Annotated in this window: 63 protein-coding genes and 1 pseudogene (1 of these 64 running past the window's edge); 26 read left to right on the forward strand and 38 right to left on the reverse strand. The window is 37.6% G+C overall.

The window, feature by feature from the left end; all coding sequences use genetic code 11:
• The first annotated feature begins 114 nt into the window (after positions 1-114).
• From H4K35_RS08440 to H4K35_RS08455, 4 genes are all read left to right on the forward strand, one after another.
• Entirely contained in the window at positions 115-759 is a 645-nt protein-coding gene (locus H4K35_RS08440) for a suppressor of fused domain protein (protein ID WP_182626980.1), read from the forward strand.
• Positions 760-766: 7 nt separating this feature from the next.
• Positions 767-1,255, forward strand: a complete 489-nt coding sequence (locus tag H4K35_RS08445; RefSeq protein WP_182626981.1) for a hypothetical protein — start codon at positions 767-769, stop codon at positions 1,253-1,255.
• Positions 1,256-1,945: 690 nt separating this feature from the next.
• Positions 1,946-2,716, forward strand: a complete 771-nt coding sequence (locus tag H4K35_RS08450; RefSeq protein WP_182626982.1) for an SMI1/KNR4 family protein — start codon at positions 1,946-1,948, stop codon at positions 2,714-2,716.
• Between the two features lie 10 nt (positions 2,717-2,726).
• On the forward strand, positions 2,727-3,287 hold the full coding sequence (locus H4K35_RS08455; protein ID WP_182626983.1) for a hypothetical protein: 561 nt from the start codon (positions 2,727-2,729) through the stop codon (positions 3,285-3,287).
• Between the two features lie 36 nt (positions 3,288-3,323).
• Here the strand turns inward: H4K35_RS08455 and H4K35_RS08460 are convergent, their stop codons facing one another.
• The 3 genes from H4K35_RS08460 to H4K35_RS08470 are packed head-to-tail and all read right to left on the reverse strand — an operon-like array spanning position 3,324 to position 5,681.
• Positions 3,324-4,412 carry a DUF695 domain-containing protein gene (locus H4K35_RS08460; RefSeq protein WP_182626985.1) on the reverse strand — a complete coding sequence of 363 codons (1,089 nt, stop codon included), beginning with the start codon at positions 4,410-4,412 and terminating at the stop codon, positions 3,324-3,326.
• 48 nt (positions 4,413-4,460) lie between these two features.
• Positions 4,461-4,985, reverse strand: a complete 525-nt coding sequence (locus H4K35_RS08465) for a GRAM domain-containing protein (RefSeq protein ID WP_182626986.1) — start codon at positions 4,983-4,985, stop codon at positions 4,461-4,463.
• 54 nt (positions 4,986-5,039) lie between these two features.
• Positions 5,040-5,681, reverse strand: coding sequence for a DedA family protein (locus tag H4K35_RS08470; RefSeq protein WP_182626989.1), 642 nt, complete (start codon positions 5,679-5,681; stop codon positions 5,040-5,042).
• 155 nt (positions 5,682-5,836) lie between these two features.
• Between H4K35_RS08470 and H4K35_RS08475 the strand changes: the two genes are divergently transcribed.
• Positions 5,837-6,079 (forward strand): hypothetical protein, encoded by a 243-nt coding sequence (locus H4K35_RS08475; RefSeq protein ID WP_182626991.1) that lies wholly within the window; start codon positions 5,837-5,839, stop codon positions 6,077-6,079.
• A 6-nt stretch (positions 6,080-6,085) separates the two neighbouring features.
• On the opposite strand, the gene H4K35_RS08480 is transcribed toward H4K35_RS08475, so the two are convergent.
• The 11 genes from H4K35_RS08480 to H4K35_RS08530 all read right to left on the reverse strand — a co-directional run bounded on the left by H4K35_RS08480 (position 6,086) and on the right by H4K35_RS08530 (position 15,330).
• Positions 6,086-6,223 (reverse strand): hypothetical protein, encoded by a 138-nt coding sequence (locus H4K35_RS08480; protein ID WP_182626993.1) that lies wholly within the window; start codon positions 6,221-6,223, stop codon positions 6,086-6,088.
• A gap of 289 nt (positions 6,224-6,512) precedes the next feature.
• On the reverse strand, positions 6,513-6,656 hold the full coding sequence (locus H4K35_RS08485; RefSeq protein WP_182626994.1) for a hypothetical protein: 144 nt from the start codon (positions 6,654-6,656) through the stop codon (positions 6,513-6,515).
• 232 nt (positions 6,657-6,888) lie between these two features.
• Positions 6,889-7,524 (reverse strand): DEAD/DEAH box helicase family protein, encoded by a 636-nt coding sequence (locus H4K35_RS08490; RefSeq protein ID WP_182626996.1) that lies wholly within the window; start codon positions 7,522-7,524, stop codon positions 6,889-6,891.
• 1 nt (position 7,525) lies between these two features.
• Complete coding sequence (locus H4K35_RS08495; protein ID WP_182626998.1) at positions 7,526-8,698, reverse strand: sigma-54 dependent transcriptional regulator; 1,173 nt, start codon at positions 8,696-8,698, stop codon at positions 7,526-7,528.
• A gap of 23 nt (positions 8,699-8,721) precedes the next feature.
• Positions 8,722-10,026, reverse strand: coding sequence for an ABC transporter permease (locus H4K35_RS08500; RefSeq protein ID WP_182626999.1), 1,305 nt, complete (start codon positions 10,024-10,026; stop codon positions 8,722-8,724).
• A 2-nt stretch (positions 10,027-10,028) separates the two neighbouring features.
• The gene (locus H4K35_RS08505) at positions 10,029-10,949 is read right to left on the reverse strand and encodes an ABC transporter ATP-binding protein (RefSeq protein WP_182627001.1); all 921 of its coding nucleotides are present in this window, start codon (positions 10,947-10,949) and stop codon (positions 10,029-10,031) included.
• 190 nt (positions 10,950-11,139) lie between these two features.
• Positions 11,140-12,267 (reverse strand): molecular chaperone DnaJ, encoded by a 1,128-nt coding sequence (gene dnaJ, locus H4K35_RS08510; RefSeq protein ID WP_182627003.1) that lies wholly within the window; start codon positions 12,265-12,267, stop codon positions 11,140-11,142.
• A 43-nt stretch (positions 12,268-12,310) separates the two neighbouring features.
• A complete protein-coding gene (locus H4K35_RS08515) occupies positions 12,311-12,844 on the reverse strand; it encodes a nucleotide exchange factor GrpE (protein WP_182627004.1) in 534 nt (177 codons plus the stop codon).
• Positions 12,845-12,916: 72 nt separating this feature from the next.
• Complete coding sequence (locus tag H4K35_RS08520) at positions 12,917-13,522, reverse strand: hypothetical protein (protein ID WP_182627006.1); 606 nt, start codon at positions 13,520-13,522, stop codon at positions 12,917-12,919.
• A gap of 416 nt (positions 13,523-13,938) precedes the next feature.
• Positions 13,939-14,841: a TIGR01777 family oxidoreductase gene (locus tag H4K35_RS08525; protein WP_182627008.1), complete on the reverse strand. Its 903-nt coding sequence runs from the start codon at positions 14,839-14,841 to the stop codon at positions 13,939-13,941.
• 27 nt (positions 14,842-14,868) lie between these two features.
• Positions 14,869-15,330 (reverse strand): DUF4442 domain-containing protein, encoded by a 462-nt coding sequence (locus H4K35_RS08530; protein ID WP_182627009.1) that lies wholly within the window; start codon positions 15,328-15,330, stop codon positions 14,869-14,871.
• 302 nt (positions 15,331-15,632) lie between these two features.
• Between H4K35_RS08530 and H4K35_RS08535 the strand changes: the two genes are divergently transcribed.
• Positions 15,633-15,974 carry a PadR family transcriptional regulator gene (locus H4K35_RS08535; protein ID WP_182627011.1) on the forward strand — a complete coding sequence of 114 codons (342 nt, stop codon included), beginning with the start codon at positions 15,633-15,635 and terminating at the stop codon, positions 15,972-15,974.
• Positions 15,967-17,412 carry a PspC domain-containing protein gene (locus H4K35_RS08540; protein WP_182627013.1) on the forward strand — a complete coding sequence of 482 codons (1,446 nt, stop codon included), beginning with the start codon at positions 15,967-15,969 and terminating at the stop codon, positions 17,410-17,412. Before H4K35_RS08535 ends, H4K35_RS08540 begins: the two co-directional genes overlap by 8 nt.
• Before the next feature lie 74 nt (positions 17,413-17,486).
• Here the strand turns inward: H4K35_RS08540 and H4K35_RS08545 are convergent, their stop codons facing one another.
• A complete protein-coding gene (locus tag H4K35_RS08545) occupies positions 17,487-18,188 on the reverse strand; it encodes an OmpA family protein (protein WP_182627015.1) in 702 nt (233 codons plus the stop codon).
• Between the two features lie 22 nt (positions 18,189-18,210).
• Complete coding sequence (locus H4K35_RS08550) at positions 18,211-18,669, reverse strand: lipocalin family protein (protein ID WP_182627017.1); 459 nt, start codon at positions 18,667-18,669, stop codon at positions 18,211-18,213.
• Between the two features lie 166 nt (positions 18,670-18,835).
• Between H4K35_RS08550 and htpG the strand changes: the two genes are divergently transcribed.
• Together htpG and H4K35_RS08560 are read left to right on the forward strand one after the other, a co-directional pair.
• Entirely contained in the window at positions 18,836-20,689 is a 1,854-nt protein-coding gene (gene htpG, locus H4K35_RS08555; protein WP_182627019.1) for a molecular chaperone HtpG, read from the forward strand.
• A 494-nt stretch (positions 20,690-21,183) separates the two neighbouring features.
• The gene (locus tag H4K35_RS08560; protein ID WP_182627021.1) at positions 21,184-21,348 is read left to right on the forward strand and encodes a hypothetical protein; all 165 of its coding nucleotides are present in this window, start codon (positions 21,184-21,186) and stop codon (positions 21,346-21,348) included.
• 117 nt (positions 21,349-21,465) lie between these two features.
• On the opposite strand, the gene H4K35_RS08565 is transcribed toward H4K35_RS08560, so the two are convergent.
• A complete protein-coding gene (locus H4K35_RS08565) occupies positions 21,466-21,804 on the reverse strand; it encodes a DUF5958 family protein (protein WP_182627022.1) in 339 nt (112 codons plus the stop codon).
• Between the two features lie 11 nt (positions 21,805-21,815).
• Between H4K35_RS08565 and H4K35_RS15655 the strand changes: the two genes are divergently transcribed.
• On the forward strand, positions 21,816-22,082 hold the full coding sequence (locus H4K35_RS15655; RefSeq protein ID WP_006261795.1) for a transposase: 267 nt from the start codon (positions 21,816-21,818) through the stop codon (positions 22,080-22,082).
• A gap of 32 nt (positions 22,083-22,114) precedes the next feature.
• Entirely contained in the window at positions 22,115-22,960 is an 846-nt protein-coding gene (locus H4K35_RS08570; RefSeq protein ID WP_220497676.1) for an IS3 family transposase, read from the forward strand.
• A gap of 11 nt (positions 22,961-22,971) precedes the next feature.
• Here H4K35_RS08570 and H4K35_RS15910 read toward each other — a convergent pair whose 3' ends face one another.
• From H4K35_RS15910 to H4K35_RS08610, 9 genes are all read right to left on the reverse strand, one after another.
• On the reverse strand, positions 22,972-23,127 hold the full coding sequence (locus H4K35_RS15910; RefSeq protein ID WP_220497671.1) for a DUF5958 family protein: 156 nt from the start codon (positions 23,125-23,127) through the stop codon (positions 22,972-22,974).
• Positions 23,128-23,230: 103 nt separating this feature from the next.
• Positions 23,231-23,875 carry a hypothetical protein gene (locus tag H4K35_RS08575; protein ID WP_182627024.1) on the reverse strand — a complete coding sequence of 215 codons (645 nt, stop codon included), beginning with the start codon at positions 23,873-23,875 and terminating at the stop codon, positions 23,231-23,233.
• Positions 23,876-23,889: 14 nt separating this feature from the next.
• Entirely contained in the window at positions 23,890-24,360 is a 471-nt protein-coding gene (locus H4K35_RS08580) for a hypothetical protein (RefSeq protein ID WP_182627025.1), read from the reverse strand.
• A gap of 104 nt (positions 24,361-24,464) precedes the next feature.
• Positions 24,465-24,791, reverse strand: a complete 327-nt coding sequence (locus H4K35_RS08585) for a hypothetical protein (RefSeq protein ID WP_182627028.1) — start codon at positions 24,789-24,791, stop codon at positions 24,465-24,467.
• An 18-nt stretch (positions 24,792-24,809) separates the two neighbouring features.
• On the reverse strand, positions 24,810-25,310 hold the full coding sequence (locus H4K35_RS08590; RefSeq protein ID WP_182627029.1) for an HNH endonuclease: 501 nt from the start codon (positions 25,308-25,310) through the stop codon (positions 24,810-24,812).
• A gap of 29 nt (positions 25,311-25,339) precedes the next feature.
• Complete coding sequence (locus H4K35_RS08595; RefSeq protein WP_182627031.1) at positions 25,340-25,708, reverse strand: hypothetical protein; 369 nt, start codon at positions 25,706-25,708, stop codon at positions 25,340-25,342.
• Positions 25,709-25,720: 12 nt separating this feature from the next.
• On the reverse strand, positions 25,721-26,155 hold the full coding sequence (locus H4K35_RS08600) for a hypothetical protein (RefSeq protein ID WP_182627033.1): 435 nt from the start codon (positions 26,153-26,155) through the stop codon (positions 25,721-25,723).
• 155 nt (positions 26,156-26,310) lie between these two features.
• The gene (locus H4K35_RS08605) at positions 26,311-26,655 is read right to left on the reverse strand and encodes a hypothetical protein (RefSeq protein WP_182627035.1); all 345 of its coding nucleotides are present in this window, start codon (positions 26,653-26,655) and stop codon (positions 26,311-26,313) included.
• A 3-nt stretch (positions 26,656-26,658) separates the two neighbouring features.
• Positions 26,659-27,162, reverse strand: a complete 504-nt coding sequence (locus H4K35_RS08610; RefSeq protein ID WP_182627037.1) for a hypothetical protein — start codon at positions 27,160-27,162, stop codon at positions 26,659-26,661.
• 103 nt (positions 27,163-27,265) lie between these two features.
• On the opposite strand from H4K35_RS08610, the gene H4K35_RS08615 reads away from it, so the two are divergent.
• Entirely contained in the window at positions 27,266-28,237 is a 972-nt protein-coding gene (locus H4K35_RS08615) for a DMT family transporter (RefSeq protein ID WP_182627039.1), read from the forward strand.
• A 154-nt stretch (positions 28,238-28,391) separates the two neighbouring features.
• A complete protein-coding gene (locus tag H4K35_RS08620; protein ID WP_182627041.1) occupies positions 28,392-31,001 on the forward strand; it encodes a hypothetical protein in 2,610 nt (869 codons plus the stop codon).
• A gap of 42 nt (positions 31,002-31,043) precedes the next feature.
• On the opposite strand, the gene H4K35_RS08625 is transcribed toward H4K35_RS08620, so the two are convergent.
• Positions 31,044-31,874 (reverse strand): 1-acyl-sn-glycerol-3-phosphate acyltransferase, encoded by an 831-nt coding sequence (locus H4K35_RS08625; protein ID WP_182627042.1) that lies wholly within the window; start codon positions 31,872-31,874, stop codon positions 31,044-31,046.
• Between the two features lie 78 nt (positions 31,875-31,952).
• Positions 31,953-32,603 (reverse strand): CoA pyrophosphatase, encoded by a 651-nt coding sequence (locus tag H4K35_RS08630; protein ID WP_182627044.1) that lies wholly within the window; start codon positions 32,601-32,603, stop codon positions 31,953-31,955.
• A gap of 51 nt (positions 32,604-32,654) precedes the next feature.
• On the opposite strand from H4K35_RS08630, the gene H4K35_RS08635 reads away from it, so the two are divergent.
• Positions 32,655-33,098 carry a DUF4268 domain-containing protein gene (locus H4K35_RS08635; protein ID WP_182627046.1) on the forward strand — a complete coding sequence of 148 codons (444 nt, stop codon included), beginning with the start codon at positions 32,655-32,657 and terminating at the stop codon, positions 33,096-33,098.
• 117 nt (positions 33,099-33,215) lie between these two features.
• Entirely contained in the window at positions 33,216-35,006 is a 1,791-nt protein-coding gene (locus H4K35_RS08640) for a hypothetical protein (RefSeq protein ID WP_255492406.1), read from the forward strand.
• Between the two features lie 91 nt (positions 35,007-35,097).
• On the opposite strand, the gene H4K35_RS08645 is transcribed toward H4K35_RS08640, so the two are convergent.
• From H4K35_RS08645 to H4K35_RS08665, 5 genes are all read right to left on the reverse strand, one after another.
• On the reverse strand, positions 35,098-36,288 hold the full coding sequence (locus tag H4K35_RS08645; protein ID WP_182627049.1) for a GlmU family protein: 1,191 nt from the start codon (positions 36,286-36,288) through the stop codon (positions 35,098-35,100).
• Positions 36,289-36,423: 135 nt separating this feature from the next.
• Positions 36,424-36,675 (reverse strand): type B 50S ribosomal protein L31, encoded by a 252-nt coding sequence (locus tag H4K35_RS08650; protein ID WP_182627051.1) that lies wholly within the window; start codon positions 36,673-36,675, stop codon positions 36,424-36,426.
• Positions 36,676-36,934: 259 nt separating this feature from the next.
• Positions 36,935-37,150, reverse strand: a complete 216-nt coding sequence (locus tag H4K35_RS08655) for a heavy-metal-associated domain-containing protein (RefSeq protein ID WP_182627053.1) — start codon at positions 37,148-37,150, stop codon at positions 36,935-36,937.
• Between the two features lie 101 nt (positions 37,151-37,251).
• The gene (locus tag H4K35_RS08660; protein ID WP_182627055.1) at positions 37,252-39,669 is read right to left on the reverse strand and encodes a heavy metal translocating P-type ATPase; all 2,418 of its coding nucleotides are present in this window, start codon (positions 39,667-39,669) and stop codon (positions 37,252-37,254) included.
• Between the two features lie 88 nt (positions 39,670-39,757).
• Positions 39,758-40,321 (reverse strand): AraC family transcriptional regulator, encoded by a 564-nt coding sequence (locus tag H4K35_RS08665; RefSeq protein WP_182627057.1) that lies wholly within the window; start codon positions 40,319-40,321, stop codon positions 39,758-39,760.
• Between the two features lie 234 nt (positions 40,322-40,555).
• Between H4K35_RS08665 and H4K35_RS08670 the strand changes: the two genes are divergently transcribed.
• From H4K35_RS08670 to H4K35_RS08700, 7 genes are all read left to right on the forward strand, one after another.
• Entirely contained in the window at positions 40,556-41,128 is a 573-nt protein-coding gene (locus H4K35_RS08670; protein WP_182627059.1) for a DUF4199 domain-containing protein, read from the forward strand.
• Between the two features lie 9 nt (positions 41,129-41,137).
• On the forward strand, positions 41,138-42,109 hold the full coding sequence (locus H4K35_RS08675; RefSeq protein WP_182627187.1) for a glycosyltransferase family 2 protein: 972 nt from the start codon (positions 41,138-41,140) through the stop codon (positions 42,107-42,109).
• Positions 42,110-42,115: 6 nt separating this feature from the next.
• On the forward strand, positions 42,116-43,843 hold the full coding sequence (locus tag H4K35_RS08680) for a phospho-sugar mutase (protein WP_182627061.1): 1,728 nt from the start codon (positions 42,116-42,118) through the stop codon (positions 43,841-43,843).
• A gap of 67 nt (positions 43,844-43,910) precedes the next feature.
• Positions 43,911-45,740, forward strand: coding sequence for an ABC transporter ATP-binding protein (locus H4K35_RS08685; RefSeq protein WP_182627064.1), 1,830 nt, complete (start codon positions 43,911-43,913; stop codon positions 45,738-45,740).
• A gap of 147 nt (positions 45,741-45,887) precedes the next feature.
• A complete protein-coding gene (gene pncB, locus H4K35_RS08690; protein WP_182627066.1) occupies positions 45,888-47,081 on the forward strand; it encodes a nicotinate phosphoribosyltransferase in 1,194 nt (397 codons plus the stop codon).
• A gap of 96 nt (positions 47,082-47,177) precedes the next feature.
• Positions 47,178-47,597: a nucleoside-diphosphate kinase gene (locus H4K35_RS08695; RefSeq protein ID WP_002986848.1), complete on the forward strand. Its 420-nt coding sequence runs from the start codon at positions 47,178-47,180 to the stop codon at positions 47,595-47,597.
• A gap of 478 nt (positions 47,598-48,075) precedes the next feature.
• Positions 48,076-48,771, forward strand: coding sequence for a hypothetical protein (locus H4K35_RS08700; protein ID WP_182627068.1), 696 nt, complete (start codon positions 48,076-48,078; stop codon positions 48,769-48,771).
• A gap of 134 nt (positions 48,772-48,905) precedes the next feature.
• Here the strand turns inward: H4K35_RS08700 and H4K35_RS08705 are convergent.
• A pseudogene (locus H4K35_RS08705) lies at positions 48,906-49,187 on the reverse strand (glutaminase); the annotation flags it as partial.
• A 202-nt stretch (positions 49,188-49,389) separates the two neighbouring features.
• Here H4K35_RS08705 and H4K35_RS08710 point away from each other — a divergent pair.
• Together H4K35_RS08710 and H4K35_RS08715 are read left to right on the forward strand one after the other, a co-directional pair.
• Positions 49,390-50,175, forward strand: coding sequence for a hypothetical protein (locus H4K35_RS08710; RefSeq protein WP_182627070.1), 786 nt, complete (start codon positions 49,390-49,392; stop codon positions 50,173-50,175).
• A gap of 14 nt (positions 50,176-50,189) precedes the next feature.
• A complete protein-coding gene (locus H4K35_RS08715) occupies positions 50,190-50,888 on the forward strand; it encodes a hypothetical protein (RefSeq protein WP_182627072.1) in 699 nt (232 codons plus the stop codon).
• 135 nt (positions 50,889-51,023) lie between these two features.
• On the opposite strand, the gene glsA is transcribed toward H4K35_RS08715, so the two are convergent.
• From glsA to H4K35_RS08730, 3 genes are read right to left on the reverse strand one after another with little or no spacing between them, the layout of a single operon-like run.
• A complete protein-coding gene (gene glsA, locus H4K35_RS08720) occupies positions 51,024-52,040 on the reverse strand; it encodes a glutaminase A (RefSeq protein ID WP_182627074.1) in 1,017 nt (338 codons plus the stop codon).
• Positions 52,041-52,052: 12 nt separating this feature from the next.
• On the reverse strand, positions 52,053-53,087 hold the full coding sequence (locus tag H4K35_RS08725) for an AMP-binding protein (RefSeq protein WP_182627076.1): 1,035 nt from the start codon (positions 53,085-53,087) through the stop codon (positions 52,053-52,055).
• A gap of 21 nt (positions 53,088-53,108) precedes the next feature.
• Positions 53,109-54,014 carry a CPBP family intramembrane glutamic endopeptidase gene (locus H4K35_RS08730; RefSeq protein WP_182627078.1) on the reverse strand — a complete coding sequence of 302 codons (906 nt, stop codon included), beginning with the start codon at positions 54,012-54,014 and terminating at the stop codon, positions 53,109-53,111.
• A gap of 42 nt (positions 54,015-54,056) precedes the next feature.
• On the opposite strand from H4K35_RS08730, the gene arsC reads away from it, so the two are divergent.
• Complete coding sequence (arsC, locus tag H4K35_RS08735; RefSeq protein ID WP_182627189.1) at positions 54,057-54,398, forward strand: arsenate reductase (glutaredoxin); 342 nt, start codon at positions 54,057-54,059, stop codon at positions 54,396-54,398.
• An 84-nt stretch (positions 54,399-54,482) separates the two neighbouring features.
• A complete protein-coding gene (locus tag H4K35_RS08740) occupies positions 54,483-56,966 on the forward strand; it encodes an outer membrane beta-barrel family protein (protein WP_182627080.1) in 2,484 nt (827 codons plus the stop codon).
• 116 nt (positions 56,967-57,082) lie between these two features.
• Here H4K35_RS08740 and H4K35_RS08745 read toward each other — a convergent pair whose 3' ends face one another.
• On the reverse strand, positions 57,083-57,250 hold the end of the coding sequence (locus tag H4K35_RS08745) for an alpha-2-macroglobulin (protein ID WP_182627081.1). The gene runs 5,736 nt beyond the window's last position; 168 of the gene's 5,904 nt are visible here — the last part of the coding sequence; its start codon lies beyond the right edge, outside the window; the stop codon is at positions 57,083-57,085.

The following is a 57,250-nucleotide window of genomic DNA, read 5'->3' on the forward strand; positions in this document are numbered from 1 at the left end:
ATTTTTTTCTGTACTGAAGGTATAATAAGCACACGAGCACCCTTCGAAATTTCCCTAGAATTAGGGATAATTTGCCTAGAGATTTGACGTACTTTTATCACAAAACCAAAAGCGATGACAATAGAACAATATAGACAAACGTATAAGGAAGAAGATGCCGTAGGCTGGGATTGCATTACTGCCGCATTAGAACAAATTTATGGAGAACAAGAGCCGCAACATTTTGGCAATGCACTTCCTTTTTCACTTGGAGGCGATAATCCACTCGATGGTTTAAGTGTATATGAAAGTACACAGCAAGAGGATCACTTTCACCTAGTCAGTTATGGTTTTTCCAACCTCTATTACGACGAAGAATCCATTGAATCCGACTACAGTGGCTACGGTTTTGAATTGACCTTTCGCTTTAAAAAACAAGGAGACAACAATATCCACTGGGCAATGAATTTAATGCAAAATCTTGCCAAATACGTTTTTGAGTCAGGCAAGTGGTTTGAAGCCTTTCACTTCATTCCCACCAATAGTCCTATTCGATTAGACTGGGATACTGCATTAGTTGGACTTGCTTTTGTTTTAGACCCTGAGCTCGGTTCAATCGAAACACCACATGGTCGTGTCGACTTTTTACAGCTAGTAGGAATAACACAACGCGAACTCGATCTGCTATGGGAAAATCCAAAACTAGCAGAAACGGAAAAACTATTGCATACTTTAAGTGAAGGCAACGCCTTACTTATTACCGATTTAGACAGAAAATAACAATAGTGTGAAATCCTACTTTGCATCTTTCCTTTTCTTTGCCCTGATGGGGTGTAGTACCTCCTCTCTATCGCTTTCGCCTACGAAGTATTCCTACGTTGGCCAGTCGCGTACCAAACAATTAGACCAAGAGAATCCTCAACTCCACCCTGCCATTACCCTAAAAGAAATACGTCAATCACTCTGGGGACGTAAAGCCGTTTTGGAAATTCAAGGGTGGTATAGTTCACAGGGACATCAGGCGAGAAGGTTAAAACAGATCAAGTGGATTCAAGAAATAGAGGGTAACCAATTGACATTCGTCTGTTATGTAGAACCCAAACGTGGTGTAGGAAAGGAAAGTGCCCATGTCTATGGATACAATTACAACCAAGAGATTAGTATTAGCATTCCATCAACGATTGAGCAGTTAAACGTTACATTGATCGAACAAAATATTGCTCAAGATGACATGGTAAGTTACCAATCTCATATACAACTAGATAATACAAAATAACAATCATACAACTCGGCTTTAGTCCAACACCACATTAGCCCGTTATATCTGATAATTTGAGTCAATAAAACACAAATAAAATTAACCTTATAAACCTGAATTTTTTCATTTTTTCACTACCTTCACTTCTACCTAACACGATTTATATGAAATTAAAGCTTCCTCCAATAAATTATTCATTTTTCACATATTTTATTGCAGCAATACTAGGAGTTCTACTATTTCTATATTTAGATGCCGATAGCAGATATAGGTATATATTATTATCCCTTGCCTTTGTTTTTATTCTCTCTACGAGTTGTTTCCACGCGTTGAGTTTTAGAAGTTACCGGACTGTTTTATGGCCATTCATCCTCAATATGCTCCTGATTTTGGCCTTTATCATCGCCAATGGAGGAACAGGTAATGCTCCTTTCTTCGGATCAAACAACACTTCCTTATCTCTTTTTTTTATAACTCTTGGATTCAATTCGCATTGGTATATATTAATCGAAAATCAGCCTATATCAGACTTTAGCTTTCTCTTAATCAATGCTTTATTATCTTTTATTATTCCTAGTATAGGGTATGCTATAGGGCATTTATATACCACAAAGATTCGACAATCGAATTCGAAATATTCAAATTCTTGAGTGGAGTCCATGACCAAAACGAAGTAAATCGCAAGATAGACAATATTTAATCCCCGTTATGGAAGAAAAATACATGGCATGTTCTATACATGGTAAACAAGAAATGGCTTTGTTGTGCACGCATTTGGCGCATAGTTTACACAACCGTCTAGCAGTAGGTTTTTTTGAATACGATACAGGAGATATGGGCAGACCTGACGCTTGGTGTAATACATGTGAAAGGGCATGGAATCACACGCAAACAGAAGAAGATCGCGAACAGTGGTTTATTGACTGCCAACACAAACTGATTTGTGTCAGTTGTTGGGATGAAGCCAAAGCCCTGAATCAAATAGCCACGGAAATTCATTTTAAATTACTGACAATAGCGGAAATTAAAACTGTGCTCCTAGAGGATGACGCAGGAGTACCTTTCCCAAAAAACATAGCTTTCCCTTTCCCATCGCTTTATCCATTATTTGCCAAACGCGCAGAAACAACGACTATCTCTTCTGAGACTACACTATTTAACACCGTTGAAGCACTAAGTGAAAATAAAACAAATAACGGGTCTACGCATTGGATATTTGCAAGAAATGGACAAGGAGATCGTTGGTTATTTGACGAAAAAGGACATGTCTTTTTTGGCGATCACGACCATCAACCGATGAGCTTACACCCCTTATATCTCAACTTTGAACAATGGTTACAATTGGCCTTTTGTGTTCAGCAATTAGACGATTGGTTAGATGCCGGTTATCCTCCTGAACGCATAGCAATTTCCTTTAATGAAACACTGAATACCATCCATCCTCAACTGGCAGAAAACTATCCTTTTGAGCTGATTTAATAGCTATTTTATGAAGAAGAACCTCCAATTACTTGCAATACTAAGTTTTTTAACCTTGGTTAGTTGTCAAGAAAAAACTAAAGAACAACCCGTAAAGGAAGCACCTACTCCTGTTGAGGTACAACCTAGTGAAACACATACAAATCAACCCGATTATGTGCTATCGCCCGACCATCAAACCAATACTATCACCTTAGATATTGATGGAGACGGCAAACCCGATTACATCCAAATCGTAAAATCCCCTAGCAGCGGACGCTATGGAATTACAGTCAAAAGAGCAACAGGTGATTTTGCTATTATTGGTCCTATAGATGGTTCCACTCACCGTGTCCTTCCCGAAGACATGGAAGATATACTTTGGGCACAAGACATAACCGTTCAAGAAAAAAACGCGGTAATCTATGAAGTTGTAGATGAAAATGGAAATTTGCGCCCGGAGGAAGACGTTCCTGAAGATGAAAAAATCACACTCCCATATGAGAGTTTACACCTAAGTGTACCCGAAAGTTGTGGAAGTGGACTCTTATATTGGTTAGATGGCACGTATCACTGGCACCAAACAAGTTAAAAAAAGGCGTTAATCGAATCGATTAACGCCTTTTTTTTATCCTTTATATCGCTCAAACGATTGCCAATATTTATCTTTATAAATCGCATACCCCAGCGAAAAATCGCTTTTGTACTTCATTTTCATTTGCTCTAAAACACGAGCAGGAAGTCTAAAATCTTTACAAGCAAAGAATATATCGCGGTTTCCATCTACTGTTTCTCTACCGAGATTCAAATAGCCCGCAGTATCGGGTAAAACTTCAATCAACTCATCTTCCACCTGATTCAACAATTGGTAGGTCGACTCATCTGGAAACCCATTTTCGTTGGCTTTATACGCAATTTCTACGCGTACGATCCAAGGATGTGAGGCTTTGGCATCCCAATCTAAAATAGTACGGTTAATCAAAGCAATCAAAGGCATTCCATTTTCCAACGTCCCCTCTAACCCAACATAAGAATCTTTTTCTGTATCGTAGCGCATTCCTTCGTATTTTTCAATGAACTCCTTTTCGCGCCACACTAAATAATCCTTTAGTTTTAAAATGGGAATTAAAGTTCCTGCTGCTTCGTCAGGTCCAATTACGCTTAAGTTATCGATAGAGGTAATAGCATTTAATTCACCCAGTAAATTATCTAAAAAGATATATACTCCATTGGTAATAATAGCTTTATCACTTGCTGTATAATCGTCGTATACAATGACTAGATCTACTTCATCCGGGTATTGTGGGTGTTCCACAGCGTAGAAATTAATTTTCTCTTTAGAAAACTCATAGTTATTCATTCGAATATTGAATCGACTGATGTCTACTGCAGGCTTTAAAGACGTAAATTTCCAGTTCTTCAACGAGGGAGCCGCTGCGACTAGATCTTCGATAAAAGCTACATTTTTAACGATCCCATCTGGGGTAAAAATCAACTCAGCCGTTTCGTCATCCATCATACCAGAAAGGAAGTAAATCCCTTCTTTTAATTCTTGTAATTTGGGTGCTAGGCGATCAAAGAAGTCTTCTTCGATTTTATCACGCCCTTTTACTACGCGGTAAAATGCTTGTTCATTTTCTTGAAACCAAACCCAAAAATCAGCTGGAGAGTTAATGGGATTTTCTTTTTTAGCAAAAATATTTTTTAGTATACTCATAAAACTAGTAGGATAAACCTCAACGATACAAAGACCATCGAAGTATTGTTATGATTTCATTTTAGTACGTATGGATGCTATCCATACTTGAGGTTGATTGACAACAAATTTAAACGTCATCCCTCCTTTGGTTGTAATGCGGATTCCTTGGTTGTACAACCTCATAAAGGATTCACCTTCTATAGTTTCAATATTCGTCCAATCCACTGTCCAATTACTCGATATAAATTCCTTAGTTTGAGGTTCAAAAGTCAGTTGCTCGTCTGTGGCATACAATACACCAACCACGGGAGATGTTTTGATTAACTGTTGTGCGACACCATAAAAAATAATGGGTTGATCATCCAAAACCGAAAAAGAAGGTTCTTTACCTTTGATTTTCAGCTTAAACATAAAAAGGTACCAAAAGACAGTAAAAAAAGTAGTCTGAAACAGTAGCTTCATCCATGATATGGATGCTCCATCAGCCCATTCAAACAAATAAAAAACACTAGCATAGCCCAATCCGGTAAGTAAACTGATATACAGCTGATACTTCGGTTCTATCCTAATACTATTTCCTCCAATTTTCATATTATAATTCTTATCTCGTATGTAAAGATACTAAATAATATACCTACGGCTATTTTACTTATTTTTCTTCATTTTTGCCTTAATAAACTCGAAAATAATCGGTAAAATAGAAACAAAGATAATCAATAAAGCTATTTTGGAGAAGTTGTCTTTTACAATGGGCAGGTTGCCTAAGAAGTAACCCGCTAGCGTTAATCCTACCACCCAAATAATTCCACCGATCACGTTGTACAACATAAAAGTGCGGTAACGCATACTTCCTACGCCAGCTACAAAGGGAGCTAGGGTACGAACAATAGGAATAAAGCGAGCGATAACGATAGTGCGTTCACCATATTTCTCGTAAAATGCATGGGTTTTATCTAAGTGTTCTTCTTTAATTACTTGCTTGCCAAACAGGCGAATCTTAGTCATTTTCATACCCGCTTTCATTCCGATAAAATAGTTGAGGGAATCCCCAGATATGGCTGCAATCAAGAGTAGAACAATCGCCAAAGTAATATCTAATTCTGTCGTTTGAGCAATGAGCATTCCCGTTGCAAACAGAAGGGAATCACCTGGTAAAAAAGGCATAATCACTAGCCCAGTTTCTACAAAAATAATCAAGAATAAAATAACGTAAATCCATGATCCATAATTCGCGATTAGCGTGTGTAAATATTGATCAATGTGAAAGATAAAATCTAGTAACTCCATAGTTCTTCGAAGTGAGTTTAATATTGAATTTGTTTGTCACACAAAGATGTAAAGATTATTCTAATTATAAAGAAAAAAAATCATTTAACAGCAAGTGATTGATGTACAGTCATTATTTTTTGTATTTTTAAGTCTAGTACTAAATCGAATCTGCTATGCTTTCACAGCTTGTACCACTTACCACCCTCAATCCAAATCTCGCCTCACTTCAGGCGATTACCCTTATGTTACACCTGTGTTTTTTAATTGCCTTTTTAATTATTATCATTCGATTTACCCGCGATTTTTTCTTTTATAAACATCCCTTTCAACTGGCTTTCAATCGAAGAAAAGCTCCTTTGATTGTATTGGCCATCGTATATAGCGCAACTATGTTTGCTATTTATTTTATGTGGTAGCTTTTTTTAGGTGAATAGTGAGTGGTAAGATTTCGTCGCTCTTTGCTCGTCGTTCTTTGCTTGTCGTTCGATGCTCGTCGCTCTTTGCTCTTCGTTCGTTGCTCGTCGTTCGTTGCTCGTCGTTCGTTGCTCGTTGTAAAGCACAATTATCTTACAAATGAAGAGATTTAACAAATCGTAGCGTAGCGAAGATTCATCGAACACCAAAACCAATATAAACTAGGTGAGATAAACCGCACAGATTTCGTTGCTCGTTGCTCGTTGCTCTTCGTTCGATGCTCGTTGTAAAGCACAATTATCTTACATACGAAGAGATTTAACAAATCGTAGCGTAGCGAAGATTCATCGAACACCAAAACAAAATATAAACCAGGTGAGATAAACCGCGCAAAGAACAAATCGTAGATTCATCGAACACCAAAACCAATATAAACTAGGTGAGATAAACCGCACAGATTTCGTTGCTCGTCGCTCTTTGCTCGTCGCTCTTTGCTCTTTGCTCCTCGCTCGTTGCTCCTCGCTCGTTGCTCGTTGCTCGTCGCTCGTTGCTCTTCGTTCGATGCTCGTTGTAAAGCACAATTATCTTACAAACCGTTCAACTTACAAACCGCGCAAACCGCGCGAATAACAAACCGCGCGAATAACAAACCGCGCAAAGAACAAATCGTAGATTCATCGAACACCAAAACAAATATAAACTAGGTGAGATATATTCATCGAACACTAAACAAATAGTAACTAAGTGAGATAAAGAGCAAACATAAAAAAAGAGGCGAATCATTCATTTGCCTCTTTTTTTATGTTCTTTTTTATTCTTCCTCCTCTTCGTAAAAGTCGAGCCATTCCATGTCCTCTGACATGGTTTTATCGACGAACATATCCAATTGTTCTACGTAATCAGTAGCGAAATACACGCGTTGTGTTTTACCAATACTTTCGGACAGGCGGTATAAACGCGGTTCATGTCTATTTCTCAACTGTTGATCTATATCGTCAATGGCATACATTTTTAACTGGTTTACATCGAATCCAGCACCGCTAAACATCAAGTTTAGTCGCTCAGCTGTTCCGATGAGGATGTCATTTCCTAGAGACATTTGATTTTTATCGTCATCTAAATCGGTATAGTCGTGTACACCAAAAACGCGAATTCCCATTTTAGACCCGAAGCGATCAAACTCTTCTAATAGGCGTTCTACTTCAAATTTGTCCTTTACGACGATTAACACACGCGTAGAGATCATATCCTCTACAGGTGCTTCTACGCGTTGTAAAGCAGCCATAATTAAGGTTGTTGTTTTGCCTTCTTCATTAGGGGCAATCAGCACAAAATCTTGCCCTCCTTTAATACGTCCAAAAGCGGTCTTTTGCAAAAGGGTAGGTTCGACAAGTCCTTGTTCAGCTAAATTGTGTTGTAAAACGGGGTGTATTTTTTTTAATTTCATCTTATTTTGTAGCGAATAGCTTTACGTCTTCTAATGTTACTTCTTTCTCTCCTAAAATAATTAATCGCTCAATTACGTTGCGCAGTTCACGTATATTACCGCTCCAATCATACTGTTGCAATTGTGCAATGGCTTCTGGCGTAAATTTTTTGGGAGCGTTTCCTTGTTCGTTCGCAATTTGTCTAACAAAATGCTCCAGCAACAAAGGTATGTCATCTCGGCGATCATTCAAAGCGGGTACTTTGATTAGAATTACCGCTAGTCGATGGTATAAATCCTCTCTAAAACGCCCTGCTTCAATCTCTTTACGCAGATCTTTATTGGTTGCTGCCAATACGCGAACGTCAATTTTTTGATCTTTTTCTGCTCCAACACGAGTGATTACATTTTCCTGTAAAGCACGAAGCACTTTCGCTTGGGCAGACAGACTCATATCGCCAATTTCATCCAAGAATATAGTCCCTTTATCAGCTAATTCAAACTTTCCTGGTCGATCTTTAACCGCCGAAGTAAAGGCTCCTTTTACGTGACCAAACAACTCACTTTCAATGAGCTCTGCGGGAATAGCCGCACAGTTCACTTCTATCAATGGCTTTGAAGAACGCTGACTTTGGGCGTGAATTTGATGCGCCACCAATTCTTTCCCTGTACCATTGGGCCCGGTAATCAAGACACGAGCTTCAGTAGGTGCCACCTTTTCGATCATCGCTGTGATTTGTTGGATAGCATCACTTTGACCGATAATCTCATACTTCTTAGAAACTTTTTTCTTTAAGATCGTATTCTCTACCACCAATTTACTCTTGTCTAATGCATTGCGCACCGTTGTGAGTAAGCGATTCAAATCAGGTGGTTTGGAAATATAATCAAACGCCCCTAATTTCATAGTATTAATAGCCGTTTCTAAATCTCCATGTCCCGAAATCATAACAAAAACGGTTTCAGGTTTTATCTTTTTTGCCTCAACGAGCAATTCATCGCCACTCATTTTAGGCATTTTAATATCCGATATTACCAAGTCATATTCTCCTTGGGCAATCATTTGTAATCCTTCTGCTCCATCCTCTGCCCCGTCCACTTTGTATTCGGGAGACTCTTCTTCTAAAATGCGGATTAAAACACGGCGAATAGCCGCTTCATCTTCAACAATTAAAATCTTGGATTCTTTACTCATAACTTTAGTTTTAGGAAGGGATCTTAATATTTTAGCCACTTATACAGCTCTTTCCACGAAGGACGTTTCCCGTACATGAGGATACCTATTCGGTATATTTTTGCAGCAATCCACACCGTTAAAATAAAGGTCCCGAATAGCAATACAATTGATAGCAGTACTTGCCAAATTGGAACGCCGAACGGAATACGCATCAACATCACAATCGGAGAAGTAAATGGAATCATAGAAAATACAGTCGCTACGGTTCCATGCGGATCTTTGATAACTGTAAAAAAACCGATATATACACCTAACATCAACGGTAACATAATGGGAAACAAAAACTGCTGTGTATCTGTTTCATTGTCTACTGCTGCACCAATTGCCGCATATAAGGAGCTGTATAGGAAATAGCCTCCAATAAAAAAGACAATAAAGTACACAAACCAAGACAACAACGGCAAGCTCATGATTTCAGCTACGTAGTTTTGGATATCACTCATTACACTTGTATCCATAGCCGTTGCCATTTGTGCAGCTTCTAAATTCGACGCACCAGCATTCAATCCAAAAACAGAAGTCGCCACGAGCATCAAAATTCCGCCAACAACACCCCAAATCAAAAATTGTAATAAACCCGCCATGGAGGTACCAATAATTTTTCCCATCATCAACTGAAAGGGTTTGACTGACGAGACAATTACTTCAATAATTCGGTTTGTTTTTTCTTCAATCACTGAACGCATCACCATATTGCCGTACACAATAATAAACATCATGATACAATAGCCAAAAAGCGAACCAATAAAGATCTTGATTTCATTCAATCCTTTTACCGTTTGTTCTCCTGATGCTTTTTGCAGGTGCAAGCTAACGGAAGCCTGATTCTCTTTGATAATTTGAGGATCAATTCCCTTGTCAATTAAATTTAAACTGGATACTTTATTTTCAATGATTGACTCAATTTTACTGATGAAAGCAATACCAGGGCTATCATTAGAAATATAGTAAATCGACTGCTCATAGGCTGCTAAATCTTCTTGCTTTGGAATATATAAGAGTCCGCTGTATTTTTCAGCTAAGACACTATCTTTTAGTACTGCAATGGGAACAGCCGATAGATTTTTATATTCGTATTCTTCCGAATTTTCAAAATCACCGCTAAAAATAGCACTCTCATCGTGAATAGCGATTACTTTGGTCGTTGACTTCATTGTACTTAAAAATCCGATAAGCACAGCAATACCCACAAAGAATAGTGGGGCTAAAAAAGTCATAACAATAAACGCTTTATTACGCGCTTTGGCGATAAATTCTCTTTTTATAATTAATTTAAGAACGCTCATACTTATTTACTTACAGTTTGAATAAAAATATCATTTGCCGTTGGCAGTTTTTCTACAAAATGAGTGACTTGTCCATTGTTTGACAAGATATGCAATAACTCATTAGGCATCGCCTGACCTAAATCAATCTCCAATTGTAACTCGTCATTTAAAGACTTAAACGAGGTCGGTTGTACGGTAAATTTCTGGGATAATTCAAACATTAAACGATGTACATCACTTGATAAAATTCCTACTTGATACAAATTAGTTCGAAAATCGCGTTTGACATCGACCAAACGCCCTTCAATTAATTTATTTGACTTGTGAATCAAAGCAATGTAATCACACATCTCCTCCACACTTTCCATGCGGTGAGTGGAAAAGATAATCGTTGCTCCTTTTTCTTTGAGTTCAAGAATTTCGTCTTTGATAATATTGGCATTTACGGGGTCAAAACCAGAGAAAGGTTCATCAAAGATCAACAATTTCGGTTTGTGCAATACAGTTACGACAAACTGTATTTTTTGTGCCATACCTTTAGACAGTTCCTGAATTTTTTTGTTCCACCATCCTTTGATATCGAGTTTGTCAAACCAATAATCTAGTTGTTCTTTGGCTTCGGCTTTACTCAACCCTTTCAATTGGGCAAGATATAGCGCTTGTTCACCTACTTTCATGGTTTTATACAAGCCTCGTTCTTCGGGCATATAGCCAATATCTTTAATGTGATGAGGGCTCAAAGGCTGACCGTCTAAAAGGATTTGTCCTTGATCGGGATAGGTGATTTGGTTGATAATTCGGATGAGGGATGTTTTCCCCGCTCCATTAGGTCCTAATAATCCATATACAGACCCTTTGGGAACAGTGAGAGAAACATTATTCAAAGCTGTTTTGTCAGCATATTTTTTTTCTACATTCTTAACTTCTAAGATAGGTTGCATCAATCGATCTTTTATATTTCATGTAAAAATAAATCATTTATTTCAACTTGCGAAGAACAAGGTATATTTTGATTACAAATAGGCATAAAAAAACCCAACCTCATATTACTATAAGGTTGGGAAAAATTGCTATGAAAAAGAAAATCCACTGTTTAATAAGTGTGCATCAAATGTATGACTTCTTTTCTAATTACGAAAACATTTCTTTGACTTTTTCAAAAAAAGATTTATCACCCTTACCTGGAGACGGTTTAAAGTTGCTATCTTCTTCCATTTTCTCAAAGAATTCTTTCTGTTCTTTTGTGAGTTTTTTCGGTGTCCATACGTTGACGTGAACCAATAAATCACCACTGCCATAACTGTTTAAGCGCGGCAATCCTTTTCCTCTCAATCGGAGAATTTTCCCTGATTGGATTCCCTCTTCCAATTTGATGCGCACATTACCCGTTACGGTATAAATTTCTTTACTGCCTCCTAAAGCTGCCTCAGAGAAGCTGATATAGAGGTCATAATGTAAATTATCGCCTTCTCTTTTTAAGGACTCGTGTTCTAATTCTTCAATTACAACCAACAAATCTCCAGCAACACTGTTATTTCCTGGTGCTTCGTTTCCTTTGCCTGCCACTTTTAGTTGCATGCCTTCTGCTACACCTGCTGGAATTTTGATTGATACAGTTTCTTCCTGTACCACCATTCCTTCTGCATCTGATCCTGCTGGTTTTTGGTCAATCATTTGTCCACTCCCTTGACATGTATGACAAGGAGAAGCCGTTTGCATACGACCAAATACCGTATTGGCTATTTTAGTCACTTGTCCAGATCCATTACACGTAGCACAAGTCTTGTACGTAACACCTGCTGCTTTTATTTTGCGCTTTACTTTTACTTTCTTTTCTACACCGTTTGCGATGTCTTCCAGCGTTAGTTTTACTTTAATACGCAAACTAGTTCCCTTGGCTCTGCGTTGACCGCCACCGCCGCCAAAACCACCGAAACCACCGAAACCGCCACCGCCAAAAGCACTGCCGAAAATATCTCCAAACTGACTGAAGATATCATCCATGTTCATATGACCGCCGCCAAATCCTCCGCCACCTTCAAAAGCCGCATGTCCATATTGGTCATAACGCGCTTTCTTATCTGGATCACTTAATACTTCGTAAGCTTCTGCTGCTTCCTTGAATTTCTCCTCCGCTTCTTTATCCCCTGGATTCTTATCTGGGTGAAATTCAATGGCCTTTTTACGGTATGCCTTTTTAATGGCAGCTGCATCTGCTCCTTTATCGATACCTAATATTTCGTAATAATCTTTCTTCATTTGGATTCTGAGTTTCTATTAATAAATTGGTCTAAACGCACGTTTATTGACCAATAACAACTTTTGGAAAACGAATAATTTTATCGCCTAATTTATATCCCTTTTCTACGACATCTACCACTTTTCCTTTTAAGTCATCTCCCGCAGGAATTTGTGTAATCGCTTCGGATATATCTGCATCAAAAGCATCACCACTTTGGATAACTACTTCCTCTAATCCTTTTGCAGCCAAGGTGTCAATTAATTTGGTAGAAATTAAACGCACACCTGTCAGGTGTTCGCTTTCTCCTTGCTTTTCTAATTCTGATAAAGCACGACCAAAATCGTCCAAAATAGGAAGCATCGCTGACATAACTTCCTCATTCGCTGTCTTAAACAATTCTAAACGCTCCTTCGATGTACGGCGCTTGTAGTTTTCAAACTCTGCAAATAAACGCAAATACTTGTCTTTCTCTTCTGCAATTTTAGCATTCATCACTTCTTCAATAGATGCTGTCTCTGCCGTTGTTGCCGCAGTTTCTTGCGTATTTTCCGCTGTTACGTCCACTTCTTCCTTGTTTATATCTTTATTTTCCATAGTGCTATCCTAAATTATTTGTTGCTTTCTCTTAATCAAATCCTTTGCCAACTGTTTATTTCTGTCATAATGTCAGTTTTTTGGTGAGTGGTGAATGGTGAGTGGTGAATGGTGAGTGGTGAATAGTGAGTGGTGAATAGTGGTAAGATTTCGTTGCTCTTTGCTCTTTGCTCTTTGCTCTTTGCTCTTTGCTCTTTGCTCTTTGCTCTTTGCTCTTTGCTCTTTGCTCTTTGCTCTTTGCTCTTTGCTCTTTGCTCTTTGCTCTTTGCTCTTTGCTCTTTGCTCGTCGCTCTTTGCTCGTCGCTCTTTGCTCGTCGCTCTTTGCTCTTTGCTCGTCGCTCTTTGCTCGTCGCTCGTCGCTCTTTGCTCGTCGCTCTTTGCTCGTCGCTCTTTGCTCGTCGCTCTTTGCTCGTCGCTCTTTGCTCTTCGTTCGATGCTCTTCGTTCGATGCTCGTTGTAAAGCACAATTATCTTACAAACCGTGCAACTAACAAACCGTACAAACCGCGCGAATAACAAACCGCGCAAAGAACAAACCGCGCGAATAACAAATCGAAAATCGTAGCGTAGCGAAGATTCATCGAACACCAAAACAAAATATAAACCAGGTGAGATAAACCGAACAGATTTCGTTGCTCGTCGCTCTTTGCTCTTCGTTCGTTGCTCGTTGTAAAGCACAATTATCTTACAAATGAAGAGACTAAACAAATCGTAACGAAGTGAAAATCGTAACGAAGTGAAGATTCATCGAACACCAAAACAAATATAAACTAGGTGAGATATATTCATCGAACACCAAAACAAATATAAACTAGGTGAGATATATTCATCGAACACCAAAACAAATATAAACTAGGTGAGATATATTCATCGAACACCAAAACAAAATATAAACTAGGTGAGATAAACCGAACAGATTTCGTTGCTCGTTGCTCTTTGCTCTTCGTTCGATGCTCGTTGTAAAGCACAATTATCTTACAAACCGTGCAACTAACAAACCGTGCAAACCGCGCGAATAACAAACCGCGCGAAGTGAAGATTCATCGAACACCAAAACCAATATAAACTAGGTGAGATAAACCGCACAAAGAACATCAATCATACAAATCTTCAAAAGCTTGAGTTAAGCTAACAAATTGAAAAGTAAAGTTTAATTGTACTACTTTCTGACAACTAACATATTGACCTTCGGTTACAAGAAGTGCTTTTTCGCCTAAGACTAAGCGCAGGACAAAAGCGGGTACAGCAGGTAGGATCATTTTTCGGTTTAAAGCCTGACAGAGTGCTCGGGTAAAAGCCTTGTTTGTTTCGGGTTTTGGGGCTACTGCATTAAATTCACCCGACAATCCACGCTGCATAACGAAGAGAAACAAGCGAACTAAATCTGTGATATGAATCCACGAATAGTACTGTTTACCAGAACCTAAGGGCGAGGCGAGATAGTATTTTGCCATTCGTTCAATGTGAGGTAAAGCCCCTCCATCTCGGGAGAGTACTAAACCGATGCGCAAAAAAGCTACGGATATTCCCAAATCTTCAAAACGTCGATTTTCTCCTTCCCATTGTTGGACGACTTTCCCCAAAAAATTGGTCGCTGGCGTGTAATTATCTTCAGATTGTACTGTATCAAGAGTATCGTATATCCCTACAGCTGAAGCACAAATGATTTGTTTCACTTGGTGTGGCTGTTGTGCTAAAAGCTGATAAAGGGTTTGAGAAGCCTCTACTCGACTATTGATGATCAACTGTTTGCCTTGGGAAGACCAAGCCCCATCAATCGAGCTACCAGCAAGGTGGAAAATAACCTCCACCCCCGACAAACACAAAGGGTCAATTATTCCTTGCTGCGGATTCCAAAAATAACCCTGACAGCCTGCCAATGCCCCTAATTTGTCTTTGGCTGTTGTTACAAATGCAACCTCAATACCACTTGCCTGCAGCTGTTGTACTAACTGCTTCCCAACTAATCCCGTTGCTCCTGTAACTAAAACTCTCATATACTACTCTTTTGTTGTGTTTTTAGCTTATTTTTTGGTTCTTACTTTTAAGGTCCACTCAAAATTAAACGTAGAAACCTCATCGCCCTTTTCATCAATTCCCACAGATTTCATCCAAATGGTCACGCCTTCTTGGGTGTCAATCGCCTGCTGAATAGCTTCATCTAATAACGCCCCATCCACACAGGTAAACGAAATCTTACCCGTTGCTTTTTTTACAAAAATAGAATTATTCTGCGCCACTAGCATCGAAATACGCTGACCACTTTCGCTAATTTTTTTCATAACTAACGCTCCAGTAGACAATTCTGCCGCCATGGCCTGTACCGCAAAATACATCGAGCGAAAAGGATTTTGATTTGCCCATTTATGACGAACCGTCGTCGTTGCTTCTGTCTCTGAAATACGGCTTAATCGAACCCCTGTCCAATAAGCAGATGGCAACTTAAAGAATAAAAATTTATTGATGGACGAAACTGAAAATTTCATGTTGTAGCTATTTTATTTTCCCCTAAATATACAAAATTATACCGTTATTTACCTGCTCGCCAGTATTATTCCGCCCGAATTAGCTGTCTTTTTTTATTTCTCCCTCGCCTAGACGACTATCTTATTCTCTTTTGTACTCCCATTCCAAAAAGAAATAAACACCAACAAACAAAGGAGTTAACCCATATTTAAACTAAAATCCCTTTTGTCTATAATGTTAAATTAAAGTTAATTTCGAGTACTTTGCTATACATAGTACATGCCTTTAGCTATATCTTTGCATAAGATAAATCATTGAACCTATGAATAGTGAAAATACAAAAGCTCAAATGCGCAAGGGTATCTTGGAGTTCTGTATTCTATCCATTCTAAAAGAACGCGATTATTATACTTCTGAAATATTAGAAGAACTTAAAAAAGTAAAGCTTTTAGTGGTAGAAGGAACAGTATACCCTTTACTAACAAGACTCAAAAACGGAGATTTGTTAACCTATCGTTGGGAGGAGTCCAATGCAGGACCTCCGAGAAAATACTACAAACTAACGCCAAAAGGAGAGGAATTCTTAACTGAATTGGCAGAAACATGGGAAGAGTTAGCCCATGCAGTACAAGAGATAACCACAAAAAATCAAGACCATGAATAGAACGTTAACTATAAATATCGGTGGTTTAGTTTTTCACATTGAAGAGCAGGCTTTCCAACAACTGGATCAATACATCAAAGCGATTCGCCGCTCGATTGCTATCGAAGAGCAAGAAGAAGTGGTACAAGATATCGAATTGCGCATTGCTGAAATATTCAATTCTAAAATAACGACCACCAAACAGGTTATTACCTCAGAAGATGTAGAAGAGGTGATTCGCATCATGGGTCGTCCAGAAGACTATTCGTTAGACGATGATGGCAGTGCACAGCACTATACAGAACAGACATATTACAGAGAGAAAAAATTATTCCGCGATACGGACAGTCGAATTTTAGGAGGAGTCCTTTCTGGATTGGCACATTACTTTAAGATTGACACGGTTTGGGTGCGTTTAATTTTCCTCTTTTTGGTTTTCTTCTATGGTACGGGCATTTTGCTGTACTTTGTGTTGTGGATTATCATTCCCAGTGCTAAAACAACCAGTGAAAAATTAGACATGATGGGAGAGCCCGTCAATATAGAAACCATTGAACGAAAAATTAAAGAAGGGGTTGATTATACTACGAATAAAATCAATTCTATGGACTATGACAAGTTCAAGACACAAACACAACGCGCAACCAATCAAGGGGCTAAAGTGATGCGTTATATTTTTGGAATTGGCTTTATTGTCGTTGCTGTTGTGGGGATGTTGATTAGTTTTTTTATCAACCTTATGATCATTGTCAACACTAGTTTTATCGTCAATCAATTGGATCTCCCTGATCTTCTCATTGATCCCAACATACCCCGATGGATTTTGCATACGTGTCTAAGTCTGATTATGTTCTTGCCATTTATTATTATGCTGTTGTTAGGGCTTAAATTGCTCTATACGAACATGAAGTACATTTGGATTACGGCAATTGCCATTTTTGTTTTGTGGATTGGTAGCTTAATCGGATTATCCGTTACAATTATTAATGGGGATGCAGATCACTTTATTCGCAACAAAACGGGATATGGCTATACGGTTACTTATTCTACGAAGAAACAAGACGATACAGCTGAAGATCTAACGTATTTTAGCACGAATAAAGATTTGGTTTTACAACTAAAAAATCCTAGTACTGCGACAGATTCAATCAACAATAAGATTGAAATAGTTCCGTCCTATCAGGACAATGCCTATGCGCGATTTGGAACTGAAGTAAAGAGCGAGACAAACCTGATTGAGACTGTAGAAGAAGACGCACAATTTGTCATAACTCTGACAGAGGAGCTGTTTAATTCTGATCAACCGATGACGGTCTACTTGCCGATAGGAAAAAAAATATTTATAAAAGAAGAAGTACAGCCTTATTTATTTCAATCCTCCCAAAAGGATATGAAAGCTGGGGATCACTGGTATTTGATGCAAGACAATTTTAGTTTGACTTGCACCGACTGTAACTAAAAAAGGGAGCTTGAAAGCTCCCTTTTTTTATACTGTAAACCGTCGACTGTTAACTGTCAACCGTTACCCCTATACTACATCGTAGCTGCTTCGTTTTGAGCGTCGATAATCATTTGCTCATTTGCTTTAATAGCAAACTCAACGCGACGGTTTTTTGCTCTTCCTGCTTCTGTATCATTACTTGCCACAGGATCAGCAATTCCCATACCTTCTGTTGCTAGACGCTTGTTTGAAACACCGTTTTGCATTAAATAGGTTTTCACTGCGTTTGCACGTTGTCTTGACAGCTTTAAATTATATTCTTCTCTACCCGTATTGTCTGTATAACCGAAAATACTAATATTGGTATTTGGGTTTTCTTTGAATACAATGATTAATTTATCTAAGTTTTGTTTTGCTTTATCTGTTAGAGTTGCTTGATTCAGGTTAAAGTTGACAGAACTCTCTCCTAAAGTCAATTTAATTCCCTCCCCTACGCGTTCCACTTGAGCTCCTGGAACCGTTTGTTCAATTTGGCGCGCTTGCTTGTCCATATTGTTTCCAATAACACCACCAGCAGCACCACCAATCACACCGCCTAATACTGCGCCTAATGCACTATTTCCTCCTTTTCCGATGTTATTTCCAAGGATTCCACCAATGATCGCACCTCCGGCAGCTCCTATGGTAGCTCCCTTCTGTGTATTATTCGCATTTTTGACAGAGTCACAGCTTGTCAGCGATAAAGAACTTACTAGCAAAACTCCTGCTAATAAAGTTGTAGTTGATTTTTTCATAATATTACCTTCTTGTTGTTTCTTAATTCTTTACAAAGTGATATGTCACATCATATCCTTGTCCATCCACATAAAAAATATCGATCAAATCAAAACTGTTAGCGGTTTGATTTTTCACTTTCATTTTATAACCTGTAGTTACATTTTTTGCTTTTAATCCTGCATCGACGAATTTGAACTCAAATTCTCCGTTTGGATTGACGAACCACTTAAAACTACTTTCAAACATTGGGCACGAATTTCCGCCTTGTAGGTTCACAACACCCGTGTTGTTGTTCGAAACAAATTTCCACTGACTCCCGTTGAAGCAATGTGCATCGGCAATGTTAAAAGAAGTTACTTTTACAAACTCTCCGCCAATATGAGAAACAGAAGTCAATGTCCAATCTCCTTTGATTCCGTATTGCGACTGTCTATCCATCGTCGGTTTACAAGAGGCTAACGCTAAGCCAATAAAACTTAATAAGACTAACTTTTTCATAATATTTCTTCTATTTTTTACAATAATACAAACTTTCTAGCTATTACAATATTTTAGTGTACAAAAAAGCGACAAATGACAAATTGACATCTATAATTAGGTTGGTATCTTTTTTGCCTACTCAATTCTATATAAAAATATTAAAAATAATAATACCAAAATAATTATGACATCTGGAAAAATTAATGTGACTGTAGAGAATATCTTTCCTCTGATTAAAAAATTCTTGTATAGTGATCACGAGATATTCTTAAGAGAGTTAGTTTCAAATGCAACTGATGCTACATTAAAGTTAAAGCACCTCACTAGTATTGGGGAAGCGAATGTGGAATATGGCAATCCTATTATTGAGGTTAAAATTGACAAAGACAACAAAAAGCTCCACATCATCGACCAAGGGCTAGGGATGACCAAAGAGGAAGTGGAAAAATACATCAACCAAGTTGCTTTTTCTGGTGCGGAGGAATTCTTAGAAAAATACAAAGACAGCGCCAAAGACACAGGAATCATCGGGCATTTTGGATTGGGGTTCTATTCGGCTTTTATGGTAGCGGATAAGGTAGAAATCATTACAAAATCGTTCAAAGATGCTCCTGCGGCACATTGGACATGTGATGGTAGCCCTGAATTCACCTTAGAAGAATCGGATAAACAAGAAAGAGGAACAGAAATTATTCTTCATATAGCTGAAGATTCTCTTGAGTTCTTAGAGGATTACAAAATCCGTGAACTCTTAACGAAATACAATAAATTCATGCCAGTGCCTATTAAATTTGGTACACATGAAGAGGGAGAAGGCGATGATAAAGTAGAAGTTGATACCATCATCAATAACCCAAATCCTGCTTGGACGAAACAGCCGGCTGATTTAACGGATGAAGATTACAAAAACTTCTATCGCGAGTTATATCCGATGCAATTTGAAGAGCCTCTATTCAACATTCACTTGAATGTGGACTATCCATTCAACTTAACTGGTATTTTGTATTTCCCTAAGTTAAGTGCGGATATGCAAATGCAAAAGGACAGAATCCAACTGTATCAAAATCAAGTATTCGTAACGGATAATGTAGAGGGAATCGTTCCTGACTTCTTAACGATGTTGAAAGGGGTGATTGATTCGCCAGATATTCCGTTAAACGTATCGCGTTCTTACTTACAAGCAGATGGAAATGTAAAGAAAATCTCCAACTATATTACGCGTAAAGTTGCGGATAAATTAAAATCGTTGTTCAACGAGAACAGAACTGATTTTGAAAGCAAGTGGAACGACATTAAAGTTGTTTTAGAGTACGGTATGTTGTCTGAGGAGAAATTTGCTGAAAAAGCAGGTGCTTTTATGCTTTACCCTACAACGGATGGTACATTCTATACCCTAGAGGAATTAAAAGAAGCAACGAAAGACTTACAAACAGACAAAGACGGTAACCTTGTTGTTTTATATACCTCAAACAAAGATGCGCAACACAGCTATATCAGTGCTGCCAAAGAAAAGGGATACCAAGTAATCGTTATGGACTCTCCTATTGTTTCACACTTGATTCAAAAATTAGAGAGCGAAAATGAAAAAATGACTTTTGCCCGTGTGGATGCGGATCACATCAATAACTTGATTAAGAAAGAAGAAAACGCCATTTCTAAACTATCAGAAGAAGAGCAAACAACTTTACAATCGTTTATTGAACAAGTGGTACCAAAAGAAAAATACACGGTAAAACTAGAATCAATGGATAGCCAAGATGCGCCATTAATCTTAACTCAACCAGAATTCATGCGTCGTATGAAAGAAATGAGCCAATCAGGTGGTGGGGGAATGTTCGGTATGGGTAATTTCCCAGAGATGTACAACTTAGTGGTGAATACCAATTCGGAATTTGCTTCTAAAATCTTGAACAATACAGACGAAACAGCACGTACAACGGCTTTCAACCAAGCCTTAGATTTAGCCAAATTATCGCAAGGATTGTTGAAAGGAGAAGAGCTTACGGCTTTCGTAAAGCGAAATTTCGAAAAATTGTAAGACAAGACAATTTGTCAAGCACATAATAAATCATCAAAAAAGGCTGTCTCCATGAGGCAGCCTTTTTTATTTTATCTCTGCTGTTTACGCTGTTTGCGCTTTGTTCTTCGCTCGCTTTATTAATTGCTCTAATGATTTTATTTATATCATCACCTCATCCTCTATCATCCCCCCCTTTTTGTCCCCTACCACCTACCTCATCTATTGCTAACTAAGAACTGTCAATCCTTCGTCTTTACTAGGGGTCTTCTTTTAGCTGTTTGCATACTCCTTGCCTTATGCGTCCATAGTGTGTCTATTAAAACACGACTTTTTAATAGACACACTATGGAGGCACTATGGACTCATTATGGACTCATGTCCTATAAAACCCTTATCAACCCGATCGCGTGGCAATCCATGCGTTAGATCTTAAGGCGTTAAATTTTTAATCGTAAGGTAAAAATGTTTGTTTACATCTATAGCACAATGTCAACAAAATATAAAGGCACGGATTGCTCCATAAGAGCTCATATAAATTAATCGTACTCTCATCCAACACTGTTGCTCCTGCATCGGGTATGCGCAACGTACCGCCTTGGATGCCACCATCAACGGCACCTAAAGGTACAATTTTGACTCCATTCGTTTTAAAACCAAATCAAGAAGATAACTCCTAATTACTGAAAACCTTACGGCTTTCGTGAAAAGAAATTTTGAAAAACTGTAAACCCAGTTTCAAATATAACTAATTAAAAAGGGCTATCTCATTTTGCAATAAGACAGCCCACTACTTGTTATAATCTATCTTGTAATATCCTATTAATATTAGTTTCATCAGATAAATCCCAATACCACCATTTATCAGGATTATTTTTTTCCAATACAAACCTTCTCATGTAAGCGATTTTGAACAAACTCAATAGTAATACAAACACTTTTGTTCGTTCATTTTCGGGAAGATTTATAAGCTTTTCTAGATTATGCATTGCAATACCTTCTTTTAGCAAAACACAAGGCGTAAACGTAGACTTCAGTCCACTATGTAGTATAGCAGATTCAATATCTTCTTCTTTCGGTGTAGGCTTCCCTAAAAATCGGACAGTTGTTAATTCGAAATTATTAACTTTAAACAAAACTGTCAAGTATGAAAACAAGTAATTTTAGTGAGAGCCAAATCATTAAAGCTCTCAAAGAAAATGAACAAGGAAGATCAGTAAGTGAAATCTCTCGAGAATTAGGTATTGATAAGAGCACGTTTTACTATTGGAGAAAGAAGTATGGAGGAATGGAAAAACAGGAGTTGAAACGTTTAAAAGAACTTGAAGAAGAAAATCGCAAGCTTAAACAGATGTATGCAGATGTTAGTTTAGACAATAAAATGCTCAAAGATATTCTGTCAAAAAAGTTCTAAGCCCATCTGATAAAATAGAAAGGGCAAAGTATCTGTTAGAGCAATATAAGTTATCCATTGTTCGTATTTGTTTATTAGTTGGACTATGCCGATCGATGTGGTATTATCAAAGTAAAAAAGATGATACAGAGGTCATTGATAAGCTAAATGAATTAGCAGAACAATACCCTACTCGCGGCTTTGATGAGTACTACAATAAGATACGCAGAGAAGGACTTATATGGAATAGAAAAAGAGTTCTACGCGTTTATCGCTTAATGAAGCTAAGTCTAAGACGAAAACATAAGAAACGTTTAATAACAAGAGTTAAACAGCCTTTAGAAACACCACAAGTACTCAATGAGTGTTGGAGTATGGACTTTATGAGTGACTTACTTACAGATGGCAGAAAAGTACGCGTTTTTAATGTATTAGATGACTGTAATAGAGAAGCAATAGCTATTGAAGCTGGATTAAGTTACCCTGCAAGAGCAGTCATAGAAACACTTGAAAACCTAAAACAAGAAATAGGTACTCCAAAGTATATTAGATGTGATAATGGACCTGAGTTTATCTCTAAAACCTTTGTAAATTGGTGTGAGAAGAATTTTATAGAAATTAAATATACTCAGCCTGGCAAACCAATGCAGAATGGATATATAGAACGTTTTAATCGATTTTTTAGAGAGGATATATTAGATGCTTTTTACTTCAATGATATCTACCAGTTACAAAGATTGGCTGATAAATGGAGAGAGGATTACAATTTTAACCATCCTCATAAAGCATTAGGAAATAAATCTCCTAAAGAATATAAACCCAGATTTGATGAAGAATTTAAATTCTTCATCAAATCTGAACATAATAAGAATTATTTGTCGAATTTAGAGGTGTCCTAAAATAGGGAAGCCTACATCGGCTCGGATTGAAGAATTAGAAATATTATCTCATTTAAAAATACCTGCTGGAAATCAAAATCAAAACGTTGAAATAAGTCCATGAGTTGTTCTACTTCAACAAGTCCTTGCCCATACTTATTCACTGCGATTTCATGTTCTATTTTCATTATTTAAGTCGACATTTTATAATTATATAAGATATTAATGTGGCAAATCTCATCATTTGTTAGTGCTAAAGGTACAATGTTAAATCTTTACTCTAAATACTCTTTAGTGACTTTGTTCTTTTAATAATTTAAGTCGTTCCTCTAGGCTAACTAAAGTAATTTCCAATGGATCATGTGTGATTTTATAACTCTCTCCATTGTTATCAATTCCCAAAAAATCTCCATCTTCTAATTCTTTCAAATGATAATACTCTTTCCCCTTAACACTTATAACATACAGATCATTTTTATTCACAAATTTCTGTTCCTCATTGCTTAATAAAGCATAGATTTTCACATTATCATTTTCACCAATATTCATTTTCTTAACCGAATGAATATCGATATCCGCAGTAATAAATTTGTATTTTGAATGATTTTGATCAATCGCGTACCCTGTAACAATACCATATGCCATATAGATTGAAACTTTTAAAAACTTACCTGAGTAAAAATCTTTGACTAGAATATTTGAAATTTTATAATTCTCTTCCATAGGCTTGTAATATCTTTTATATACAGCGCTATGATATGTAAAACCTACATAGTTAGGAATATCCCCACTATTTAGCATCACACTTCTCAATAATCCTGCTCTAACTTGGTTGTAATATGAAATTCCTATTTGGTCAGCGAGTTTTAAAAAAACTTCTTCTAAAAAATCTATCTCCCAAATTTCAATTTTTGTTCTTTTGAAGAATCTAAACATGTCATTTTTAACTTTTAAAATTTAGTAAACCAATTGTATTTGCCAAACCATCCAACATCTTTTTTTATACCAGCACGTAAAAAATTATACCGATATGAATCAATTAAGGAATGCTGTATCGTATTTACTTTCCACACATAAATTCGATTGTTAACCATCCAATTTGGCAAGTTATAGTTGCGTTGCATGCTCTGAGAGATAATCGCATGATGAAATTCTGTACTTATCCTCTGAACTCCTGTCGATGTTTGAATATGAGCTAGAGTCTCAGTTCCTCCTCTCGCTATTTTATATTGAGAAAAAGTTTTACCTCCTTGTAACCAATCACTTAAGCCTTTAGTTCGAATCGTAATCTCCTCTAAAACAGTAGAACCTGTTGTATTGGGTATACGCAATGGACCGCCTTGAATCCCTCCATCAACTGCACCTAAAGGTACAATTTTGACTCCATTCTTTTTAATACAAAACCCGCTTATATCAAACACATACAAGCGGGTTTATCTTTATAATTTCTTTATAGCTTTAGCAACGTTCTTGGAAAAACGCGTAAAACTTCGATTGCCTCACAGTAAAAACCAATGCTGTCCTTTTAAGCATCTTTTTTCCTATACTCCAAAAGCATTTGAGCGATTTTCAGATTAGAATATCCTTTATCTTTCAGTTCTAAATCGAAATCTATCAATGTTATTGCATAGTCAACAGGAAACAGCTGAACATATTGTATTCCTTCTTTTTCAAAAACAAGATCATCATCAGTTTCTTCTATCTCAAAAATAACAATAGAGGATTCTAAACTCAACGTTTCTTGCATGTATATAAGCAACGCTTCTGATTGTTTATTTAATCCCTGTTCTTGATATAGTCCTACTAATAACTTAGGATTCATCAAGTAATTTATTAATTCTACTAATTTCATAATTTCTATTATTTATTATTATCTACCCCAAATTGCCATTCCGCCTAAACCATTTGGATGCATTGTGTTCCAATAAACACTTCCTGGTGTATGTTGTGTTTTCGGAACTAACTGCAAGACCCCAGATCCTATATCATGATGCCATACCCAATTTCTTGGAGACTGACCTAAGATATTTCCAGTAGATGAACGTGGAATTGAAATCCCCATTTTAGATATTGAACCCGCAAAAGCAGCATCAGAAGCCATAGTGTTATTAAGTGCTACATTTGCAGCTTTAAAATGAGTATAATAACCTTTTCCAGGATATAAATTCTTTGTTAAGCTCATTTCAAAAGCAACGGAATATTGTGCTCCACTAGGCCCTTTTACAACATTAATCGTAATCTCCTCTAAAACAGTAGAACCCGTCGTATTGGGTATACGCAACGGACCGCCTTGGATGCCACCATCAACTGCACCTAAAGGTACAATTTTGACTCCATTCTTTTTAATACAAAACCCGCTTATATCAAACACATACAAGCGGGTTTATCTTTATAATTTCTTTACAGCTTTAGCATCGTCCTTGGAAAAACGCGTAAAACTTCGATTGCTTCACAGTAAAAACCAATGCAATCATTTTCATGCTCCTCAATTTGAAAATTGATGTTCTCCCAACCATTAGCTGAAACATCCAGGACATCAAACCCAAAAGCTGGTTGTAAAATATCTCCTTCAACATTTAATTTAAGTTGCGTACAATTTAAAAATTGTACTTCAACCACAACAAATGCCTCTTCTCTATTGGGCCATCCCTTTCCTTCTTCCTTTTCTTGACACAAAAACGTAATGGTTATATCTTTTTTGGACCAGGCAAAAGATTGAATAAAAACTACGGTTTTCGGTAGCCCATTATTAGTTGTAAATCTTATCATTTTAAATAATCTTTATTCTCGATTCACTGTACTTATATAACTCAAAACTTGATACAAACCTTGAAATGGTTTTCCTTTTTCTACTTGTATAATATAGTCAATGCCAGATTTAACTTTGACTAACAGCCGAGTAAATTCTTCCTTTTTTAAAATGCGCTCTTTAAATTCTTCTTCCAAGGCAATTCTTACTTCTATAATATCAAAAAATTCAATAGTAACTAATGCTGTACCCTTATTCATTATCAATCTTGAATCAGTTATCAATAGCTGATTTGCTTCATGCTGTTTAAATAAGATTAATGCCTTTTCATCTTCTTTGAGTAGTTTTACTAAACTCAATGCTAAACTTTCATTAGTGCTCAGTATTTTTGTAAATAAGCCTTCTCCCCCCTTTCTAATAAAAAGAGATACTAATACTGAAGGTTTATATTTTATATTTTTCATCATTTAACGTCTTAAACTTTTTTGTAACAATATACCACTAGCCGATTTCTCGAAAGAATATCCAAAACGATTTGCTATATTAGGATTAAGAAAACCATCATTTATGACAGATGAGCCATAAATAGATATTTTTTATCCTTGTATCTTTTAAAAATAACTTAAATAGAATCAAGGTCTGGTTTATCTAGCGGTATATCTAAAGTTCTTAAAACCTCTTTTGCCATCTGCCTAACATTATTCCATTCTATGTTAGAAAAATCATCCAAATCAACATTCCTCAAACACCATTGAATTTTATTATTTAAGCGTAAGATAGACGCTATCGCATTATTTGAAAAGTTATTATCTTCAATTAAAGGAGGTAAAAGTAAGAAAGCATTTTCGAAACTCGATAATACATCATCTGGTACATCTGCAAATTCAGGCAAATAAGCTTCCTGCTCATTTAATGATAATGATAGCAATTTCAAACTATTTATTACTGTTTTATATTGAAAATTCATAGACTAAAAATTTAAGGGTATTCTAAATGTTCCATTTCCTGATGACACTTTCCAATAAGGTGCCCCATCAAAATGCCTAGGAGTTCCTGGGTGATATTGGATCATTCGTCCAGTAAAATCCGTTCCTCTAAGATTCACCTCTCGCAGCATCCACCCTTCAGCTCTTGTGCTTTTTCTCATCACATCGTTAATCCAATTCTGAGAATCCCCAAGTGCATTTCTCACAAATCCATAAGATTTTCCTCTTAAAACACTTGGATTTGTCATTACATCATTTACACTTTCAAGAAACAATCCTACAGGACGTAATCCTGTTTTTCCAGATTCACTTACTACATTAATCGTAATCTCCTCTAAAACAGTAGAACCTGTTGTATTGGGTATACGCAATGGACCGCCTTGAATCCCTCCATCAACTGCACCTAAAGGTACAACTTTTGTCACACTGTTTTTAATTTCATTCGTATAAGCTAAATCAGGGGTATTTTTAATGTTGAAGCAACACATACATGAGTAATTGTTGCTTCAAATACAAAAGCTATAGCATTAGACATTTGTCCTATACCTCCAAAAAAATAATACCTACCTTTGCGCGGTTAAACGTAGAGCAATGAAAGAACAAAATTTGATCAAAGGCGTCTTGTTAGTAGCCATTGGAGCATCTAGCTTTGGAATGTTGGCTTCCTTTGTAAAATTGGCGTATTCGCATGGATATACCACAGCTGAAGTTACCTTATCTCAAGTCTTACTCGGACTTATTGGCATGTTCATCATCAATGGGATTCGAAAAAAACAAACCACGGATGCTGTAGCGAGTAAAAAAGACATCCGCAACCTAATCTTAGCGGGTACCTCTATGGGATTCACTTCTGTTTTGTACTATATGGCGGTGAGTTATATCGACGCTTCTATTGCCGTTGTATTGTTGATGCAATCGGTATGGATTGGCGTAGTCATAGAAAGTGTGGTAACCAAACAATTCCCAAGCCTATTAAAAATTGTAGCGGTAGCTCTAATTCTATTTGGTACCGTATTAGCAACTAATGTGTTAGCCAATGAAATCGAACTCGATTACCGCGGACTGATCTTCGGATTTTTAGCGTCTTGTTCTTTTGCGACAACCATGTTTGCCTCCAACGTAGTGGCCAATCACCTCCCTGCACCTAAGCGAAGCTTATTTATGTTATGTGGGGCTACAACCATTGTATTGATCTTTTGTTTTATTACCCAAATCGGACCGAATAATTCAGACATCATGTTGTCTTTTTACCAACAGTTTACAACCAATACAAGCGGTATTCGCGACTTTGATTGGAGTATTTTTTACTCTTGGGGGTTGTTGTTAGCCTTATTCGGAACTATATTACCTCCAATCTTCTTGAATATGGGATTCCCTCATACAGGAGTTGGTTTAGGAAGTATTATCGCTTCTATTGAACTGCCTGTTTCCGTTACCGTAGCCTATATGGTCCTACAAGAACAAGTTGTTTTGATCCAATGGCTAGGCATTCTACTGATTTTAAGCGCCATCTTTTTGATGAATAGCCAGCTTATTTTCAAGAAAAAACAGGCTATAACCTAAGAAATTAATCCATCACTATCACATAAAAGTCTTTGTATCAACTGCAAAGACTTTTTTATTTTTCCGCCTAAAAAATTCACATTCACTAGAAGTAGTGATATTGTTTTTCTGCTGTTTTATCTACATTTGTTGTACAATAAAAACACATAGGACGATGTACAAAAAATTATTACCTATTGCCTTGTTATTTTCTTCTGCAATCTACAGCCAGACAGTAAAAGATACCTTATGGGTAAACACATATGACGAAGTGACGACCAAAGCATTAGCTAGCTCGTTTAAAATTTCTAAACCCGTAAAAAACAAAGAGGGATATAGAGAAATCGCGACGTATAACAAAGAGACAAATGCAATTGAAGTAAAGGGGATTGGAAGTTTTGATCATGCGAACACCATCACGTACGACGGAAAAGTTTCGTATTACAACCCAGATGGATCGCTTAATTTCGATATGTTCTTTGAGGAAGGAAATGCCATCAATATTACCTCAACGGATCCTTTCACACAAGAGGCATACAACTTGACCTATGAAAGTGGATATCCATATGATGGAAAAATGGTTCAATTGTACAAAAATGCTTATTTCTATATTGTGATGAGCGAAGGAAGCTATGAATCTTACATCTATGTCAATAAAAATAAGCCTGAGCAAAAATACACCCTTACTTTTGATGAGCTGAACAACATCTTGGATGAGCAATATGTTGATGAAAAAGGCAACGTTATTTTCGCAGCAAATTATGAAGATGGATTGATTAAAAACGGAACATCTATTATTTTAGACTATGATACGTTCCAACCAACTACAACGAGCACCTATGTTGATGGAGTGCAAACTGAAACTGTTAACTATTTTAAAACAGGACAAATAAAGCACAAAACTACAGCTACTGCCACACTAACAACTACTGTTTTTTATGATGAGCACGGCAAAGTGGTAGGCACCTACAAAGCGGATTTAGCAGAATATGGAACAGAATCCAACCAAGAGGGAATCTATGTATTCTACAACGAATATACCGATACACCGGACACGCCAATAAGTCAATCCGAATACAAAAAAGGAAGTTTAGTTAAGGAAACTATTTTTTATACTACAACTGCTTTTGCTCCCAAATCGACAAAATATTACAAAGGCGACTATTACCTAGAAAAAATTGAGTATTTCAACGAGGATGGAAGTAAAAAAGGAGAATTAGTATACAATGAGGATGGATATACGCCTCAAAATGGTATTTTGTATGACGATGAGTCAATTACAACGTATAAAGATGGTGTTTTAGTTGCTAAGACGTCCTACTATACAACAGGGGAGCTTTTTGAAGAAGCTACAGAGTATGCTTCTGTTTACTACGACAAAAAAGGAGCAATCCTTGGTAAATTACAATCTAAAAAAGGGGTATACGGGTATATCGAGCCTTTTCAAGGGGATTTTATTACCTTAAGCAATGATGAAATTGGATCGAAAATTAAATATGAGGCCGGTCGAGTTGTGTATACTGCAACCTATGAGCCTTATCCTTCTTACGATAGCAAACCCATCCTAAGAGAAGAGATTTTCACTCCTCTAAATGGAACATCGAAACGCATTTACTATTCTAGACAAGGTCAAAAAAGTAGAGAAGAATTATTCACTAAGAATGACTACGACGAAACCATCTTAAAAGTAACCTACTTTGATACCAAGGGCAAAGTAACAGGTATTTTTGACAACGTTGAAAAAGAGGGGACTCACTATACGTTTTTTGACAACGATGTCGTTGAATCAATGAGTACCTATAGCAAAGGACAATTGATCTACAAAAAAGAATACGCCAATAAAAATGGATCGTACAGTACTGAAATAGAACCATTTTTACTTTCAGAAATCAACTACAACAAGGAAGGGGTTTTCTATGATATGGAAGGCAATCAAACAGCAAAAGCTTCGTACAAAGCAGGAAAGCCTTATACTGGAACAGTGAGTACTTATGATGGGTATTCTACTACAATCACAAGCTATGAAAATGGATTAAAAGAGGGGCTCGAAACCTTCAAAAGTGATTATGCAGATTATATTGCTACCAAAATATACTACAAAGCAGATCAAATTACCAGAGAAGAAAACTATGTGGACAGCTACTTGCAATCGTCTAGAGCATATAAAGATGGGGAGTTACATGGGCCTGCTAAGTTTTACGATGAAGAAGGTGAGTTACTTGCCACTTTAGAATACAAAAATGGGTATGCACATAACGGAACCTCTATTTCATATGGATATGAAAGCAATGTCTACACCACGTATACCAATGGATTAATCACGTATGAAAAAACGGTAAGCGCTTACACAGGTTTATTGTTAGCTGAGGAGACAATCTTAGAAGATGGCAGTATGCAGAAAAGTGTATACGACGACAATGAAGCTTTAGTATACCAATATGGGCTAAAAGATTACGCATTACACGGAACTTGTACATATTACGAAAACGGGAAAGTGAAATACAAAAGCACTTTTGAGGATGGACGTTTTGTAGAAGGTACTGTAGCATTAAAAGCCTGGGGAGATACCTATAGCTATGCTGATTACGATGAAAGCAGTTACCTTGTGTGTACCTTACAAAAAAATAGCATGACAATTCAACGCATTGACCTGGAAACCAAAAAAGTTGTTTTTGAATTAGTGAGTAAGCTGAAAAAAGGAAAGATGGAAAACAATCCTGTTTTCCAAAATAGAATTGACAGCACTAATTTATATCCGTATAACGATTATCATTCACTATATTAAAAAAAGGGAGACATTTACGTCTCCCTTTTTTTTTCCTATAACCTAATAGTTTTTGGATGAATTATAATAATCATAGGTTCTCTTTTCGTTCAATTCTTTCTGTTCTTCGACAAATTCTTGTGGCAGAACTTTAAGGAAAGAAGGATGTTGTTCAATAGCCATTTCGATTTGTTCAACGATTTGATCGATACTGCTATTTTCATAGTCAATTTGCAGAGGCTCTTTAATGACCATAGACTGCAAGATTCCCTTCTTTTTTAGGTGTAAGCCCTTTTTGTCAAAAGAGCGTCGGAAGCCATCAATTACGATGGGAACTACAATAGGTTTGTAGTTTTTGATAATATGAGCGGTACCTTTTCGAATGGGTTTAAACGATTTAGTCGTTCCCTGCGGAAAGGTAATTACCCAACCATCATCTAGTGCAATTTTTATATTTTCGACTTGACCTTGGTCTACTTCTCTTTTTTCATCAATATCCACTCCTTTACTTCTCCACGTTCGATCGACTTTCACTGCACCTACATAAGCCATAATACGCGGTAAAATGCCCGCCTTCATTGTTTCTGCCGCAGCGACATAGTACAAATTGAGCTTGGGTTTCCAGATATACATAATATTCTTAATCGAATTATCTCGCCCTTTTAAACTGGCATTAAACACGTGGTACATGGCCACTACGTCAGCAAAATACGTTTGGTGATTCGAAATAAACAATACATTTTTATCGGGTAAACGACGTAAAATCTCCGATCCTTCGATTTGTAAATCGTTAAACCCTCTATATCGCTGATGCGTTAAGAAACCAAAGGTTCGAATGATCCATTTTTTTAGCCACAATATATGTCCAAATGGATTTCTCTTAAATAATCCCATACTCCTACATCCTGATTAATAACTTACAAATTTAATGCTTTTACTGCTTGCAATAGGTTAAAATTTGCTAACAACGCCTTATTTATATGTTTTAAATGCGTTTTTCAGTGTTTCCTTGAGTTCACTCAGCATCATCGCTGTTGCTCCCCAGATAGTATAGTTATTGTAAATAAAGGCAGGTACATGCGTCCAAGAGGCATAACTGGTTTTCATCTCTACTTCTTTAACAATGTGTTCGTGTAGTAAAACGTGTAATGGCAATTCGATAATACTAGCTACCTCAAAAGCATCGGGCACAAACAACAGTTCTTTTTGTGCGATGCCCAAATACGGTTGTACATAAAAATTACTTGGTGGAATGTAAATTTTGGTAAACGGCTGAATAATTTGAATGTCTTGTTCGACGATTCCCACTTCTTCATGTGTTTCTCTCAGGGCTGTATGCTGTAGATTCTGATCGTTGAGTTCGTATTTTCCTCCGGGAAACCCCACCTGTCCGGAGTGAATCCCTTTATAGGTTGCCCGTTCAATTAAGAGCACGTAGGTTTCTTGTTCTTTGGGATACAGCAACATCATTACAGCCGACTCCTTTGGATTTCGCTCGCTAAAATCTTCCGCATACAAATAAGGGATCCTTTCTTGGGGGATCATCTTGCGATGTGCATCAATCCCAACGGGTTTTGCACCTTTAATTTGCTCAATCTTATGCAAAAAAGAATCAAAAGTCATAGCTTTGCTTTATCAAATTAACATGTACCTAAAAATACGACTTTATCAACAATGTATAGTAAAGAAGATGCTAAAAGAATTAAAAAAGAATTCTGGATTCAGTTTGCAGAAACCTATCCTCGAAAGTGGTTGTTACACAACACCAAAATCAAGGATGTAACCTTTAAGTTCTACGCCGATAACAAAAAAGCAGAAGTTCTTTTAGATATAGAACCTCGAGATGAAGAGAAGAGAACCATCTATTACGAAAAAGTAGAATCCCTCAAAGGCATTTTGTTGGAAGATCATGTACCTGATGCGATTTTTGAGCGCAATTACTACCTGGAAAACGGAAAATTAATCAGCCGTATATGGGTTTCTATGGAGGGCGTATCTATTAATAACCCTAAAACGTGGGACGCAATTTTCGATTTTTTTAATGAAAAAATGACGGCATTTGAAATTTTCTTCTACGAATACGAAGATTATATCCGAGATTTAGAAATAAATACTTAACTTTTCCGTTGTAATCAACTAATCTCCTTTGATAAAAAATCAATGCTAAAAAAGGTCCCTTTTCTATTTTTCATTTGTTTTGCTGTGCAACTGACATGCGCACAAACGAAGCCTATAATGAAAATGGATACGGTGCCGCAATTTGACAGCGTACAGTACAAGAAATTGCCTTTTCAGGAGCAAAAAGATACGACGGAGATTTTTTCCAACCTCAAGGAGAAAAACAAGCACAGTAAACTAGGTCGGTTATTCAACAAGCTGGTGTATAAAAACAACAAGCGTTTGGTAGCTCATGCTCCGGAAGTACAAGTAAACCGTCAGTTGGATCAAGGCGAAGGAAAGATTATCCGAAACATCAAGATTACCACGCTTGATCCCTTTGGATATTCGGAGAAAGACACCCTAAAAAAGCCTGAGAAAGCGTTGGAAGTATGGGGAAACCGCGCCCATTTAAAAACGAAAAAATTTACAATTCGCAATTTTTTACTTTTTAAAGAAGGCGATGTTTTCGACTCGTTAAAAGTCAAAGAATCCGAGCGTTTAATCCGTACGCAACGCTATGTGCGTCGGGTTTTGATTACAGCACTTCCTACCTCCTCTCCTGATTCTGTAGATATAGCAATCCGCGAACTAGATTCATGGACCATTTATCCTAGTGGTTCGATTTCTACTTCATCTATGCGCATAAAACTAACAGATCGAAATTTTGGTGGATTCGGACATGATGTAACCGTTCAATATATTAGGAGATTCAGCGAAAACAGAGAAGGTGCTTATTTTAGCTATGCAGTGAATAACATCCAAAATACGTTTATTCGCTCCAATGTATTATTCAATCAAGACGCTTGGGGAAACTATGTCAAAGGAGTTTCACTCAACAGACCCTTTTACTCTCCCTATGCTAAATGGGCAGGGGGGGTTAGCGCACAGCAGCGCTTTAGGCGAGATTCCCTCCCTGATCAAAACATGAAATACAGCTTAGAATCGATTAAGTACAATACCTATGACTATTGGGCGGGGTATTCTATTCCGCTATATACCAAAAATCCTACCATTACCAACTTGCGCACGTCGCTTCGATTTGTAAAGGAAAACTACCATAAAACACCAGGACCTGAATACGATCTCTATAATTATTACCGCGATCAACGCCTATATTTAGCTTCCATCAGCTTGAGTTCTACCAACTATATTCAAGATCGATTTATCTTTAATTACGACATTATTGAAGACGTTCAAGTAGGTAAAATCTTAGCTTTTACGGGGGGAATGCGCGACCGATACAACAAGCGAAGGGCCTATTTTGGCGCTAGATTTTCAATGGGTGGCTATACCAAATTAGGGTATTTTGCCGGAAATATAGAATGGGGTGGTCATTTTGACGGTGGTAAAACCGAACAAGCAGCTTTTCGATTGGAAGGTACATATTTTACACGACTCTTCGTATGGGGTAATTGGCGATTCCGACATTTCTTCGTCCCCCAAATGGTACTCGGCTCCCATCGCTATGATCACATTGGTGATGAACTGAAGATAGAAGGTATTATTCAGGGAATACGCGCACAAAAAGTTACGGGTACCAAACGACTTTCCTTAGCCTATCAATGGCAGTCCTATGCTCCATACGAGTGGAAGGGGTTCCGTTTTAATCCGTATTTCAGTTTTGAAGGCGCCTTTATTGGAGACAGTAAAAATCGACTGCTCGATCCTAAGCTCTACTCTCGATTTAGCTTAGGTCTCGTCGCAAATAACGATTATCTCGTTTTTAGTAAAGTGACTATTTCCTTGGTGTACTATCCGACCATGCCTGATTCGGGGGGAAGTGTATTCCGTGCAAACTCTGTGCAATACAACATGGACTTACCTAATTTTAACTACGATAGACCACAGACTGTTTCTTATTATTAAAGTAGGCGAACAATACATATAAATAAGAAGGGTTTGCAGTTGCAAACCCTTCTTGTTTAGGTCAAATAAAAATGCTTTTATAGCGAGAAATCTATCGACTCAGTTTCGCTTGAAAGCGCTCCAAGCGATTTTCTTCTGCCAGGTGACGGATAATATTTTCTTCTTCTTGTGTCCATTCAACGTGGCGGCGACTCATTACAATCTTCATGGTTTCAATTGCTTTAGAAACGTCATACACATCATCTAAATCTTTACCACCCCATGTAAAGCTTGGTAAAAACGTTTTAGGGAATCCACCTCCAAAAATACTACATGCCACTCCTACGACTGTTCCGGTATTAAACATGGTATTGATTCCACTCTTACTGTGATCCCCCATCATTAAGCCACAAAACTGCAATCCTGTATTTTCTTGTGCATTTGTTTCGTAGTTCCACAGTTTCACTGTTGCGTAGTTATTTTTCAGGTTGGAGTTATTGGTATCAGCACCTAGGTTACACCATTCCCCTAAAACAGAGTTTCCTAAAAAACCATCATGTCCTTTGTTGGTATAGCCAAACAATACGGAGTTACTTACCTCTCCCCCTACTCTACACTCAGGTCCTACAGTAGTTGCACCATATATTTTAGCTCCCATTTTCACTTGAGCTCCTTCACAAAGAGCAAATGGTCCGCGAATAATTGCGCCTTCCATAATTTCGGTATTTTTACCAATGTAAATAGGGCCTGTAGTCGCATTCAGTGTAACGAAGTTTAGCACTGCTCCTTCTTCAATAAAGATTTGTTCACGTCCGAGTGCTTGTACTGTTGAGGGAATCGGTTCTGATTGGCGATCTTCTGTTAACAAGGCGTAATCCTGACGAATAGCTGCATCGTTAAACTGAAAAATATCCCATTTGTGTGCGATTTTTAGTAGGGCAGCCGTAAAATCAATCATCTCATACTCGTCAAAATCGATTTCTTCTTGTTCCTCTTCTGTAAAGAAAGCAACAATATCATCCTGATAAACAATCGCTTGATTAGGTTTCAACTCTTGAATACGCTCTACTAATTCTGCTGTTGGCAAGAACGCGCTATTAATCATAATGTTTTGCTCTGCTTCAACCATGGGAAACTTAGCTTCCAAGTATTCTTCCGTTACCGTTGTTGTGGTATACCCCAAATATTTTTCCCATTTTTCACGAATGGTCAAAATCCCAACGCGTATATCCGCTACTGGTCTTGTAAAGGTAAAAGGCAATAGGGAATTTCTTACTTCCCCGTCAAATAAAATATAATTCATAGCAATACATATCAGTTCATAGATTATCCAAAGTTAAGAGAATCTCATCTAAAAATCACAATATCCCTGACAGATATACAAAAAAAAACCTCCCAATTACTTGGAAGGTTTTTTGTTATTTGAAGTAAATTCAGACTATTTGTTGAATTTAGCATATTTGCTTTTAAATTTATCGATACGTCCTGCAGTATCAATAAGTTTAGATTTACCTGTGTAGAAAGGGTGAGATGTACGAGAGATCTCCATTTTAAACACTGGGTATTCTACTCCATCAACTTCAATTGTTTCTTTTGTTTCAACTGTTGATTTTGTAATGAATACGTCTTCATTTGACATATCTTTAAATGCTACTAATCTGTAATTTTCTGGGTGAATACCTTTTTTCATGATAAATCTGTTTTTAAAAATTGAGCTATTCTCTATTCCGAAGCTTTCTGTTCTCAAGAAAGGTGTAAACGTTGAATAACTTTTGGGTTATACTTATTTTATTTAAGCATGCAAATTTACAATTTTATTTGAATTTACAAATATTATTTCTTGTTTTTTTTAGTGAGTGGTAAGTGGTAAGTGGTAAGTGTCACTATTCACCACTCACTATTCACCACTCACTATTCACCACTCACTATTCACCACTCACTATTCACCACTAAAGACTTTCCGCCTTAAATCCTTTTTTCTTGATGACATTCACCACTTCTTCAGCCGGGACATTCGTGTTTTTCACCGTTAGGATTTTATCACTCACTGAAGTATCTACTGTCCATTGTCCTTCACCTAGAGCTTCGTTTAGGTCTGCAGTTACTTTTCCTACGCAGCTTGAGCAATTTAAATTCGTTTTGAATTGATTTGTTGTATGGTCCATGTTTATTATTTTTTATGGGTTATTACTATGGCAAAGTTCTTTGGTTTGCCGTTAAATTTGTTATAGTATTCTTACTCTCTTTTGTCAAATTTCTCGTTGGATTACTTTTTCCACTTCAGGCGTAAGCTGTTGCTCACCACGCTCACACTACTCAGTGCCATGGCAGCTCCTGCAATCATAGGGTTCAATAAAAATCCATTGATCGCATACAAAATACCTGCAGCAATGGGGATTCCGATTAAGTTATAGATAAAGGCCCAAAATAAGTTTTGTTTGATGGTGGTAACGGTTTGTTTTGACAATCGAATCGCCTGTGGAATTTTGGTTAGATCCGAAGAGATGATCGTCATTTTGGCTACATCCATAGCGATATCACTTCCTTTGCCCATGGCGATACTAACATCAGCTGTAGCTAAGGCGGTACTATCGTTAATTCCATCCCCTACCATGGCAACTACTTGTCCTTGTTGTTGCAGGTTTTTAACAAAATCAGCTTTATCTTGTGGTAATACTTCCGCTTTATAGTGTTGAATACCCGTTTGTTTGGCTATAGCTTGAGCCGTTGCTTCATTATCTCCCGTTAGCATATACAATTGGATGCCCATGTTTTGCAACTCTTGAATCGCCTGAACAGAAGTTTGCTTAATTTGATCTGCAATAGCAATAACAGCAAGAGCTTGTTGGCTGTTGGCAAACCAAATCACGGTTTTGGAATCTCTCCCCCATTGATCGGCTTGTTGTTGTAGGCTTGGAGCAATCGTCACTTTATTTTCCAGCATTAACTTTTTATTGCCAACAAAATAGGTTTCTCCACGATAATCTGCCTTAGCTCCTTTTCCTGTAATACTGTCAAAAGCAGTTAGATCCGTTGACTTCTCTCCTGCAAAATACGCTACTACAGCTTCTGCTAATGGGTGTTCGGATTGTTTTTCTATACTGAGTAAAACGTCTTTTCTCTCGTCTTGGTTCTCCAGCCATTTCACTCCCGTTACATGTGGTTTACCTTCGGTAATAGTACCCGTTTTATCGAGAACAATAGCCGTAACGTTTTTGGCTAATTCTAAGCTTTCTGCATCTTTGATTAAAATACCGTTTTCTGCACCTTTACCCACGCCCACCATAATAGCCGTTGGCGTTGCCAATCCCAAGGCACAAGGACACGCGATCACCAGTACCGTTACAGCGGCCAATAAACCGTGTACTAAACCGTGCTCACCTCCGAGGATTAACCACAACACAAACGTCAAAACAGCGATACCAATTACGACAGGTACGAATATTCCTGCAATTTTATCGACTAATTTTTGCACGGGGGCTTTACTTCCTTGGGCATCTTGCACCATGCGAATGATTTGTGCCAACATCGTTTCTTTGCCAACTTTGACTGCCTCAAAGCGAAAGCTTCCTTTTTGATTAATTGTTCCAGCAAACACCTTTTCCCCTTCTTTTTTCAATACTGGTAAGGGTTCACCACTCAACATACTTTCGTCAACATAGGAGTTTCCTCCGAGTACCATACCGTCCACGGCTATCTTTTCTCCTGGTTTTACTAAGATTATTGCACCGACCTCTACGGCTTCGATGGGAATTTGCTTTTCTGTTCCATCTGCTTGAAGAACCACAACCGTTTTAGGTTGAAGTCCCATGAGCTTTTTAATGGCGGAAGACGTATTGCCTTTTGCCTTTTCCTCCAACAATTTACCGAGTAAGATGAAAGCGATAATCACGGCAGCTGCTTCGAAGTACACATGAGCTTCTAATCCTCTACGTGCCCAAAATTCGGGAAACAACATAGTAAAGACACTAAATACATAGGCGATCCCTGTACTCAACGCCACTAGGGTATCCATATTAGCAGAACGATTTTTCGTCTGTTTCCATGCGTTTACGAAGAAATCTTTTCCGAAGTACAACAAAACAGGAGTTGAAAACAACCACATGATTTCATTGCCATAGGGGATATCCATAAAGAACATTCCGATAGCCACCACGGGAATCGACAAGAGTACAGCGCCCCATGTTTTGCGTTTGAGTTTTTTGAATTTTTCGGCCTGTATTGCTTCTAGTGATTCTTGTTGTTCGGCTTCATCCACAATTAATAAATCGTACCCAGCCCCTTGTACTGCTTTTTGCAATTGGGTTGCATTGGTTAACGTGGGTACATATTCAACAGTTAAATTTCCTGTGGCAAAATTTACAGCAGCGTGAACGACACCTTCTTCAAAGCTAACAATGCTTTCTGCACTTCCCGCACAAGAGGCACAAGTCATGCCTAAAACGGGAAACGTTTGCTTTACCGTAGGTACTTCATAGCCTAAGTCGCGCACTTTTTTCACCGCTTGTCCAATCACTTCAGCATCGGCAATAGCAAGTGCTACACGTTGGTTATTGAGTTCCACTTTGGGGCTGTCAATACCGCTAACTTGGGTCAGTCCCTTTTCTACCACTAGGGCACAGTGCTCACTGTTCACTTGCTCTAACGGTAGATATACTATTTTATGTTTACTTGTACTGGTCATAATTTTCCTTGTATTTGTATGGTACAAATTTGGTCACTATTGGCCAGTAAAGTGTTATGTAATTTCGGGATTAATTTGTAACTTTTCGCTACACCTCGTCTAGGGGTTTTCTTTTGTTGTCGCGTATTTTTTTAAAATAGCTGGGCGTTAAGCCCGTTACTTTTTTGAATTGGTTGCTCAAATAGGCCACACTTGAATAGTTGAGTCGATGGGCAATCTCGCTGAGAGAAAGTTCGTCGTATACCAAGAGTTCTTTAATTTTTTCAATTTTTTGAGCGATGAAATACTTTTCAATTGTCTTACCTTCAACTTCGGAAAACAAGCTAGAGAGGTAGTTGTAATCATGTCCGAGTTTTTGACTCAAATAATCTGAGAGATTCATTTGAAGCTCATTATTCTGATAGTGGACAAGTTCCACAATAGTTGTTTTGATCTGGGCGATCAACTGACTCTTTTTGTCGTCAATCAATGCAAATCCCAAAGCCTCTAAACGCTGTGTTAGCGCAATTCTTTGAGCAGTGCTCAGTTCTTGTTCCAACTCGACTTCTCCTAATTTGATGGATGTACTCTTCAATCCCAATGCTTCAATTTCGTTTTGAACCATTAACGTACAACGGTGACACACCATATTTTTGATATACAATACTTCCATATTCTCCTATTCTTAGTTGAGTCCTTTCCTTTTTTCCAAAGGTAAAAGTAGCAAAAACAACTGACCTAAAAAAAGAAGCTCGCCCGTTGTTTACGAGACAAACACTTGTCAAGGCGTTGTTTTTGTATAAAATGAGCATAGCGCGATTGATCTTTCACCTTTATTGTCCTGACACAACAAACTAAAGGGGTATTTTAGTATATTTGTATCTTACATTTTTTTGAAAACACACTGATGAAGAACCCGCTCAACAAAGTAGGCATAACATTTGGGATTGTATTAGCATTGTATTACATCCTATTTAACTGCACCTTATTTTTTACTGACCAAACGCTATTTGCCAATAAATTTGTTGGCTTTTTCAATATGGCCATTATCATCATTATTGGCGTATTATGCGTATTTGCGGCAAAGCGAAAAATGGGGGGTTATTTGACTTTTCGAGAAGCGTTTACGCCTTTTTTGATTATGATTGCCATTGGAGTTACGATGAATTTCGTTTTGTACAATGTATTGTTTCAACTAGTTGACCCATCAGCTAAAGATGTCATCAATAAAGTACTACACGATATGTTAGTGGAAACTCTGAACAATTCGGGTCTACCGCAAGCACAGATTGACGAACAATTCGCCAAGGCTAAAGAGCTGAATCAATTTGAACCAAAATCACAGCTATTTATGTGGGCGGGTAGTATTTTGAGAAACTCTATTTTAGGGTTGTTATTGGCTGCAATTTTCAAGAATAAATCCGAATTTACTCCTCCACAACAAGAAGAAGAACAGGCGACAGCTGCTCCAAAAAACTAAAATATGAGTATCGAACTATCCATTGTTATTCCTTTGCTGAATGAGGCAGAATCGATTCCGGAGCTATACGCTTGGATTCGCAAGGTCATGCAGGAAAATGGCTATACCTATGAGATTTTATTTATCGATGATGGCAGTAGTGATTCCTCATGGACAATCATTAGCGCTTTATCTGAGCAGGACCCTTGTGTTAAAGGCATTAAATTTCAGCGCAACTATGGGAAATCGCAGGCGTTACACGCAGGATTTGCACAAGCAGAAGGCGATGTGGTCATTACAATGGATGCCGATTTACAAGACAGTCCGGATGAAATACCTGCTTTGTATCAGATGATTACACAAGATCACTTTGATATGGTCTCAGGATGGAAGAAAAAGCGATATGATTCGGTATTAGCGAAAAATCTTCCTTCAAAATTATTCAATTGGGCAGCGCGTAAAACGTCAGGTGTTCGCTTAAACGATTTCAACTGTGGCTTAAAAGCCTATCGCAATGAAGTGGTCAAGAACATCGAGGTCTCAGGTGAGATGCACCGCTATATTCCAGTTTTAGCTAAGAATGAAGGTTTTGATAAAATTGGCGAAAAAGTAGTTCAACACCAAGCGAGAAAATACGGGACCACAAAATTTGGTATGAGCCGTTTTATTTATGGCTTTTTGGATTTAATCACCATTTGGTTTTTATCTAAATTTGGCAAACGTCCCATGCACCTATTCGGCACCTTAGGTGTGATAACCTCCCTTATTGGTTTTTTAGCTGCTAGTTGCATTGGCGCGAATAAATTAATCAAGTTATACCAAAACAAGCCAGCCATCTTGGTTACACAAGATCCCTGGTTTTACATTGCTTTAGCCATGATGATCATCGGAACACAATTGTTCTTAGCTGGCTTTGTGGGCGAGCTCATTTTAAAAACAAAATCAAATACGAGTCGATATAAAATTGCTGCTTACAGTGGTTTAAACAGAACGCTAAATTAAAAGAAGATGCAAATAGAAAAAGAAATTTTAGCCAAGGTAGAACAATGGTTAACAGAACCCTTTGACAAAGAAACCCAAGCGATTGTTCAACAATTACTTGACCAAGATCCCATCCAACTGCAAGATAGTTTTTACAAAAACTTAGAATTTGGTACAGGAGGCATGCGAGGTATTATGGGTGTGGGAACCAACCGCATCAATAAATACACCCTAGGAAAAAACACACAGGGCTTATCTAATTTTATTAAAAAATCTTTTCCTAATCAACCCTTAAAAGTAGCAATCAATTACGATTGCCGTCACAACAGTCAGTCGCTAGCAAAAGTAGTAGCAGATGTATTTACGGCAAATGGTATCGAGGTGTATTTGTTTGGCGATATGCGTCCTACGCCCGAATTATCTTTTGCGGTTCGCTACTATGGATGTCAGGCAGGGATTGTTTTAACGGCGTCTCACAATCCACCAGAATACAACGGATACAAAGTATATTGGTCTGATGGAGGTCAAATTGTACCCCCAGAAGACGGAGCAGTCATTGATGAAATCAACAGCTTGACGTATGAACAAGTTAATTTCGCAGGTAATGATGCTTTAATCACAACTGTGGGAGAAGAATTAGATCGTGCTTTTGTTGAATCAACGATAAAAAATGCGAGTTTCAACACGGCTCAAGCGGTAAAAGACGAATTAAAAATCGCGTATACCTCTCTTCACGGAACGTCAATAAAATTAATTCCTAGAACCTTAAAAGAGGCGGGCTATAACAATGTTTATATTGTAAAAGAACAAGAGGAGCCCAATGGAGATTTTCCGACAGTAGAATCACCCAACCCCGAAGAACCAGAAGCCTTAACGATGGCCTTGGCCTTAGCAGAAGAAAAAGGAGCCGATATCGTTATTGGTACAGATCCTGATTCAGACCGTATTGGTATTGGTGTTCGCGATTTGGATGGACAAATGATTTTGCTAAACGGAAACCAAACCATGGTGATGATGACCGCCTTCTTATTGGAACAATGGAAAGTAAACAAAGGCTTCAAAGGCAATGAATTTATAGGTTCTACCATTGTTTCTACTCCTATGATGCTCGATCTAGCAGAGAGCTATGGTGTGGAATGTAAAGTGGGATTAACAGGCTTCAAATGGATTGCCAAATTCATTAAAGAATTTCCAAATCAACAGTTTATAGGTGGTGGAGAAGAGAGTTTTGGTTATATGGTTGGCGACAATGTACGCGACAAAGATGCCGTTGCTTCTGCTCTACTTGTTTGTGAAATTGCAGCGCTTGCTAAAGCTGCAGGAAGCTCGTTTTACCAAGAGTTAATGAATTTATACATCGACCATCGCTACTACAAAGAGCACTTGATTTCCCTTGTAAAAAAAGGAATTTCAGGAGCGGAAGAAATCAAACAGATGATGGTAGAATTACGCGAAAATCCATTGACAGAAATTATTGGTCAACGCGTGGTATGTGTGGAAGATTACCAAAGTAGTCAGGCGAAAAATTTAATCACAGGCGATACGGAATCCATCAACATTCCAAAATCAAATGTATTGATTTACTACCTCGAAGACGGCACAAAGATAGCGGCACGTCCTAGTGGAACCGAACCGAAGATTAAATTCTACTTCAGTGTAAACGAATGGTTGGATCGCTTGGAAGATATCAAAGCAGTTGAGCAATTCTTATCCGATAAAATTCAGTCTATCATAGACGAAATGAAACTGAACTAAACAGCATAGGAAAGACTGGTAAAAAAACCAGTCTTTTCTTTATTTTTGCTTTTTATATTTACCCTATATGAACCAATATTTTAAAAAGATCATCCACTTCGCTAAGCCGTATAAATCGTACGCTTATCTGAACGTTGTATTCAATATCCTCTATGCCCTTTTTAGTGCCTTAGGTTTTTTGGCGTTGATTCCCATGTTAACTGTTTTATTTGACGATGGAAAAAAAGTCATTGAAAAACCAATTTATACAGGAATAGGTCATTTAAAAGAATATTGCTCAGACCTCATGTCTTTTTATCTCACGCAATATACTTCAGAGCACGGTGCTCAATATACCTTGATGATTATGGCCTTTGTTGTCATTTCTATCTTCTTACTCAAAAACTTATTCAACTATTGGGCGATGTATTTTATTACATTCCTGCGCAATGGCGTATTAAAAGATATCCGCAATGCGATGTACAAAAAGTCAGTGGATCTTCCGTTGTCTTTTTTCTCTGAAAAACGCAAGGGAGATGTAATTTCAAGAATGACGTCTGACGTATTGGAAATTCAGCATTCCTTTTTATCGATACTAGAGGTGTTGGTTAGAGAACCCCTAACGATTGTATTCACTATTATTGGTATGTTTGCCATCAGTACTGAATTGACCATCTTCGTATTTATCTTTGTCCCTATTTCGGGAATTATCATTTCCAAGGTTGGAAAAACACTGAAGAGAAGTTCACAAAAAGCTTCAGAAGAACAGGGGTATTTCTTGTCTATTATTGAAGAATCACTCTCTGGGTTAAAGGTGATTAAAAGTTTTAATGCTGAGAAAAAGTTCAATAAAAAATTTCAAGATTCTACGCAATCGTTCTATGAATTAAACAATACAATCTTAAATCGTCAAAACTTATCTTCTCCTTTAAGTGAGTTCTTAGGTATTGTGACGATTGCTGTCTTGTTAGTTTATGGGGGACATCTTGTATTGGGAGAAAAAACGTTAACTAGTTCTGCTTTTATCGCTTATATTGGAATGGCGTATAATATATTAACACCAGCCAAAGCCATGTCAAAGGCGTCCTATTCACTAAAACGTGGAAATGCGGCAGCAGAACGAGTGTTGGAAGTTTTAGAAGAGCATAATCCAATTACTAGCCCGGAGAATGCTATCCAAAAAACGAGTTTTGACAAGGAGATTTCCATTGAAAACATCAGCTTCAAGTACGAAGATGACTTGGTTTTAAAAGACTTCAGTTTAACGATTCCCAAGGGAAAATCTGTAGCTTTAGTTGGACAATCTGGAAGTGGAAAAAGCACATTAGCCAATTTATTGACTCGTTTTTGGGATATCAATACAGGAGCCATTAAGATTGACAACGAGGACATTCGCAACATGGATTTACACAGCTTGCGTAGCTTGATTGGTTTAGTAACCCAAGACAGTATTCTATTCAACGATTCAATCAAAGCCAATATGTTAATTGGCAATGAAGGGGCGACAGATGAGGAAATCATTGCTGCCTTGAAAGTCGCTAATGCCTATGAGTTTGTCCAAGACTTACCTGGAGGAATTGACACCAATATAGGAGATTCAGGAAGTAAATTATCTGGAGGGCAGAAACAGCGTTTATCGATTGCGAGAGCGGTTTTGAAAAACCCACCGATTATGGTGCTAGACGAAGCAACTTCGGCTTTGGATACGGAAAGCGAAAAACTGGTTCAAGACGCTTTAGAGAACATGATGAAAAACAGAACTTCCCTTGTTATTGCACACCGTTTGTCTACTATTCAAAACGCAGACTTAATCGTTGTGATGCAGAAAGGAAAAATTGTCGAACAAGGCACACATGAAGAATTGATGAAACAAAATGGCACGTATACGAAACTCGTATCCCTGCAATCCTTTGAATAAATAACCTAAATCAACCCGCTTTTATATCATTTAACAGCGGGTTTGTTTTTTTATCTCAATTTTAAGAGATATCCTTAGGACTTTTCGTACCTTGTATATTTGCGCTTTAATCTGATGTACAAGTCGATCGATTAACCCAATAATGCTATGGAAACACTACATTCCCCTCAAGTCATTCCCTCTATTTTAGACAATGACTTTTATAAATTCACGATGCAGCATGCGGTAATTAAACAATTTCCCTATGCAAAAGCTGCTTATATTTTCATCAATCGCGGTCAACATAAGTATCCTGCGGGCTTTGCAGAAGCGTTGCGCCTAGCTGTTGATGAAATGGCAAAACTCAAATTAACCAAACAAGAAAAAACTTTTCTGCAGGTGACTTGTCCGTATTTGGATCCGACCTATTTGGATTTTTTACAGGGGTACCACTTCGATCCGTCTGAAGTAGAGATCACCCAAGATGGAGAGGACTTAGAAGTAGCGATCAAAGGCTATTGGTATCGCGCGATTCTATGGGAAGTGCCTTTAATGTCAATCATTTGTGAACTATATTACAAAATGACGGGCTTAGTGCGCGAGGCAGACGACATCATTCGCACAAAGACCAAAGAGAAAATTGAGAACTACAAAAAGCTAGGCATTACCATTGCTGAATTTGGTACGCGACGCAGGCATTCGTATGGCGTGCATCAAGTCGTAGTAGAAACCTTACAACAATATGGAGGTGGAACCTTTATTGGAACGAGCAATGTGCATTTAGCCATGAAATACGGCACCAAACCCATTGGAACACATGCACATGAATGGTTTATGTTCCACGCTGCTAAATACGGCTTTAAAATGGCTAATTCCATGGGATTAGAACATTGGGTAGATACCTATAGAGGCGATTTAGGAATCGCCTTGACCGACACCTATACAAGTAAGGTGTTCTTTGAATCTTTTGACAAAAAATTCGCCAAATTATTTGATGGAGTACGCCACGACAGTGGGGACCCGATTGATTTTGCAAATCAAACCATCGAGCATTATAAGAAGATGAATATCGATCCGCTGTCGAAAACCATTATTTTTTCGGATGGATTAAACCCTGAAAAAGTAGAGCGCATCGCGACCTATTGCAAAAATCGCATTGGGATGTCCTTCGGTATCGGTACCGACTTCACCAATGATGCAGGCCTACCCGCTCTGAACATCGTGATAAAAATGACGCAAGCCTATCCAGAAGGCGGGCCTTGGACTGATGTAGTCAAGCTATCTGATGAACCAAAAAAACATACAGGAACCCCTGAAATGATTGATCTCGCTCAGCGTTTATTGGATATTCCAACCGCATAAAGCAATTACTTCACTTTGACTGTGAAGATTTTGAATGAAAATACAATATATTAGACATAAAAGTCTATTTTTGCAAAAAATTTAATTTTAGAACAAATGGCAACGAACAGAACTTTTACAATGATTAAACCTGACGCAGTAGAAGCAGGTCACATCGGTGGAATCCTTAACATGATTACAGAAGCAGGATTTAAAATTGTTTCAATGAAGTTAACTCAGTTAACTGTTAGAGACGCACAAAAATTCTACGAAGTACACGCTGAAAGACCTTTCTATGGTGAATTAGTTGAATTCATGTCAAGAGGACCAATCGTAGCAGCTATTTTAGAAAAAGATAACGCTGTTGAAGATTTCAGAAAATTAATCGGAGCAACTAACCCTGCTGAGGCAGCGGAAGGGACTATCCGTAAAAAATACGCTAAATCAATTGGAGAAAACGCTGTTCACGGATCTGACAGTGACGAAAATGCAGCAATCGAAGGTGCATTCCATTTCTCTGGTAGAGAGCAATTCTAATTCGTTTAGAATAAAAAATAAGATAGAGGGTGTCCCAAAAGGTCACCCTCTATTTTTTTTTATATCTTAAACTAGTACTAACCAATAGAGTAAAACCAAAAGCTATACCGTATTTACCATTCTTTTTATAAAACTACCTGCACATGGCTTATCTCATTTCATTCAAGTCCAGGTGATTATCCTCTCAAAAAAAATACAGCCATATACATGCCTAAATAAACCATCTGTTTTAATAAAAAAATAATATTTTAACACGAATATTTTTCATATATCAATTTCTAAAACTATATTAGATTGATTTATCAATTGTTCAATTTATTTTATAATGAAACAAAAATATTCGTACTGCATGTATTTTATTTCAAACTTTAAATAAGCTTTACTCTATTCCCTCTAGTTGAGTTGGTTTAGCTTTTTTTTGATGTAGGCGTTGCAGTTCATTTTTACTCTACTCTTCGTTTAATCAAAATTTTCTATTATGAAAACGGTCCACCTCAAGCTTTTTTTTCCTAGAAATTGGTATCATGCCAGACGGCTAAAGATTTATCACAAAAGCGAATTAATTGCCTACATTATGCACGGTGATTCTCTTGAAATCTACCTTCCTGATGAGGCGACATCCATTCATTGGAAGCTCGATTACTTTAGAAATACGATTGCTTTACCTCAACAACAAGATCCTATTTATCTCCTACTGTTTATGGATGTAGGAAAAGGGCTCATCCAACTGTATCGAAAAACGCTAAATTCACGTTGTATTCAAGGTAAAGTTGTGACAGCCGAAGAATTTGAACATAGCACTAGTGCTACAATCTATCAAAGTCATTTGGAATGGCTTCCTATCGCTCGATTAGACAAATCCAATCTTTATATCGGACTACTCACAGCTAGTATTACATTGTTCTACTCCGTCTATAGTAAAACCGAATGGAGAGCGATTTTATTCTTGTTAGGAGGAGGAACTATACTATCATTTTTAATTCTTCTTTTTGAAAAAGACAAGATTACTTTAAGCGATTACAAAAATAGAATGTGGGCAACGGTAGGTAGTTTTGTTCTTAGCATTCTCCTGATTCCGGCTAAGGATTATGTCGTTCAAATACTATTACTCATCCTAACAATTGGTTTTACCCTTCGTTTCATACAACATACGCAAAAGCTAAGGACTAATTAATTCGATACTAAATCTCCCATAAAAAGGTCCTAATACACTATGTACCAGGACCTTTTCTACTATTCGTTAACGCTGTATCTCAACTGCTTTCCGGTTGACAAACTAAGAAACTTTCATTAAATCTCAGCTAACCTTTAAAACAAGCTCAACTCTAATTGATTGACAAAGTCATACAACATATGATAGCCTACTACAGAGTTTCCATGTTCATCTAAAGCAGGATTGAACACGCCGATTCCAATCTTATTTGGTACGCTAACGGCAATTCCCCCACCAACGCCTGATTTACTTGGTAACCCTACTGTTCTAGCATATTCACCGCTAAAATCATACATTCCTGCAATAAGCATTTGCGCTTGAATTAAACGCGCTAAATCGCGGTTGTAATAGGTTGTATCTCCGTCGAAACGCGTACAACCTACAGTTCCCTATACAAAAGAAATACGATTTTGAGCTAACAATAGCTATCAATAAAAAAACAATTACACAAATAAAATAAAAACAACCAACATATATAGATTTTAAACAAATACTATTATTTTAACAATACAAAAGACAAAAACAGTAATAATAACTACTAAATTAGATGTAATTCACAACCCACTAAACACATTTATCATGAAAAAAATTCTAATTTACTTAGTTGTATCGAGCTCCTTACTCGGCTGTTCAAATGATTACAAAACCAGTGAACATATTGCCCCATCATCCTCAAAAGTGTTCTTAAAAAAAGACAAATCGGTAGGTCAAATGCATAATGATTTACTTCATCTTTTTGAACAAGCTGAACGAGCAGGACAACAACTTGTTGATCCTACAAAAAACGAACTATCTGACGCCATGATTAGTATAATCAATAATTATTTCTTAGAACAAGGATCAGAACCAAATGTATTTTCAGAGATGCTCCAGGAAATTCCAGACATAACACAACATCTAAATTTACTTGTACAATCAACAGACAATCTTCAACTTTTGCGAGAACAACTGCAGGCTTTTTATACTACATCCTTACCTATAACTGTCCAAACACACGCATTAACTATTTTTGATGCAACGAGTAAATATGAAGGCACCACCTCTATTTCTTCAGAACTTGACAAAATAGCTACTGCGATTAAGACCGATGAATCCCTTAGTTCTGAATACCAAAAACAACTCTTAGATGCTATATCTATTGCTGAATATTCTAATACTTACTGGCATCCCTCCAATTCATCCATATTAGACAGAAGAAATCTTTTCTCTTACTATGCAGGGGCTGATACTGCAGGTGCTTTAGCTATGATTCAAAGTGGCGCTGTTGCCACAGCATCTACTTTGACTATTGGCGCTGGAGGTTGGGGTGGTTTAGCTGTCCTAGTAGGCGGTGCAGCTTTCAGTTCATTTATGGCCTCCCGTTAACTTAAAAGTAAAAGATGAAAACAGTACATATCAAGATTCATTTTCCTTACAATTTATGGCAATTTCGAAAAATAAAATTATTTGAAAATAAAAATATAATTGCGAAAATCATATCTGAAACGGAGCAAACGATTCAAATAAATGATGAAACAGCTACGTTAGTTGTAGCAATTGATATTTACAGAAGCAAGATTCCGATTCCGCTTAATCAAGAAGAAATATTTTTAATTATTTACACAAACCTTTATTATGGGGGACTTCTACGTCTTACTTTTGATTCCTTAAATCTAAAAAGGATTCGCGGCAGGATTGTCTCTCAAGAAGTTTTTGAAAACAGCACAAGTACGACTATTTATCAATATGTCCAAGAATGGCTTCCTATCGCTCGATTAGACAAATCCATTCTTTATATTGGACTGCTAACAGCTAGTATTACATTGTTCTACTCCATCTATACTCAAACGGAATGGAGGGAGATTCTATTCTTGTTAGGAGGAGGAACTATCCTATCGTTTTTAATTCTTCTTTTTGAAAAAGACAAGGTTGCTTTAGGCGATTACAAAAATAGAATGTGGGCAACTGTAGGTAGTTTTGTTCTTAGCATTCTCCTGATTCCGGCTAAGGATTATGTCGTTCAAATACTAATACTCATCCTAACAATTGGTTTTACCCTTCGTTTCATACAACATACGCAAAAACTAAGGACTAGTTAATTCGATACTAAATCTCCCATAAAAAAGGTCCTAACACACTATGTACTAGGACCTTTTCTACTATTCGTTAACGCTGTATCTCAACTGCTTTCCAGTTGACAAACTAAGAAACTTTCATTAAATCTCAGCTAACCTTTAAAACAAGCTCAACTCTAATTGATTGACAAAGTCATACAACATATGATAGCCTACTACAGAGTTTCCATGTTCATCTAAAGCAGGATTGAACACGCCGATTCCAATCTTATTTGGTACGCTAACGGCAATTCCCCCACCAACGCCTGATTTACTTGGTAACCCTACTGTTCTAGCATATTCACCGCTAAAATCATACATTCCTGCAATAAGCATTTGCGCTTGAATTAAACGCGCTAAATCGCGGTTGTAATAGGTTGTATCTCCGTCGAAACGCGTACAACCATTGGCATAGAAATAGCCAATTTTAGCTAAGTCTTCTGCAGTTACTTCAATAGAACACTGCTTGAAATAGTTGTCTAATTTAATTTCTTCCCCTTCGATTAAACCATTGTTTTTCAATAAATAGAAAATTCCTCTGTTGCGGTGTCCTGTCTCTTTTTCAGAAAGGTAAACCGCTTGGTTGATGTCAATGGATTCGTTTTTGGTAATATAGCGAATCATCTTTAAAATCTTTTGGTAGGCAACATCGCCCTCTCCTTCAATGAAAGCGGTTGTTAAAATTGCCCCTGCATTCATCATAGGGTTTAAGGGTTTTCCTGCCGTTTCCAAGTTGGCATAGTGATTAAACGCTTTTTCAGTACCGTAATACCCAATGCGTTCATACAGCGCTTTTTCGCCTTTTTCTTGTACGGCAATCATCAAAGCGATGACTTTTGAAATACTCTGAATAGTGAATTTTGCTTCAACATCACCCACATTGATAATTTCCCCATTCTCTTTTACTACAGAAAAAGCAACGGCTTTTGCATTTGCTTTTCCCAATTCTGGAATATAATCTGCTACTTTCCCCTCTTTGTAATACTGGTGATTTTGACTTGCAATTTGCTGCATCATCTCCTTTGTAATTTGCGTGTCCAACACTGTTTTACTTTCTTGTGCCACACCTGGACTAACCTGACCTATTCCTACCAACATAACCAATAGTACTCTTTTATGTAATTTTAATCTATTCATCGTTTTACTGCGTTATTCATTTATATTTTTTGATCGAATTACCTTGCCAGAGGCCGTTTCTACAAAAAGCGGAACAAACTGTATTTCTTTGGGTTTTTCATATTTAGTTAAGTCGTCAAACACATCAGCTGCTAAAGTGTAGGGTTGACTTTCGATCACTAGTACAACAATAGTTCCAAAGTAGGGATCGGCTTTTCCGGCAATAAAAAAGCGCGACGGTATTTTCGCCGCTAATTTTTCTTCTATTTGCTCTGGGTATAGTTTCACTCCTCCACTGTTGATTACATTGTCAAAGCGCCCTAACCACTCAAATCGGCGATCATCAATTTGACGTACTAAGTCGTTGGTCACGATGCGCGTACTGCTTATACTGGGAATATCAATAAGCAAACAACCGCGATCATCGGTTTGAATACAGGCATGTGGAAGTACTTCAAAATAGGGATTTCCTATTTTTTTTGCAGCCATATGCGTAATTGTTTCCGTCATTCCATAGGTTTCGTAAACTTGTGTACGTAAGCCAATTAGTTTTTGTGCCAATACAGGCGATACTTTTGCTCCTCCAATGATTAAAATGTCTATTTGTTCTAGCACGTCTACACTATTTTCCACCTGCATGGGTACCATAGCGACGAAAGTGTAGTGGGTTGAGCGACCTTCCAACGGACGAGCCGTTGGCCTGCAAACATCCAATTCCCATCCAAATAGCAAGGCACGAATAAACATTAGCTTCCCTCCAACAAATTGAGGTCCCATGCACAAGAGCGCTTTGCTACCAGCAGGAACATCAAAAAAGGTAACCGTTGCAGTTGCTGAAGCTACCATTGCTTTTTTGGGCAAGTGGACGATTTTAGGTGGTCCAGTAGTCCCTGAAGTACGTTGTACAACGTACTCCTTCTCGTCAAACCAATCCAAGATAAGCTGTCCCAATTCTCTTAGGTACTCCTCTGAGGTGGCTCGCATTGCGTTTGCTTCACTTAAAAGAGAGTCGAGCGTATGCCTCACGCCATTTAGTTTGAATTGAGGGTGAATATCGTAATGATCCATAACATATCTATTCAAAAATAATTAAGCAACCCTACCTAACAAGCGATTTTTCCAATCGGTCCACTTGTATCGCTTGGCGAAGATAACGAGTAAAATAGGGTAAAAAACAAATACCTGCCAAATAAACTCCCAAACGGAAATAGCATCTATAGGCGTGGTATTCAAAAATAGGGAATTCGTTTGAAAAACGGTCCAACTTGAGGTGACTAATAAAGCGCCGATCAAATTATTTGCCGCGTGAAAACCCAGCGCCAACTCTAACCCATCATCCATTAACGTCATAATACCCAAGAAAAACCCCGTACCAATATAATATACCATAATTCCTCCACCCAATACTTCTACTTCAGGATTAGCGAGGTGCAACAAACCAAAGACAACGGAAGTAACAATCAGGGCTATGCCCCTACTTCTCGTAGCTAAGCCTACACCTTGCATCATATAAGCGCGAAAGAAATACTCTTCAAAACTCGTTTGAATGGGAATAAAAATCAAGGCAATGACAAAAAATCCGAGAAAAGCCGTAAGATTAAAATTAAAAACAAGGTGTGTGGGATTGAAGAGGTAACTAATGATAAAGCTCAGTAGAATCAAAGCAGTTTGACAGCCAAAGGCGAATCCAAAACGCTTGAGGTCAATTTTGGTTCGCGAAGTGGTCAGGCTTACCAAGGATTGTTTATGTACAAACAACACCCATAAAGCTAACAATACCAAAAAGATAGCGAAAGGAAAAATCAGTTGAAAGAAAGCAGCATTTTTTCCTAACAACTCAACTTGCGATTGGATTATTTCTTGTGTTGAGATCGAAGAATATTTTGCAATCAACCCATTTACAAGCATAATCATCAAATAAAACAGTGTAAACGGAAGATAATACAGGATTTGCTTCTTATTTACTTGATGTAGTAGGTGGTCGATGTATTTCATTTTTCAAAAAAATTGCTATATTTGAGAACAAACCTTAACACTATGATTACAATTTATCACAATCCTCGTTGCAGTAAATCAAGAGAGAGTATCGCGTTTATGGAACAACAAGGTGTAGCCTACAAAATTATAAAATATTTGGATGCAAATCTTGGCTATGACGACATTAAAGCGCTTTTACAAAAGTTAAACTACACCCCGATTGAGTTAGTGCGCATTAAAGATGCATTCTGGCAGGAGAATTTTGCAAATCAAACACTTTCTGATGAGGAAATCATTCAGGCCATGGTGGCACATCCGCAAATCATAGAACGCCCTGTCGTAGTCAATGGCTCAAAAGCTATTGTTGCTAGGCCTACAGAAAAAATACATCAAATTCTTTGATTAACTTTTTTTTAACAAAATAGTTATTAAACCAAAGGTTAAAATTATAGTCTAAGTGTATGATAAGTAAACTAAACGACTATAATGAAAAGACAAACGCCTACATCAGTTCTTCTGCTGTTGTTCGTATTATTTACGGCACTAACAACAGCAGCTCAGAACCGCCCTCAGAGTACAGTCACCGGTACAGTCATTGAAGCGGCAACTAACACCCCTTTAGAATACGCTAGTATTTACGCTCAAAATGAGAGCAATTCCAACATCGTCTCCGGCGCGATGACGGATTCAAAAGGGCACTTTTCTTTTGATGTTCCAGATGGAACCTACTATATTAAAATTGACTTTTTAGGCTTTAAAACCTTAGAATTACACCGTATTTCTGTACAAGGAGATACTAATATTGGGGTACAAAAAGTACAGGACGATTCTCAAATGTTAGAAGAAGTAACTGTTATCGCTGAACGTTCTACGGTAGACATCAAGTTGGATAAAAAAATCTACAATGTAGGCCAAGACATGATTGTCAAAGGAGGTACTGCTGCTGATGTTTTGGACAATGTTCCTTCGGTTGTTGTAGATAGTGAAGGTACAATTAGCTTGAGAGGAAATGAAAATGTAAAAGTTTTGATTGATGGTAAACCGACTGGATTGGCGAACAACATCCAAGAGGCTATGCGCATATTACCTGCTGAATCTATTGATCGCGTAGAGGTGATTACTAATCCATCCGCTCGTTATGAGGCAGAAGGTGGTGCGGGTATCATCAACATTATCCTACGAAAAGGAAAAGCAGAAGGAATTAACGGTAGTATAACTGGAACCGTAGGTGATCCTCGTAATTACGAGTTGAACACTATGTTCAATGTGAGAGGAGAAAGCTACAATTTCTTTACTTCTTTGGGTTATAGAGACAGCGAATCAGAAGGATATAACTTGAATGACAACCGCTATCTCGATCCAGTAACGGGTGAGCCGACACAACGCGTTTACGAATACAAGGACAACATCAGACAGCGTCAAGGGTATAATGGTACATTTGGTCTAGAATGGTATTTAACGCCTTCAATTACGTGGACAAATACTGTAACGGCTAGACGTAATACAGGTGGTAACCCCAACCGTGTAAACTACAGCTACTACGATGCTTCGGATGTATTTTTATACAACAGATACCGAAATGAAGACAAAAAAAGTACGAGAAACAACCTAGATTATACCACTACGTTTGAGAAAAAATTCGAGAAAGAAGGACATATTTTACTTGTTGAAGGGTCAATTTCTCAAGAACGCGACAACGAAAATGCAACCATTGACGACATCAACAGTTTTTTAAATCAAACGGCATACGAGCGTACCAATAATAAAGAAAAGGAAAAAAGTGGATTAGTAAAACTAGATTACACATTGCCTATTGGAGAACACGGTAATTTTGAAGCGGGATATTTAGGAACCTTTAAATCGAACACTACTGATTTTGCCCTACAGCGCTTGCAGCAAAACAGTTGGAATACAGACACTCGTTTATCTAATATCTTAGAGTACAAGGAAAATGTTCACGCCCTTTACGCACAATATGGCGATCGCATTACACCTGAATTAAGTTTTATGGTTGGATTGCGTTGGGAAGATTCGAATATAGATGTCAACCAGCTTACTTCACAGAGTTACAACAACAAAAAATACAACGATTTCTTTCCTAGTGCGTTCTTAAACTACGAAATAAACGAGAGTACAAGTACGAGTATTAGCTATAGTCGACGCGTAAATAGACCGCGTGGATTCTTCTTAAATCCTTTTTCAAACTACACGAGTGACATCAACTTTTTCCAAGGAAATCCAGATCTAGATCCTGCAAAAACAGATGCAATTGATTTAGGTTTTATGAAACGTTGGACCGGTTTTACCTTGAGTGCATCGGCTTACTACAACAAAACGGATGATACGTTCCAATTTGTTCGTCGTATTGCAGGGGAAACAGAAGATGGCACACCTATTTCGATTAGTTCACCGATTAACTTAGCGACAGAACACCGTTATGGATTGGATATTACATTAAACTACTCTCCTTTTAAATGGTGGAGATTAAACGGTAACTTCAACTTCTACCGAACAGAGACTAGAGGAGATTATACCTTTACGCATTTAGACGGGACATTAGAGACACAAAACTTCGATAAAAACACCTATGCTTGGTTTACGCGTGTATCGTCAAAAATTACGTTGCCGTATAAAATTGATTGGCAGTTAAACGGAATGTACCGCGCGCCATACAATACGGCACAAGGAAAAGTTTTAGGTAACTTATCAGCTAACCTTGCCTTGAGTAAAGACATCCTAAAAGACAAAGGAACAATTACTTTTAACATAAGTGATATCTTTAACTCAAGAAAAAGAGAGCAAGATCTCGTTTTACCGCAAACGATTTCACACAGTGAAATGCAATGGAGAGGTAGACAAATCAACTTATCGTTTACGTATCGATTCAACCAACCGAAAAAAATGGACCGCAAAGCTATGACTCCAGGTGGTCCTGATGGAGGAGATATGGAAGGAATGGAAATGCTTTAGATAAAAAAAGAGACTAAAACGAAGTTTTAGTCTCTTTTTTTATTTGCGGTTTTCAATTATTTGGATGTTCAAAAAACCTTTACTTGGTTTAGGTTTCTCGTCTCAACTAACTATTTCTACCTTAAAATTTTCACATCAGCTCCTTCGCTTGTTGCATTCATTTCTGGTGCATATACACTTTGAAGGGTTGTTATTCCATTTGAGAAGTATCCTGCGTTATTTGCACGTAGGTCGTATTCAAAAACATAAGTACCTTTTCGAAGGTGGGTAATAAAGAAATTGGT

Source organism: Myroides sp. NP-2 (assembly GCF_014145665.1).
Classification (GTDB): Bacteria; Bacteroidota; Bacteroidia; order Flavobacteriales; family Flavobacteriaceae; genus Flavobacterium.

What these genes read in the sequence shown, in the direction of transcription:
- H4K35_RS08440 (WP_182626980.1), top strand. Translation starts at nt 115, where the DNA reads ATGACAATAGAACAATATAGACAAACGTATAAGGAAGAAGATGCCGTA.
- H4K35_RS08450 (WP_182626982.1), top strand. Translation starts at nt 1,946, where the DNA reads ATGGAAGAAAAATACATGGCATGTTCTATACATGGTAAACAAGAAATG.
- H4K35_RS08455 (WP_182626983.1), top strand. Translation starts at nt 2,727, where the DNA reads ATGAAGAAGAACCTCCAATTACTTGCAATACTAAGTTTTTTAACCTTG.
- H4K35_RS08460 (WP_182626985.1), bottom strand. Translation starts at nt 4,412, where the DNA reads ATGAGTATACTAAAAAATATTTTTGCTAAAAAAGAAAATCCCATTAAC.
- H4K35_RS08465 (WP_182626986.1), bottom strand. Translation starts at nt 4,985, where the DNA reads ATGAAAATTGGAGGAAATAGTATTAGGATAGAACCGAAGTATCAGCTG.
- H4K35_RS08470 (WP_182626989.1), bottom strand. Translation starts at nt 5,681, where the DNA reads ATGGAGTTACTAGATTTTATCTTTCACATTGATCAATATTTACACACG.
- H4K35_RS08475 (WP_182626991.1), top strand. Translation starts at nt 5,837, where the DNA reads ATGCTTTCACAGCTTGTACCACTTACCACCCTCAATCCAAATCTCGCC.
- H4K35_RS08490 (WP_182626996.1), bottom strand. Translation starts at nt 7,524, where the DNA reads ATGAAATTAAAAAAAATACACCCCGTTTTACAACACAATTTAGCTGAA.
- H4K35_RS08495 (WP_182626998.1), bottom strand. Translation starts at nt 8,698, where the DNA reads ATGAGTAAAGAATCCAAGATTTTAATTGTTGAAGATGAAGCGGCTATT.
- H4K35_RS08500 (WP_182626999.1), bottom strand. Translation starts at nt 10,026, where the DNA reads ATGAGCGTTCTTAAATTAATTATAAAAAGAGAATTTATCGCCAAAGCG.
- H4K35_RS08505 (WP_182627001.1), bottom strand. Translation starts at nt 10,949, where the DNA reads ATGCAACCTATCTTAGAAGTTAAGAATGTAGAAAAAAAATATGCTGAC.
- dnaJ (WP_182627003.1), bottom strand. Translation starts at nt 12,267, where the DNA reads ATGAAGAAAGATTATTACGAAATATTAGGTATCGATAAAGGAGCAGAT.
- H4K35_RS08515 (WP_182627004.1), bottom strand. Translation starts at nt 12,844, where the DNA reads ATGGAAAATAAAGATATAAACAAGGAAGAAGTGGACGTAACAGCGGAA.
- H4K35_RS08525 (WP_182627008.1), bottom strand. Translation starts at nt 14,841, where the DNA reads ATGAGAGTTTTAGTTACAGGAGCAACGGGATTAGTTGGGAAGCAGTTA.
- H4K35_RS08530 (WP_182627009.1), bottom strand. Translation starts at nt 15,330, where the DNA reads ATGAAATTTTCAGTTTCGTCCATCAATAAATTTTTATTCTTTAAGTTG.
- H4K35_RS08535 (WP_182627011.1), top strand. Translation starts at nt 15,633, where the DNA reads ATGAATAGTGAAAATACAAAAGCTCAAATGCGCAAGGGTATCTTGGAG.
- H4K35_RS08540 (WP_182627013.1), top strand. Translation starts at nt 15,967, where the DNA reads ATGAATAGAACGTTAACTATAAATATCGGTGGTTTAGTTTTTCACATT.
- H4K35_RS08545 (WP_182627015.1), bottom strand. Translation starts at nt 18,188, where the DNA reads ATGAAAAAATCAACTACAACTTTATTAGCAGGAGTTTTGCTAGTAAGT.
- H4K35_RS08550 (WP_182627017.1), bottom strand. Translation starts at nt 18,669, where the DNA reads ATGAAAAAGTTAGTCTTATTAAGTTTTATTGGCTTAGCGTTAGCCTCT.
- htpG (WP_182627019.1), top strand. Translation starts at nt 18,836, where the DNA reads ATGACATCTGGAAAAATTAATGTGACTGTAGAGAATATCTTTCCTCTG.
- H4K35_RS15655 (WP_006261795.1), top strand. Translation starts at nt 21,816, where the DNA reads ATGAAAACAAGTAATTTTAGTGAGAGCCAAATCATTAAAGCTCTCAAA.
- H4K35_RS15910 (WP_220497671.1), bottom strand. Translation starts at nt 23,127, where the DNA reads ATGAAAATAGAACATGAAATCGCAGTGAATAAGTATGGGCAAGGACTT.
- H4K35_RS08575 (WP_182627024.1), bottom strand. Translation starts at nt 23,875, where the DNA reads ATGTTTAGATTCTTCAAAAGAACAAAAATTGAAATTTGGGAGATAGAT.
- H4K35_RS08585 (WP_182627028.1), bottom strand. Translation starts at nt 24,791, where the DNA reads ATGAAATTAGTAGAATTAATAAATTACTTGATGAATCCTAAGTTATTA.
- H4K35_RS08595 (WP_182627031.1), bottom strand. Translation starts at nt 25,708, where the DNA reads ATGATAAGATTTACAACTAATAATGGGCTACCGAAAACCGTAGTTTTT.
- H4K35_RS08600 (WP_182627033.1), bottom strand. Translation starts at nt 26,155, where the DNA reads ATGATGAAAAATATAAAATATAAACCTTCAGTATTAGTATCTCTTTTT.
- H4K35_RS08605 (WP_182627035.1), bottom strand. Translation starts at nt 26,655, where the DNA reads ATGAATTTTCAATATAAAACAGTAATAAATAGTTTGAAATTGCTATCA.
- H4K35_RS08610 (WP_182627037.1), bottom strand. Translation starts at nt 27,162, where the DNA reads ATGTGTTGCTTCAACATTAAAAATACCCCTGATTTAGCTTATACGAAT.
- H4K35_RS08615 (WP_182627039.1), top strand. Translation starts at nt 27,266, where the DNA reads ATGAAAGAACAAAATTTGATCAAAGGCGTCTTGTTAGTAGCCATTGGA.
- H4K35_RS08620 (WP_182627041.1), top strand. Translation starts at nt 28,392, where the DNA reads ATGTACAAAAAATTATTACCTATTGCCTTGTTATTTTCTTCTGCAATC.
- H4K35_RS08625 (WP_182627042.1), bottom strand. Translation starts at nt 31,874, where the DNA reads ATGGGATTATTTAAGAGAAATCCATTTGGACATATATTGTGGCTAAAA.
- H4K35_RS08630 (WP_182627044.1), bottom strand. Translation starts at nt 32,603, where the DNA reads ATGACTTTTGATTCTTTTTTGCATAAGATTGAGCAAATTAAAGGTGCA.
- H4K35_RS08635 (WP_182627046.1), top strand. Translation starts at nt 32,655, where the DNA reads ATGTATAGTAAAGAAGATGCTAAAAGAATTAAAAAAGAATTCTGGATT.
- H4K35_RS08640 (WP_255492406.1), top strand. Translation starts at nt 33,216, where the DNA reads ATGAAAATGGATACGGTGCCGCAATTTGACAGCGTACAGTACAAGAAA.
- H4K35_RS08645 (WP_182627049.1), bottom strand. Translation starts at nt 36,288, where the DNA reads ATGAATTATATTTTATTTGACGGGGAAGTAAGAAATTCCCTATTGCCT.
- H4K35_RS08650 (WP_182627051.1), bottom strand. Translation starts at nt 36,675, where the DNA reads ATGAAAAAAGGTATTCACCCAGAAAATTACAGATTAGTAGCATTTAAA.
- H4K35_RS08655 (WP_182627053.1), bottom strand. Translation starts at nt 37,150, where the DNA reads ATGGACCATACAACAAATCAATTCAAAACGAATTTAAATTGCTCAAGC.
- H4K35_RS08660 (WP_182627055.1), bottom strand. Translation starts at nt 39,669, where the DNA reads ATGACCAGTACAAGTAAACATAAAATAGTATATCTACCGTTAGAGCAA.
- H4K35_RS08665 (WP_182627057.1), bottom strand. Translation starts at nt 40,321, where the DNA reads ATGGAAGTATTGTATATCAAAAATATGGTGTGTCACCGTTGTACGTTA.
- H4K35_RS08670 (WP_182627059.1), top strand. Translation starts at nt 40,556, where the DNA reads ATGAAGAACCCGCTCAACAAAGTAGGCATAACATTTGGGATTGTATTA.
- H4K35_RS08680 (WP_182627061.1), top strand. Translation starts at nt 42,116, where the DNA reads ATGCAAATAGAAAAAGAAATTTTAGCCAAGGTAGAACAATGGTTAACA.
- H4K35_RS08685 (WP_182627064.1), top strand. Translation starts at nt 43,911, where the DNA reads ATGAACCAATATTTTAAAAAGATCATCCACTTCGCTAAGCCGTATAAA.
- pncB (WP_182627066.1), top strand. Translation starts at nt 45,888, where the DNA reads ATGGAAACACTACATTCCCCTCAAGTCATTCCCTCTATTTTAGACAAT.
- H4K35_RS08695 (WP_002986848.1), top strand. Translation starts at nt 47,178, where the DNA reads ATGGCAACGAACAGAACTTTTACAATGATTAAACCTGACGCAGTAGAA.
- H4K35_RS08700 (WP_182627068.1), top strand. Translation starts at nt 48,076, where the DNA reads ATGAAAACGGTCCACCTCAAGCTTTTTTTTCCTAGAAATTGGTATCAT.
- H4K35_RS08710 (WP_182627070.1), top strand. Translation starts at nt 49,390, where the DNA reads ATGAAAAAAATTCTAATTTACTTAGTTGTATCGAGCTCCTTACTCGGC.
- H4K35_RS08715 (WP_182627072.1), top strand. Translation starts at nt 50,190, where the DNA reads ATGAAAACAGTACATATCAAGATTCATTTTCCTTACAATTTATGGCAA.
- glsA (WP_182627074.1), bottom strand. Translation starts at nt 52,040, where the DNA reads ATGAATAGATTAAAATTACATAAAAGAGTACTATTGGTTATGTTGGTA.
- H4K35_RS08725 (WP_182627076.1), bottom strand. Translation starts at nt 53,087, where the DNA reads ATGGATCATTACGATATTCACCCTCAATTCAAACTAAATGGCGTGAGG.
- H4K35_RS08730 (WP_182627078.1), bottom strand. Translation starts at nt 54,014, where the DNA reads ATGAAATACATCGACCACCTACTACATCAAGTAAATAAGAAGCAAATC.
- arsC (WP_182627189.1), top strand. Translation starts at nt 54,057, where the DNA reads ATGATTACAATTTATCACAATCCTCGTTGCAGTAAATCAAGAGAGAGT.
- H4K35_RS08740 (WP_182627080.1), top strand. Translation starts at nt 54,483, where the DNA reads ATGAAAAGACAAACGCCTACATCAGTTCTTCTGCTGTTGTTCGTATTA.